Annotated in this window: 45 protein-coding genes, 2 tRNA genes, 1 pseudogene and 1 riboswitch; of the genes and pseudogenes, 13 read left to right on the plus strand and 35 right to left on the minus strand. The window is 61.9% G+C overall.

Annotated features, from left to right (window positions below):
* From GPA21_RS02765 to GPA21_RS02780, 4 genes are all read right to left on the minus strand, one after another.
* Positions 1-1,466, minus strand: a 1,466-nt coding sequence (locus GPA21_RS02765) for a HAMP domain-containing protein (protein ID WP_168986689.1), incomplete at its 3' end; no start/stop codon positions are given.
* Between the two features lie 331 nt (positions 1,467-1,797).
* Positions 1,798-3,414, minus strand: a complete 1,617-nt coding sequence (locus tag GPA21_RS02770; RefSeq protein ID WP_168986690.1) for a methyl-accepting chemotaxis protein — start codon at positions 3,412-3,414, stop codon at positions 1,798-1,800.
* Positions 3,415-3,711: 297 nt separating this feature from the next.
* Complete coding sequence (locus GPA21_RS02775) at positions 3,712-5,535, minus strand: PAS domain S-box protein (RefSeq protein ID WP_211163392.1); 1,824 nt, start codon at positions 5,533-5,535, stop codon at positions 3,712-3,714.
* Positions 5,536-5,699: 164 nt separating this feature from the next.
* Positions 5,700-6,287, minus strand: a complete 588-nt coding sequence (locus tag GPA21_RS02780; RefSeq protein WP_168986692.1) for an ANTAR domain-containing response regulator — start codon at positions 6,285-6,287, stop codon at positions 5,700-5,702.
* Positions 6,288-6,561: 274 nt separating this feature from the next.
* Between GPA21_RS02780 and GPA21_RS02785 the strand changes: the two genes are divergently transcribed.
* Together GPA21_RS02785 and GPA21_RS02790 are read left to right on the plus strand one after the other, a co-directional pair.
* Positions 6,562-8,448 carry an SLC13 family permease gene (locus GPA21_RS02785; RefSeq protein WP_168986693.1) on the plus strand — a complete coding sequence of 629 codons (1,887 nt, stop codon included), beginning with the start codon at positions 6,562-6,564 and terminating at the stop codon, positions 8,446-8,448.
* 93 nt (positions 8,449-8,541) lie between these two features.
* Positions 8,542-8,778, plus strand: a complete 237-nt coding sequence (locus tag GPA21_RS02790; protein WP_168986694.1) for a DUF2789 domain-containing protein — start codon at positions 8,542-8,544, stop codon at positions 8,776-8,778.
* Positions 8,779-9,128: 350 nt separating this feature from the next.
* Here the strand turns inward: GPA21_RS02790 and GPA21_RS02795 are convergent.
* From GPA21_RS02795 to serS, 3 genes are all read right to left on the minus strand, one after another.
* A tRNA-Ser gene (locus GPA21_RS02795) sits at positions 9,129-9,221 on the minus strand.
* Between the two features lie 74 nt (positions 9,222-9,295).
* Positions 9,296-9,664, minus strand: coding sequence for a carboxymuconolactone decarboxylase family protein (locus tag GPA21_RS02800; RefSeq protein ID WP_168986695.1), 369 nt, complete (start codon positions 9,662-9,664; stop codon positions 9,296-9,298).
* A 439-nt stretch (positions 9,665-10,103) separates the two neighbouring features.
* Positions 10,104-11,393, minus strand: coding sequence for a serine--tRNA ligase (gene serS / locus GPA21_RS02805; RefSeq protein ID WP_168986696.1), 1,290 nt, complete (start codon positions 11,391-11,393; stop codon positions 10,104-10,106).
* Between the two features lie 260 nt (positions 11,394-11,653).
* Between serS and GPA21_RS02810 the strand changes: the two genes are divergently transcribed.
* Complete coding sequence (locus GPA21_RS02810) at positions 11,654-11,917, plus strand: hypothetical protein (protein ID WP_168986697.1); 264 nt, start codon at positions 11,654-11,656, stop codon at positions 11,915-11,917.
* 7 nt (positions 11,918-11,924) lie between these two features.
* Here the strand turns inward: GPA21_RS02810 and GPA21_RS02815 are convergent, their stop codons facing one another.
* The 4 genes from GPA21_RS02815 to GPA21_RS02830 all read right to left on the minus strand — a co-directional run bounded on the left by GPA21_RS02815 (position 11,925) and on the right by GPA21_RS02830 (position 16,940).
* A complete protein-coding gene (locus tag GPA21_RS02815; RefSeq protein WP_168986698.1) occupies positions 11,925-13,238 on the minus strand; it encodes a replication-associated recombination protein A in 1,314 nt (437 codons plus the stop codon).
* A 12-nt stretch (positions 13,239-13,250) separates the two neighbouring features.
* Positions 13,251-13,880 (minus strand): outer membrane lipoprotein periplasmic chaperone LolA, encoded by a 630-nt coding sequence (lolA, locus tag GPA21_RS02820; RefSeq protein ID WP_168986699.1) that lies wholly within the window; start codon positions 13,878-13,880, stop codon positions 13,251-13,253.
* Entirely contained in the window at positions 13,880-16,084 is a 2,205-nt protein-coding gene (locus tag GPA21_RS02825; RefSeq protein ID WP_246261719.1) for a DNA translocase FtsK, read from the minus strand. Before GPA21_RS02825 ends, lolA begins: the two co-directional genes overlap by 1 nt.
* 184 nt (positions 16,085-16,268) lie before the next feature.
* Positions 16,269-16,940, minus strand: coding sequence for a Crp/Fnr family transcriptional regulator (locus GPA21_RS02830; RefSeq protein ID WP_168986701.1), 672 nt, complete (start codon positions 16,938-16,940; stop codon positions 16,269-16,271).
* A 341-nt stretch (positions 16,941-17,281) separates the two neighbouring features.
* Between GPA21_RS02830 and trxB the strand changes: the two genes are divergently transcribed.
* Both trxB and GPA21_RS02840 read left to right on the plus strand, forming a co-directional pair.
* Positions 17,282-18,232, plus strand: a complete 951-nt coding sequence (gene trxB, locus GPA21_RS02835) for a thioredoxin-disulfide reductase (protein WP_168986702.1) — start codon at positions 17,282-17,284, stop codon at positions 18,230-18,232.
* Between the two features lie 39 nt (positions 18,233-18,271).
* Positions 18,272-19,309, plus strand: coding sequence for a Smr/MutS family protein (locus GPA21_RS02840; RefSeq protein ID WP_168986703.1), 1,038 nt, complete (start codon positions 18,272-18,274; stop codon positions 19,307-19,309).
* A gap of 36 nt (positions 19,310-19,345) precedes the next feature.
* Here GPA21_RS02840 and GPA21_RS02845 read toward each other — a convergent pair whose 3' ends face one another.
* Positions 19,346-19,684: a P-II family nitrogen regulator gene (locus GPA21_RS02845; RefSeq protein ID WP_168986704.1), complete on the minus strand. Its 339-nt coding sequence runs from the start codon at positions 19,682-19,684 to the stop codon at positions 19,346-19,348.
* Positions 19,685-19,805: 121 nt separating this feature from the next.
* Positions 19,806-21,422: an NAD+ synthase gene (locus GPA21_RS02850; RefSeq protein WP_211163393.1), complete on the minus strand. Its 1,617-nt coding sequence runs from the start codon at positions 21,420-21,422 to the stop codon at positions 19,806-19,808.
* A gap of 187 nt (positions 21,423-21,609) precedes the next feature.
* On the opposite strand from GPA21_RS02850, the gene GPA21_RS02855 reads away from it, so the two are divergent.
* The gene (locus GPA21_RS02855; protein WP_168986705.1) at positions 21,610-22,011 is read left to right on the plus strand and encodes a hypothetical protein; all 402 of its coding nucleotides are present in this window, start codon (positions 21,610-21,612) and stop codon (positions 22,009-22,011) included.
* 202 nt (positions 22,012-22,213) lie between these two features.
* Complete coding sequence (locus GPA21_RS02860) at positions 22,214-23,389, plus strand: GNAT family N-acetyltransferase (RefSeq protein WP_168986706.1); 1,176 nt, start codon at positions 22,214-22,216, stop codon at positions 23,387-23,389.
* Positions 23,390-23,417: 28 nt separating this feature from the next.
* Here GPA21_RS02860 and ppa read toward each other — a convergent pair whose 3' ends face one another.
* Positions 23,418-23,945, minus strand: a complete 528-nt coding sequence (gene ppa / locus GPA21_RS02865; protein ID WP_168986707.1) for an inorganic diphosphatase — start codon at positions 23,943-23,945, stop codon at positions 23,418-23,420.
* A gap of 111 nt (positions 23,946-24,056) precedes the next feature.
* A riboswitch (cobalamin riboswitch) is annotated at positions 24,057-24,193 on the plus strand.
* An 82-nt stretch (positions 24,194-24,275) separates the two neighbouring features.
* On the opposite strand from ppa, the gene GPA21_RS20590 reads away from it, so the two are divergent.
* On the plus strand, positions 24,276-25,202 hold the full coding sequence (locus GPA21_RS20590) for an energy transducer TonB (protein ID WP_339379779.1): 927 nt from the start codon (positions 24,276-24,278) through the stop codon (positions 25,200-25,202).
* A gap of 8 nt (positions 25,203-25,210) precedes the next feature.
* On the opposite strand, the gene GPA21_RS02875 is transcribed toward GPA21_RS20590, so the two are convergent.
* The 3 genes from GPA21_RS02875 to hemN form a co-directional block, all read right to left on the minus strand.
* Positions 25,211-25,420, minus strand: coding sequence for a heavy-metal-associated domain-containing protein (locus GPA21_RS02875; RefSeq protein WP_168986708.1), 210 nt, complete (start codon positions 25,418-25,420; stop codon positions 25,211-25,213).
* 92 nt (positions 25,421-25,512) lie between these two features.
* On the minus strand, positions 25,513-26,220 hold the full coding sequence (locus GPA21_RS02880) for a sulfite exporter TauE/SafE family protein (protein ID WP_168986709.1): 708 nt from the start codon (positions 26,218-26,220) through the stop codon (positions 25,513-25,515).
* Between the two features lie 162 nt (positions 26,221-26,382).
* A complete protein-coding gene (gene hemN / locus GPA21_RS02885; protein WP_168986710.1) occupies positions 26,383-27,774 on the minus strand; it encodes an oxygen-independent coproporphyrinogen III oxidase in 1,392 nt (463 codons plus the stop codon).
* 219 nt (positions 27,775-27,993) lie between these two features.
* Between hemN and fnr the strand changes: the two genes are divergently transcribed.
* The gene (gene fnr, locus GPA21_RS02890) at positions 27,994-28,731 is read left to right on the plus strand and encodes a fumarate/nitrate reduction transcriptional regulator Fnr (protein ID WP_168986711.1); all 738 of its coding nucleotides are present in this window, start codon (positions 27,994-27,996) and stop codon (positions 28,729-28,731) included.
* A gap of 69 nt (positions 28,732-28,800) precedes the next feature.
* On the opposite strand, the gene GPA21_RS02895 is transcribed toward fnr, so the two are convergent.
* Genes GPA21_RS02895 through GPA21_RS02905 form a run of 3 tightly spaced genes read right to left on the minus strand, consistent with a single transcriptional unit; the run spans position 28,801 to position 30,980 of the window.
* Entirely contained in the window at positions 28,801-29,340 is a 540-nt protein-coding gene (locus GPA21_RS02895) for a hemerythrin domain-containing protein (protein ID WP_168986712.1), read from the minus strand.
* Between the two features lie 15 nt (positions 29,341-29,355).
* Complete coding sequence (locus tag GPA21_RS02900) at positions 29,356-29,739, minus strand: SirB2 family protein (RefSeq protein ID WP_168986731.1); 384 nt, start codon at positions 29,737-29,739, stop codon at positions 29,356-29,358.
* 17 nt (positions 29,740-29,756) lie between these two features.
* Positions 29,757-30,980: an NnrS family protein gene (locus GPA21_RS02905; protein ID WP_168986713.1), complete on the minus strand. Its 1,224-nt coding sequence runs from the start codon at positions 30,978-30,980 to the stop codon at positions 29,757-29,759.
* Between the two features lie 52 nt (positions 30,981-31,032).
* Here GPA21_RS02905 and GPA21_RS02910 point away from each other — a divergent pair, with 52 nt between their 5' ends.
* Positions 31,033-31,719, plus strand: coding sequence for a Crp/Fnr family transcriptional regulator (locus GPA21_RS02910; RefSeq protein ID WP_168986714.1), 687 nt, complete (start codon positions 31,033-31,035; stop codon positions 31,717-31,719).
* A 92-nt stretch (positions 31,720-31,811) separates the two neighbouring features.
* Here GPA21_RS02910 and GPA21_RS02915 read toward each other — a convergent pair whose 3' ends face one another.
* Positions 31,812-33,497, minus strand: coding sequence for a PHA/PHB synthase family protein (locus GPA21_RS02915; RefSeq protein WP_246261721.1), 1,686 nt, complete (start codon positions 33,495-33,497; stop codon positions 31,812-31,814).
* A 155-nt stretch (positions 33,498-33,652) separates the two neighbouring features.
* Positions 33,653-35,065, minus strand: coding sequence for an MBL fold metallo-hydrolase RNA specificity domain-containing protein (locus tag GPA21_RS02920; protein WP_168986715.1), 1,413 nt, complete (start codon positions 35,063-35,065; stop codon positions 33,653-33,655).
* Positions 35,066-35,181: 116 nt separating this feature from the next.
* Here GPA21_RS02920 and GPA21_RS02925 point away from each other — a divergent pair, with 116 nt between their 5' ends.
* Positions 35,182-35,625 (plus strand): universal stress protein, encoded by a 444-nt coding sequence (locus GPA21_RS02925; RefSeq protein WP_168986716.1) that lies wholly within the window; start codon positions 35,182-35,184, stop codon positions 35,623-35,625.
* 54 nt (positions 35,626-35,679) lie between these two features.
* Here GPA21_RS02925 and GPA21_RS02930 read toward each other — a convergent pair whose 3' ends face one another.
* The 13 genes from GPA21_RS02930 to GPA21_RS02990 form a co-directional block, all read right to left on the minus strand.
* On the minus strand, positions 35,680-35,907 hold the full coding sequence (locus tag GPA21_RS02930) for a hypothetical protein (RefSeq protein ID WP_168986717.1): 228 nt from the start codon (positions 35,905-35,907) through the stop codon (positions 35,680-35,682).
* A gap of 35 nt (positions 35,908-35,942) precedes the next feature.
* Positions 35,943-36,122 carry a DUF3149 domain-containing protein gene (locus GPA21_RS02935; protein ID WP_168986718.1) on the minus strand — a complete coding sequence of 60 codons (180 nt, stop codon included), beginning with the start codon at positions 36,120-36,122 and terminating at the stop codon, positions 35,943-35,945.
* Between the two features lie 21 nt (positions 36,123-36,143).
* On the minus strand, positions 36,144-36,671 hold the full coding sequence (locus tag GPA21_RS02940; protein ID WP_168986719.1) for a FixH family protein: 528 nt from the start codon (positions 36,669-36,671) through the stop codon (positions 36,144-36,146).
* Between the two features lie 10 nt (positions 36,672-36,681).
* Positions 36,682-38,115: a cytochrome c oxidase accessory protein CcoG gene (gene ccoG, locus GPA21_RS02945; protein WP_168986720.1), complete on the minus strand. Its 1,434-nt coding sequence runs from the start codon at positions 38,113-38,115 to the stop codon at positions 36,682-36,684.
* 145 nt (positions 38,116-38,260) lie between these two features.
* Complete coding sequence (gene ccoP, locus GPA21_RS02950; protein ID WP_168986721.1) at positions 38,261-39,154, minus strand: cytochrome-c oxidase, cbb3-type subunit III; 894 nt, start codon at positions 39,152-39,154, stop codon at positions 38,261-38,263.
* A gap of 4 nt (positions 39,155-39,158) precedes the next feature.
* Positions 39,159-39,338 (minus strand): CcoQ/FixQ family Cbb3-type cytochrome c oxidase assembly chaperone, encoded by a 180-nt coding sequence (locus GPA21_RS02955; protein WP_168986722.1) that lies wholly within the window; start codon positions 39,336-39,338, stop codon positions 39,159-39,161.
* Positions 39,339-39,356: 18 nt separating this feature from the next.
* Positions 39,357-40,007, minus strand: coding sequence for a cytochrome-c oxidase, cbb3-type subunit II (gene ccoO / locus GPA21_RS02960; protein ID WP_168986723.1), 651 nt, complete (start codon positions 40,005-40,007; stop codon positions 39,357-39,359).
* Between the two features lie 16 nt (positions 40,008-40,023).
* Positions 40,024-41,457: a cytochrome-c oxidase, cbb3-type subunit I gene (ccoN, locus tag GPA21_RS02965; RefSeq protein ID WP_168986724.1), complete on the minus strand. Its 1,434-nt coding sequence runs from the start codon at positions 41,455-41,457 to the stop codon at positions 40,024-40,026.
* Between the two features lie 442 nt (positions 41,458-41,899).
* Positions 41,900-42,166 (minus strand): cbb3-type cytochrome oxidase assembly protein CcoS, encoded by a 267-nt coding sequence (ccoS, locus tag GPA21_RS02970; protein ID WP_168986733.1) that lies wholly within the window; start codon positions 42,164-42,166, stop codon positions 41,900-41,902.
* Positions 42,163-44,658: a heavy metal translocating P-type ATPase gene (locus tag GPA21_RS02975; protein ID WP_246261718.1), complete on the minus strand. Its 2,496-nt coding sequence runs from the start codon at positions 44,656-44,658 to the stop codon at positions 42,163-42,165. The genes ccoS and GPA21_RS02975 overlap by 4 nt, the downstream gene beginning before the upstream one ends.
* 187 nt (positions 44,659-44,845) lie before the next feature.
* Entirely contained in the window at positions 44,846-45,613 is a 768-nt protein-coding gene (locus tag GPA21_RS02980; RefSeq protein ID WP_168986726.1) for a 3-hydroxyacyl-CoA dehydrogenase, read from the minus strand.
* A 146-nt stretch (positions 45,614-45,759) separates the two neighbouring features.
* Positions 45,760-45,835 (minus strand) — tRNA-Thr (locus GPA21_RS02985).
* 36 nt (positions 45,836-45,871) lie between these two features.
* Entirely contained in the window at positions 45,872-46,783 is a 912-nt protein-coding gene (locus tag GPA21_RS02990) for a LysR substrate-binding domain-containing protein (protein ID WP_168986727.1), read from the minus strand.
* 107 nt (positions 46,784-46,890) lie between these two features.
* On the opposite strand from GPA21_RS02990, the gene GPA21_RS02995 reads away from it, so the two are divergent.
* Positions 46,891-47,613, plus strand: a complete 723-nt coding sequence (locus tag GPA21_RS02995) for a haloacid dehalogenase type II (RefSeq protein WP_168986728.1) — start codon at positions 46,891-46,893, stop codon at positions 47,611-47,613.
* Between the two features lie 60 nt (positions 47,614-47,673).
* Positions 47,674-48,422 (plus strand): annotated as a pseudogene (locus GPA21_RS03000) (malate synthase G); the annotation flags it as partial.

Genomic DNA, 48,422 nt, shown 5'->3' on the forward strand with positions numbered 1-48,422 from the left:
TCCTTGCGGCGATTGATCATCTCGCCCTCCCAGACCCTGCCCTGCAGCAACGCCTCCCAGAGAATGTCGTACTGGCTGGCCGCCGTCATGCCGGATCGCCAGAATCCCGCCTTTCGCCCGACCGACTCGTCACGCTCGTAGCCGGTCACCTGAGTGAACTGGCGATTGACATACTCGACAATGCCTTCCCGGTCGGTCACGATCATCGCGCTGGCGCTACGCTCGATGAGGGCCATGAACTTGCGCAACTGGGTCGCGTCGCGTTCGCGCCGTTCGATATCCCCGAGCAAGGTCTTGCGCATATGCTCGAAGGCTCCTCCCAACCGTCCGAGTTCATCATCGCCCATTCGCGGCAGCGCTTGAGACAAGTCGCCATGCGAGATCGTCGCAGCAGCCTTCTCCAAAGTCCGCAGCGGCCGCAGCACGCGGCGGCTCACACTGCGCACTGTGAACCAGAGCATCACCAGAAGCACGGCAAACGCAAGACTGAGCAGGATCAGCGTCCGTTCAGCATGTTTGCGCAGTTGCATGATGTCCTGTGCAAACTGATTGCTGACAGCTAGGGACAGACCGAGCACCGAATCGATACCAACCGTCGCGTCCTGATACCACTGCGCGGCATCCATTGGGTACGGCCGACCTGTATGGACACTTGCATACACACTGGCCCGCAAGTTCTCGTAGCCGGCAAGCAGATCTTGTTCCAGCCGTTTATGCGCCTGTTCCAGCTCGGCACTGGCGGGCAAGTCCTGAATCATGGCCAGCGCGCGCTCGCGCGCCCGCAGCGCGACCACGCGGTAGTCATGCAGTTGCGCCAGTTCGGCTTCACTCAGAGCCTGGTTGCGGGCGATTGCGACTCCAACCATCGCCCGTTCCCGCCCCAGGTATTCGCCCAGGGTGAACAACACGTCCTTGATGATTGGCGCCGAAACCAGCGTGTAGACGTTGCCTCTCAGCGGCAGCATCGCGTGCGTCGCGACATCCTGCAGTTCATCGATGCGCCGATTCATCAGCGCAATCCATTGCTCCGCGTCGAGTCCGTTCCCGACTCCCAGCAACTGCTCATCTACGAGCGCCCGCAAACGCACCATTTCGGCCCGGCTTTGCTGGAGGTCACCCACGCGCTCGAAAAGCGGGTGGTCGATCGACCGATTCCCGAGCTCCCCCAGAAGCTCCCACATCTGCCTGTGGAGCTCGTCGACCAACAGGCGGACCCCGTGCAGTTCGAAGAGCAGCTCAGGATCGGCCTCGGCAGGGTTGCCCAGGATTGCGGCAGTCACCCCGCGCTCGAGTGCCAGCCTCGCGCTGGCCCGCTGAGCGACATCGGTGAGTTGGTTCGCCAGTTGCGTCCACTCCACCGCGCGAAGCTTCGCACGGCTGTCGGCCAGCTGCCAAAAGCCGGCTCCCGCCGAGAGCAACGCAAATGCTCCGATCAGCGCCAACGCCAGACCACGTATGCTTTTCATGCCCGATTCAAACCCGTCAAAACCTACCTCGTTGGCGCCTCGAGCGATCTCCGCCAGGTCATTGCCGACCCGCCCAAGCGATACCGGACTGGATCGTCAAAGTACGAAACCATGACGAATGCTCTCGGAAACCAGAAGAGGGGGCAGGGATTAGGCCCCGTGAAACAACAGGTACTGATAAGTCCGCGGATCTTCGGCGGAGGCGTCGATCAGCACAGGATTATAACTTTGGCCATAAGGCTGGCAGATTACACGACGACATTCAAGCGCTTTACAGTCCGGACCGTGACACCTGTTACGGCATACGCATACCAGCCCGCACGGTTGTCGATCAGATCCGAAAAACCCTGACCGCGCCAAGGGTGCTCGCCGCAAGTGCCTGCAACTGTAGCACCGTCGCATGCGCTTGAGCCGTCGCCGCGGAGTTTTCCTCCGACTTCCGGGCGATACTCTCGACGTTCGCAGCAATCTCGTCGCTCGCGGTACTCTGCTCCTTCAACGCATGCGAGATATCGACGACCGAAGCGACAGCATGCTGAGTACCGTCGGTGATCTCCCGCATCGACCCCCCGGCCTCGCCCGCCAGCCTGACGCCGTGCTCGACCCGACTGACTGCCTGCTCCATGGTCTTCACCGCGGTTTCCGCAGTTGATTGCATGCCGTGGATCATGGTGGCGATGTCGCTGGTCGCCTGCGCAGTGCGTTCAGCAAGCTTTCGCACCTCATCGGCTACGACCGAGAAGCCCCGCCCCTGCTCGCCTGCACGCGCGGCCTCGATTGCGGCGTTCAAGGCCAGCAGGTTGGTCTGGTCGGCCACCTCCTTGATCACCTGCACGACCATCGAGATCTTCCGCGAGTCGTCACCGACCGCCCGGATGGTTTGAGCCGCACTGGAGACCGCATCGGCGATGCCATGCATTTCGGCGACCGTGCGATCGATGACCTCGCAGCCGGCTGCCGCCAGGTTGCCAGCGTCTCCAGTTATCTTCCGCGTCTCCGACGCGCCGTCGGCAACCTGGCTGATGCTCACGGTCATCTGCTCGACCGCGCAGGCCATCTTCGAAGCAGAGTCGCTCTGGTGCGCGGAGCTGGTCGCGATCTGCTCCGACACGACAGCAAGTTGCTCGGCCGCGCTTGAGACGCTTGTTGCGTTCGACGTCAGCTCGCCGATCATCTGTCGAAGGTTCTGCCGCATCGCCTGCAGGGCGGCGAGCAGGCTCTCCGTGTCACCATTGCGGGTCGGAATTTCCCCGGCCAGATCGCCCTTCGCAATCCTTTCGACCGCTGCCCTGGCGTCGTCGGGTTCGCCTCCGAGCGGTCGCGTCACCGCTCGGATGATCCAGATCGACAAGATCCCCGAGAGCAAGACTGCAAGTACAAGGAATGCAATCAGTTGATTACGGGCCGAGACATAGGCTGCACGCGACTCCTCGCCCGTCTGTTCGAGGATGCTGCCCTGCAATCGGATCAGCCGGTCGATCGTCCCCAGCAGCACGTCCAGCGCAGGAACCGTCTCGGTGGCAATCAGGCGCGATGCCTCGTCACGACGGCCGGCTTCCATCAGCCTGGAAACGTTGGAAAACGAGTCGACGTATATCTTGCGCTTCTCCCTGATCTCCGCGAGCAAGGCCTTGCCCTCAGGAACGTAGACCAGCACGTCGAGCCGCTCGAGCAAACGGGTGATCGCCTGCACACGTTCGGTGATTCGGGTCCGGATTGCAGGATGGTCCTGGTCGGGCACATGGAAGAGCAGATACGTATCCCGTGTCTGCGCGTTCATCAGGTCGATGGTGTCGTTGGCCAGCACCGTCTTCTGCCACTCGAGCGCGATGATCCGGTCGATCATCTTGTCGACCGTCGCCAACCGGCTCAGACCGAGTACCACAGCGACAACGAGCAGAACCAGCAGAATCCCGAAACCAAGCGCCAGCCGCTTGGCGATAGTCATTCTTGCGAGCATGTCTCCTCCCTGCAGATACGCGCGACCGTTACCGGCGAAAGCCGGGATGGCGCGTCGATTCATACAAGGCGGGAATTGGGCCTGCGGTGTCGATTAGCCGCGAAGCGGGCGGCAGAATTCGCTCAAGGCCGTGACGGGGATCTCGGTCTGGCCTTTGCAGATCTCGTGCAAGCATTCATGAACAACGCTAAGACGATACTCTTGGAACGGCTTTGGAAACAATATCTTTAGCAGAATATCGTTCCTTTCGGACTCGTTCGGGTTGAACCTGTCCAGGGCAAAGAATCACCCGTTCTGAGGCGACACAACGACAGGCGGTTCGATGGTCATCACAACCTCCACCCCGGCATCCGATTCGCTGAAGCGAAGCGACACACCCGGCACCGGAACCAGCGCCCTGACCAGACCCAAACCGGTACCGACGCCCTTGCCCGAATCGAAATCGAATTCCGGCGCCAGACGACCGGGGTTTCGAATGCGGATAGACCCTCGCGCCTGCTCACGTACAAACGTGACATGAATCTGCTCTTCGGGTGCACCCGAAGAGTGTTTCACCGCATTGGTCAGGAGCTCATTCAGAATCAGCGCAACCGCAACGGTTTCGCTCTCGCGAACAAGCAGGCGGCGCTCACTTGCATCAAGGCCTTCCTGCACGATCGGCACGCCCGTGAGATCGAATACGCTGCTGACGACCGCTGGCAGCAACTCGCACAACAGGATGCTGTGGCCCGAGACCCGTCCATAGAGGCCGTGCACCACGGCGACTGCCTGCACCTGATTGATCGCACTCTCGATTGCCTCATGCGCCAGCGGCCGCCTCGCCGCCTCACGGCGCAGCAGACCGATCACGGTCTGAAGGTTGTTCTTGATGCGGTGATGCACCTCCCGGACAAGTGCTTCGCGCAACCGCCCAGCCTCTTCCAGCCGTTTCGCCTCGGCCTGTTTGCGATCGCTCACCTCTCTGTCCAGGCCGCGATATCCGGCAAAGCGGCCCTCTGCGTCGAAGTACGGCCTGCCGCTCGTCTCGAGCACCACGCGCTGGCCATTCTTGTGCAGGTTGACGTTCTCCAGCGCGACGATCGGATGCAAACCACCGCGATTCACATCCAGCATAGGCCTGAGCCGCTCGGCATCCTCGGGCGCCATGAGATCGAACGGCGTCCGTCCAAGCACTTCCTCGGGCTCGTAGCCGAGCAGATCCCTTACCTGCGGACTGACGAAGGTGTAACGCCAATCGGCATCCACCTCCCACATCCAGTCACGCAAGGTCTCGACCAATTCGAACAGGCGCTGGCGGCTCTCGTGCATCGAGCGCTCCGCACGCATCCGGTCCGCAATCAGGCTGCGCAAATTGCTCTGCATATGGTTCATCGCGGCCAGCAAGCTCGTCTCATCACCATCCCGCAGCCGGATATCGCCTGCCAGGTCGCCGGCGGCTATGCGGTCTACGATTCGCTTGACCTCGGCGGGCTCGCCACCTAGCGGACGAACCACCGCTCGGGTGATCCAGCTCGAAAGCAACAGCGCCGCCAGGACGGCGATGACGAGAAAGCTCGTCAATAGCGCCCGCGCCTGTTTGAACGCCGCAAGCGAGTCCGATCCGGTCTCCGCCAGGATGCTCCCCTTCAACGCGATCAAGGCATCCATCGACTCGAGCACTGCGTTGAGCCGCGGAATGGTTTGCGTGACGATGAGACTTTCGGCGCTCTCGCGCTGACCGCCGTCGAGCAGCTCCGCGACCTGCAAGAACGAGGCCACATAGGCGCTTCGCTGCGAGATGATCTCCTTGAGCAGCGCGCGACTCTGCGGATCGCTCAATTCCGCGTCGAGCTGTTCGAGGATGTCCCGAATCGCAATGATCCGGGCCGAGATCGCCTGGCGAATCGGCCCCGGATCGCCCGGCAGGAAAAGCCGCAAGGTATCCTGCGTCTGCGCATTCATCAGATCAATCGCCCGGTTTGCCAATACCGTGCGCTCCCAGCTTTCAAGCACCACATTCTCGACCTGCGCATTCAGCACCGCAAGCCGGTTCAAACCAAGGGCGACCGCCAGGACGAGCAGAAAAACCATTACGGCAAAGCCGAGTGCAAGCATTCGAGCAATAGTCATTCTGGCTGCCATTCGCGTTATCCGTATCTCGACTCTGAATCGGTTTCTGATCTGGAAATACAGAAATCGGTGGAAGGGTCGGCAGAAGCCGAACCCGCTTCAGGCTGACGCTTCGCAGAGTCTCGATGTCAGCCTGACGGGCACTCCGTCAGGAGCGCGCTGCATCAGTCGCGCAAAACCCGGTTGACGCCCTCGACAGCCGAGATCAGCTCCTCGGCCAGATCGCCGATCTTGCGCCGCTGAGCCCGTGCACGGGAACGAAGAAAATCGAACGCAGCCTGGCGGTCGAGCCCCTTCTTCACCATCAATATTCCAACCGCGGTGCGGGTCTTTTGCTCGACCGACAAGGCCTTTTCCAGATTCCCGGTGGTCGTCCGCAAGCCTTCCACCTCCTGGGCACGCACCATGGACGCTTCAATGAACGGCACGAGCTGCGGCACATCGACTGGCTTCACGAGGTACCCCATCGCCCCCGTCTTCGCGGCTTCCTCGACGATCGCCCCGTCCCCGAACGCCGAAAGAAAGACGAAAGGTGGCCCTCCCGAAGAACGCAGCATGCGTGCGAGTTCGAGACCTGAAATATCGGGGATACGCATGTCGAGCACAGCCAGGTCGAACGTCTCGCGCGCCAGAGCCTCGAGTGCGTCCCTGCCGGATACGGCTGCCGACACCGCATAGCCAGAATCGCGCAAGCCTTCGGCAAGCAGGTTGAGAATGACTCTGTCGTCGTCGACGATCAGCACCCGTTTCATAGATTCGTTCTCGACAGTTGAGCTGTTGTTCATCCCGACAGCTTGTAAACATCACGTTTTTCCGCGATTGAGTCTCGGCGATTTCCATCCGGGATGCAAGGTATTCGTTCTCACGGACCCGTCGCGACAGGCTCGCGCTTGACTGCACCACGCGGGCCATCGAAGATTCAACAGTGGATTACGCAATCCGCGGTCCGAGGCGTTCGGCCCTGCCGGTCCCACCCCCGGCTATTGCCAACGCGACCCGAGTGGCTCCGAGGACTCTTGCACAGATATGGCTGAAGACCAGTGGATGATTCTGGCCGTGCTCGCGGCAACGGTCGCCATGTTCCTGTGGGGTCGATGGCGTCACGACATGGTGGCCGCCGGGGCCTTGCTCGCCTGCGTCCTCGCAGGGCTGATCGCCCCTGCCGAGGCATTCGCCGGCTTCGGCCATCCAGCAGTAATCACCGTGGCCTGTGTGCTGGTACTCAGTCAAGGGCTGCAGAGTTCGGGCGCGGTCGATGCGCTGACACGCGTTGTGCTACCCGCCAATGCGGGCCGACTCGTCACCCTTGCCGCCCTGATGGGCCTGGGCGCTTTTCTGTCCGGGTTCATGAACAACGTCGGCGCAATGGCGCTGCTGATGCCGGTGGCGATCCATGTCTCGCAGCGACTGGACCTGCCCCCCGGACAGGTGCTCATGCCGCTGGCCTTCGGCACCATTCTCGGCGGCATGACCACGCTGATCGGCACCCCGCCCAACCTCATCGTGTCCGGATTTCGCGCCGAAGCCGGCCTGGGCAGCTTCAGGATGTTCGACTTCACGCCTATCGGGCTGGCGGTCGCCCTGGCCGGAGTCGTGTTCGTCGCGCTGGTCGGCTGGCGTCTGGTGCCGGCACGCAAGCAAGCAGGTGTCGAGGGCTTCGAGTCCGGTGCCTACATCACCGAAGTCAGAGTACTCGAGGGCAGCAAGGCCGAGAACATGAGCCTGCGCGAGATCGAAGTCGAGCTGGCTGACGTGGACGCGCAGATCATCGGTATCGTGCAGAGAGAGGTACGGCTGATCGCGGCCAACCCGGGGCGTCGGGTGCACGCCGGCGACATCCTGATGATCGAGGCGGAAGCCGACGCGCTTACCGATGTGCTCTCCATCCTGGGGCTCAAGCTGGAGGAGTCGGTCAAACCGGATGAGTCGGCAGAGCCCGAGGCTGACGATGCGCCAGCAGGAAAAGATGGGCGCAAGGACAAGGCCGAAAAGCCGGCGAAGGATGAAGAAAACGCAGATCAGGACGAGTCCGATACCGACGCGCCGCCGAAGACCGGCGACGTAATGCTAATGGAGCTTGCGGTCTTGCCCGGCTCGCCACTGTCCGGCCGCTCCGCGAGCGACATCCTCCTGCGAACGCGTTACGGGGTGAATCTGCTCGCACTTTCCCGGGAAGGCAGACGGTCGATGAAACGCCTGCGCTCTATTGCGCTCCAGTCCGGAGACCTGCTGCTGATGCAGGGGCCGCCGGAGTCGATCGCCGAGTTCGCGGCAGACAACGGCTGCGTACCGCTTGCCCAGCGTGACTTGCGCATCCCGAACAAGCGCAAGATATGGGAGGCGAGCCTGATCATGCTGTTTGCGATTGGCGGCGCCGCGTTCGGCCTGCTGCCAGCAGCAGTGTCGTTCGCAATCGGCGTTCTCGCTTCGATGGCGCTGCGCACTGTGCCGCCGCGCAAGGTCTATGAGGCAATCGACTGGCCTGTCATCGTGCTGCTCGGCGCGCTCATCCCGGTCGCCGGCGCAATGCAGACCACCGGCACCGCCGACCTCATCGCCCGCTTCCTGATCGAGAACGTTGCCCAGGGTCACGCCATCGTCGGGCTGGTGCTGATTCTCGTGGTCACGATGTTCCTGTCCGACCTGATGAACAACGCCGCCACGGCCGCGGTGATGTGCCCCATCGCGATTGGCACTGCCGCGGCACTGGGCGTAAGCCCCGATTCATTCCTGATGGCGGTGGCGATCGGCGCCTCGTGCGCCTTTCTGACACCAATCGGACATCAGAACAATACCCTGATCCTCGGCCCGGGCGGCTTCCGCTTTGGCGACTACTGGAAGCTTGGGTTACCGCTTGAGCTCATCGTGGTTGCGGTTTCAGTGCCGATGCTGCTGGTCATCTGGCCACTGTGAGCAACCCGCGCCCAGATCGCCAGCGCAGGCAAGCACCCGGCCAGGCAGGGGATGCTGGTGTTTTGCAGCCGTGTTCAATCACAGGAGACGACCATGGAAAAGCCCACCCACACAATGAAGGATCTTTTCGCTCAGCTCGGACTACCCAATGAAGACGGAGACATTGCCGCCTTCATCAAGGCGCATTCGCCCTTGCCCGACGCGGTCAGAATTGCCGATGCGCCGTGCTGGACGACTGCGCAGGCCACCTTTCTTCGCGAAGAACTGGCCGAGGACGCTGACTGGGCCGAACTTGTCGACCAGCTCAGCGCCGCACTTCGGGGCCGGTAGCGACGCATGCCGGAATCACGGCAGGCAGCTTCTCGGCACGTTGGCCAAGACCGCGGTCTGGCCAACGGGTCGTCAGGCGGACGCTGAACGTCGCGGTCGCTCTGTTCAGCCTTGCAATGGTCAAATTCGACAAGTGGGCGGTCTGCAGGACCAATCGAATTGCCCGCTGAGTCCCGCAGCAAGCGGCCTGATTCCGTTGACGACTCAGCGAGATGCAACACAACTCGAACGTTGAAGTTGCACCGTTCTCTTGGGCAATGGGGCCGGACGGCTCAGGGGGAAAAGCGGGTCTCGCTGCGGATGGCGTGCTCGGCAGCGCTTCACGCGGAGTCTGGGATGCGTGGCAATGATGGCGGAGAGGGCGGGATTCGAACCCGCGTGCCAGGTTTCCCTGACCATCCGATTTCGAGTCGGCGCCGTTATGACCACTTCGGTACCTCTCCGGACCCGGCAGCAACCGGGAGCGCGAATTATACGCAGATGATTCGCGCACCACAACGCCAATCGGCGCTCACCTTCATGCGGCGTCGGTCTTGGTCATCCGTGGCAGAAATTCCTCATAGGCGCGGATCGCCTCGGCGGCATACATGAGTGTCGGACCACCGCCCATATAGGCACAGACCTCGAGCGTCTCGACGAGCTGCTCGCGGGTCACGCCGAGCTTGATCAGGGCTTTCACGTGAAAACCGATGCAGGCATCGCAGCGCGAGGAAACACCGATGGCGAGTGCGATCAACTCTTTCTGCAGCGCAGAGAGACTACCCTCCTTCAGTGCGGCGGCGGACATTGCGCCGAAACCGGCCATGGTATCTGGCGCCTCCTTTCGCAAAGTGCCGAGGGCCTTGGATACGTCGGTGGTGATCTGAACGAATGACTTGCCGGACATCTCTAAATCTCAGTAGTTGGTGATTTGCTAAATTACCACCGAAATGCGCAGACTGTCATTGCTTCAGATCAACACCCGCGTCGATCGAACCCCGTTGTGGAGGTAGAAGCTACAATGAACGGGCGCTGTTCGCGGCTTACGGCACTCTTGCACATGACGGAAGCGCCTCCACTACCTGTGGGAGCCGCGTGAGCGGCGAATGGGGCGTGGTGGAGCGCTCGGGGGTTGAACACGCGCAAGGCTTCGCGGCTTACGCCGCTCCTACAGGTGATGAAAGCGCCTTCCACTGCCTGGGGGAGCCGCGTTAGCGGCGAATGGGGCGTGGTGGAGCGCTCGGGGGTTGAACACGCGCAAGGCTTCGCGGCTTACGCCGCTCCTACAGGTGATGGAAGCGCCTTCCGCTGCCTGGGGGAGCCGCGTGAGCGGCGAATGGGACGGGTCAGGCGACCGGTTCGATGACCTCGACACCACCCATCCACGGCACCAGCGCTTCCGGCACCCGCACCGAACCGTCAGCCTGTTGATAGTTCTCCAGCACGGCAACCAGCGTGCGCCCGACTGCGAGGCCTGAGCCGTTGAGTGTGTGTACGAACTCGTTCTTGCCCTGCCCGCTGGCACGCACCCGCGCCTGCATGCGACGGGCCTGGAAATCGCCACAGTTGGAGCAGCTGGAGATCTCACGGTAGGTATTCTGCGCCGGCAGCCAGACTTCAAGATCGTAGGTCTTGGCAGCGGCGAAACCCATGTCGCCGGTGCACAGAACGATCTTGCGATACGGCAGCTCGAGCTTCTGAAGAATCTTCTCGGCGTGACCGACCAGTTCTTCGAGCGCGGACCAGGAATTGTCCGGATGCTCGATGCGCACCAGTTCCACTTTGTCGAACTGGTGCTGGCGAATCATGCCGCGCGTGTCACGACCGTAGCTGCCCGCCTCGGAGCGGAAGCACGGCGTATGTCCGACGAACTTCATCGGCAACGCGTCGGCTGCCAGAAGTTCGCCCCGCACGACGTTGGTGACTGGCACCTCTGATGTCGGGATGAGGAAGAAGCGGCCCTCGTCGCCACGGTGCACGGCAAACAGGTCCTCCTCGAACTTGGGCAACTGCCCGGTGCCGAACATCGAGGCTTCGTTCACCATGTAAGGCACGTAGATTTCGGTGTAGCCATGCTCCCGGGTGTGAACGTCGAGCATGAACTGGGCAAGCGCGCGGTGGAGTCGCGCAACACCGCCACGCATCAGGGCAAAGCGGGAGCCGGAGAGCTTGGCCGCGGTTTCAAAATCCAGGCCGCCGAGTCCCGCACCGAGGTCGACATGGTCACGCACCTCGAAAGCGAAACTGCGAGGCGTGCCCCAGCGCAACACCTCGACATTGCCGCTCTCGTCACGGCCGACGGGCACGGTTTTGTGCGGCAGGTTGGGCAAGCCGGCAAGCAGCGCATTGAGCTCTTCGAGAAGCGCCGCCAATGTTTGCTCGTTGGCCTTGAGTTCGTCACCGATGCCACCGACCTCGGCCAGCACCGCAGACGCATCCTCGCCGCGCGACTTCAGTTGACCGACCTGCTTCGACAAGGCATTACGACGCGCCTGCAGATCCTGAGTGCGGGTTTGCAGGTCCTTGCGCTTCGCTTCCAGAGTCTGAAATGGCGCCGGATCGAAGCGCATGCCACGAGACGCAAGTGCGTCGACGACGACCTGGATGTTGGAGCGAAGCAGCTGGATGTCTAGCATGGTGTATCCGATAAGAGTTTGAGATCAAGAACATGAGCCGGTTTGCGCAGAATCAGTTTGAAACCCGTTACGCAAGTGCACGCAGGCACTAGTTTACCGGGGAGCCGCCCATTGCGTCCAAGCGACTGATTATATTCCTGAAATCAATCGCTTCCGGACTGATGATGCCGACATTTCATTGGCACGGCGCGCGCACGGCTTCTAAGCTTGAAGTGACAAGGTGCGACATTGAATCGCACACACATCGGAGGAGCGCCGGCATGTTGTCAATGAAGGACTGTCTCGACTATTGTGACCTCACAGACGAGGAGATTGAACTCATCGCGGAACACGAGGAGATCCCCGACGTCGCCGCAGCGCAACTGGCCTGCGGACTCGTTCAGACCACCGAGGGCGTGATACTCCTGACCCAGTACATGCAGGAACTGGCCGAACGGGCGGTTATTCGCGGTGACTGCGCGCGTGCCGAACACGTGATGCGGGTGTGGCAGCGCTTCATGGCGGACCATCCCGTCAGCCATTGAGTGCTGTTCATCGACGACGAGCAGCATCCTTGTCCAGTTCACGAAGCTGCACCAGCTTTTCGCGGATCCGGACTTCCATGCCTCGATCGACCGGTCGGTACCAGCCCGGCTCCTCCATCCCCTCGGGGAGATAGGATTCGCCGGCTGCGTACCCGCCCGGTTCGTCTTGAGCGTAGCGATAGGCTTCGCCATAGCCCAACTCCTTCATCAGCCGGGTCGGCGCGTTCCGCAGATGAAGCGGCACCGGTCGTGAGCCATCCTTCGCAATAAAGGCGCGCGCGGCATTGTAGGCCTTGTATACGGCGTTCGATTTCGCTGCACAGGCCATGAACACCACCGCCTCGGCGAGCGCCAGTTCGCCCTCGGGCGACCCCAGACGCTCATAAGCGGCACACGCATTCAGCGCAATCTCGAGCGCACGGGGGTCTGCAAGGCCAATGTCCTCGCTCGCCATCCGAACCAGCCTGCGCCCAAGATAGGCGCCATCCGCCCCGCCATCGAGCATCCGGCAAAACCAGTACAGCGCCGCGTCCGGATGCGAGCCGCGCACTGCCTTATGCAAGGCCGAGATCTGGTCGTAGAAGGCCTCGCCCCCCTTGTCGAAGCGCCGCAGCTTGCTCGCCAGTGCCTCGTCCAGAAACTCGGCCGTAACCGGATCGACCCCGGCGGTGCTTGCCGCCACCTGCACCTGCTCCACAAGGTTCAGCAAACGCCGCGCGTCGCCGTCGGCGAAACCGATCAAGCGTTCGCGTGCAGACTCGTCGAAGCGCAGAGTCGGGCAGGCGACCTCACGTGCGCGCTCAAAGAGCGCCGCCATCGCGGCCTCGTCGAGCGACTCGAGCACATAGACCGAAGCGCGTGACAGCAGCGCGGAGTTGACTTCGAACGAGGGATTCTCGGTCGTTGCCCCTATCAGCGTGACCAGGCCTTGCTCGACGTAGGGCAGAAAGGCGTCCTGCTGCGCCTTGTTGAAGCGGTGCACCTCGTCGACGAACAGTATCGTGTGCCGGCCGCGAGCCTGCGCCGCCCGCGCATCATCGATGGCGGCGCGGATATCCTTGACGCCGGAGAACACCGCGGACAAGGCGATGAACTCGGCATCGAACGCGCGCGCCATCAATCTTGCGAGTGTCGTCTTGCCAACGCCGGGCGGCCCCCAGAGGATCATCGAATGCAGCTTGCCCGACTCGAAGGCAAGTCGCAGCGGCTTGCCCTGGCCGAGCAGATGGTGCTGGCCGAAGACTTCGTCCAAAGCTTTCGGACGCATCCGCTCGGCCAGCGGCACGTCCGATGTGGCAGCCGATTCGAAGAGGTCAGCCATGCCCGGGCAGGTTCAGTCGCCGATGACGTCCGCCCCTTCCGGCGGAACGAAGCGGAAGAACTCAGGCGCGCGCTGCACGCCGAGTTGAATCGAGACGAAGTCGATCGTCGTCGTCTGGCCGAAGTGATCGCGCAACTCCATGCGCATCAACATGTCGCCTGACAGCCCCATGCGCATGAACTCGAAGCTCGCATCGGCCTGGCGCGGCGTCGCGCGCACCCAGACGAGGTCTTCCGCCACGCCTTCGTCCACGAGCTCGAAAGCCTCCTCCAGCGCGCCCTCCCCCGCCAGGATCGCTGCCGGCGTGCTGCCGAGGGCATCATCGAGCACCTTCACCGTGACCTGATTGAGATCTTCGTCCCAGATCCACAGGCGCCCGCCGTCGCTGACCAGCAACTGCGGGTACGGAGCATCGACCAACCAGCGGAAACGGCCCGGACGTTCGAACGCGAAGCTGCCGCTCGACAACTGGGGCCGGCGCGCGGCACCGGAAACCACGATTTGTTCGAAATGGCCTTCCGCGCTCCCGGCCTGAGCGATGAAACGCTGCAACTGGGCAATGCCGTCGTCGGCAGCACTCACCGCGGCACTCAGCGAGAGGCTGAAAAAAAACGCCGCCGTGCGGCGCAGGAGTCGGTTCATCAGTCGCCTTCCTTGGGGGGCACGATCACCTCGCGGTTGCCGTTGGTGCCCATTGCCGAAACCAGTCCGGACCGCTCCATCTGCTCGATCAGGCGCGCTGCGCGGTTGTAGCCGATGCGCAGATGGCGCTGAACCAGCGAGATCGACGGACGCCGGGTCTTGAGTACGACTTCGACCGCCTGATCGTACAAAGGATCCGCTTCGCCATCGCCATTTTCACCGCCTCCGCCTAACGCGCCGCCGTCGAGCTCGTCTTCGGCGGCCGAGAGAATCCCTTCGACGTAATCGGGGGGGCCGCTCTGCTTGAGATGATCGACCACCTTGTGCACCTCGTCATCGGCGACGAAGGCACCATGCACACGCAGGGGCAAACCGGTGCCCGGTGGCAGATACAGCATGTCACCCATTCCCAGCAGGGTCTCGGCGCCCATCTGGTCGAGGATGGTGCGCGAATCGATCTTGGACGACACCTGGAAGGCGATCCGCGTCGGGATGTTGGCCTTGATCAGGCCGGTGATGACATCCACCGACGGACGCTGGGTGGCGAGAATCAGATGAATGCCGGCCGCTCTCGCTTTCTGCGCGAGTCGTGCGATCAGCTCCTCGACCTTCTTGCCGACCACCATCATCATGTCGGCCAGCTCGTCCACCACCACCACGATGTGCGGCAGCGTATCCAGCGGCTCGGGATTCTCCGGGCTGATCGTGAACGGGTTGGTCAGGGGCTTCTCGGCCTTTTGCGCATCGAGCACCGCCTTGTTATAGCCAGCCAGATTTCGCACCCCGACCGCAGCCATCAGCTTGTAGCGCTTCTCCATCTCTGCCACGCACCAGTTCAGCGCATTGGCCGCGTGCTTCATGTCGGTCACCACCGGTGCCAGCAGATGCGGAATCCCCTCGTAGATCGACAGTTCGAGCATTTTGGGGTCGACCATGATCATCCGCACCTTGGACGGATCGGCCTTGTACACCAACGAGAGGATCATCGCGTTGATACCGACCGACTTGCCCGAGCCGGTGGTACCGGCAACCAGCAGATGGGGCATCTTGGCCAGATCGGCAACGACCGGCTGACCCCCGATGTCCTTACCCAGCGCAACAGTGAGCGACGAACTCATTGCATGGTAGGCCTTGGAGCCGAGAATCTCGGACAGGCGCACCATCTGGCGCTTGGGATTGGGCAACTCGAAGGCCATGCATGACTTGCCGGGCACTGTCTCGACCACCCGGATCGACACCAGCGAAAGCGCCCGCGCGAGATCCTTGCTCAGATTCACCACCTGGCTGCCTTTGACGCCTACAGCCGGCTCGATCTCATAGCGGGTTACCACCGGGCCAGGATAGGCCGCAACCACCTTGACCTCGACCCCGAAGTCGGCGAGCTTGGTCTCGATCAGACGTGATGTGAACTCAAGCGATTCGGCCGACGGCGGCTCGACGTCGTCACTGGGCTGGTCGAGCAGCGCAAGTGGCGGTGGCGCGCCTTCGGCCAACTCGGTGAACAAGGTCTGCTGGCGCTCCTTCTCGATCCGCTCGGACTTCGGCACGACTGCGACTGCAGGTTCGATGCGCAGCGGCGCCGATGGCTTCTCGACGGACTTCTTGCGCTTTGTCTCGACCACCGCCTCACGCTTCTGAGCCAGGGCCTTGCCTGCCCTCCGGTCCTGCCACTTGTACCAGGCAGCCTGGGTCGACAGCCATGCGGACTCTATCAGGCCGCCTAACCGCTCGACGACCGACAGCCATGAGATGCCCGAGAACAGGCTGAGCCCCGACGCAACCAAGGCGATGAGCAAGAGCGTTCCGCCAGTGAAACCGAAGTAGCTCTTGATCAGTTTCCCCAACTCGATTCCGACCAAACCGCCGGGAGCGAGCGGCACACTGGCTCCGTGCGAGTGAAAGCGCAGTGCCTCGAGGGCACTGCTGGCGAGCAGGACGACGACAAAGCCGGAGAGAATGATGAAGAAGGAGCGCTTGTCGGCCTTCAGCTCGTGGCGCAGGCGGCGGAAGCCCCACACCAGGCCGTAACCGAGAAAAATCACCCACCACCATGCCGAAACCCCGAACAGGTAGTAAAGCAGGTCGGCCAGCCAGGCACCGAATCGCCCTCCGGGGTTGGACACCCGAGCCACCTCGGCGGCGTGCGACCAGCCGGGGTCCGCCTCGTTGTAGCCGAGAAGAACCAGCCCGACATAGAGCGACATGACGCCGAGAATCAGCCAGCGGGCCTCCTGCAGCAGCAGGGAGATCTTCTCGGGCAACGGTTGGGAGCGTGCAGGGTTACGTGGCAACGTCAGTGCGGGTTCTACCCGATGAAAAGCGAATGCCCGGGATTATAGAGGATGGGCAACCGCGCCGTATGCTACAGACTGCAAGCGCGACAAACGCTCAGAGTTCCTGAAGACGCTCACGAAGGATGATTCCGTGATCGGTCTCCTCGATCAGCCCTTGCAGGCTGAGGTCCTTCATTACGCGGCTGACCATCTCGCGCGAGGCGCCGATCATCTTGGCGATGTCCTGCTTGGTGATCTTGCTCACCACCAGCGACTGGCCGTTGACCTCTTCCGACATCTCGATGAGCAGCCGCGCCACACGACCGTAGACGTCCATCAGTGCCAGGCTCTCGATCTTGCGGTCGGCATTGCGCAGTCGATCGGCAAGATTGCACATCATGCGCCAGGCGACTTCAAAGTTGTCGTGCATCAGGTGGCGGAAATCGCTCTTCGACAACATGATCAGGTCGGACGGCATGACTGACACGACCGAGGCGGAGCGTGGATGCTCGCCGAAGATACCCATCTCGCCGAAAAGCTCGCCCTGCCCCAGGATGCTGAGAATGACCTCGCGCCCGTTCTCGTCGCTGACCACGACCTTGAGACTGCCGGTGAGCACGAAGTAGACGTAGTCGGTGCGATCCCCGGCATGCACCACCGCCTGACCGCGGGGGAAACGTCGCATGACCGCGGACTGGGCAACCGCGTTCAGAGTGGCGTCCGCCAAGCCCTGGAACAGCGGGAAGGTTTTCAATGCGGTCGTCGATACTGTGGACGTCTGGGTCATGTAACCTCCGGATCGAGCGACGGATCGCCCCTGGCAGATTGCCGGACCCAACCAAGCCCGCGGCGCCGGGCCGGACATCCAATCCGGTTATTGCGTCGCCCCTGCAGATCAGGTCTCGATTCTGGCGACCCGCCGGACCCGCAGAAACACAGAAAAAGGTCGCTGTCCATGGCAAAACGCACGCAGTATAAACTAATAGCGCCGTATCGGGCATCAAGGTCTGTTCTCATTCGCAGTGGCGCTGCGTTTCGACGCGCATTGACACCACGCAACATCATAATTAGCTAATATACCCCCTCTCTCCGCTATAATCTCGGCACTTTCATCGAAGGACATCCGCCATGACGAAACACGCACGCTTGATCATTCTCGGTTCGGGTCCCGCCGGATACACCGCTGCCGTCTATGCTGCGCGCGCCAACCTGAAGCCGGTCCTGATCACCGGAATGGCGCAAGGCGGGCAGTTGATGACGACGACCGACGTCGACAACTGGCCTGCGGACGCCGATGGCGTGCTCGGCCCCGACCTCATGGCTCGCTTTCAGCGCCACGCGGAGCGCTTCGACACCGAGATGGTGTTCGACCACATCCACACGGTCAGGCTTGGCGAAAAGCCCTTCACGCTGATCGGCGACTCCGGCGAATACACCTGCGATGCGCTGATCATCGCAACGGGTGCGACTGCGAAGTATCTCGGCCTACCCTCCGAGGAGAAGTTTGCCGGCCGCGGCGTGTCCGCCTGCGCGACCTGCGACGGTTTCTTCTACCGCAATCAGGAGGTGGCAGTGATCGGCGGTGGGAACACTGCGGTTGAAGAGGCACTGTATCTTGCGAATATCGCCGCCAAGGTCACCCTGGTGCACCGCCGGCAGACGTTCAAGGCCGAGAAAATCCTCATCGACAAGCTGATGGAAAAGGTCGCTGCCGGCAAGATCGAACTCGCGCTGGATTCGACCCTGGACGAGATTCTCGGCGATAACACCGGCGTGACCGGCATGCGCATCCGCAGCACCCTCGACGATTCGACCCGTGACCTCGCACTGCAGGGCGTGTTCATCGCCATCGGCCACAAACCCAACACCGACATCTTCGAGGGACAGCTCGAAATGGAAGGGGGTTACATCGTGACCCAGGCCGGCCGCGAGGGCAACGCGACCGCCACCAGCGTAGCCGGCGTGTTTGCCGCGGGCGACGTGCAGGATCACATCTACCGGCAGGCGGTCACCTCGGCGGGCACCGGCTGCATGGCGGCACTGGACGCCGAGCGCTACCTGGACGCACTGGCTAAGTAAGCGGACAGATCGATGGCCGCAACCGTGACGATGTGAGCGATGCGGGCCAGGCGCGGGACAGCGGACGACGCTCACAAGGCACTGGCCGAGTTGCGCAAGCAACTCGGCCAGCATCCACATCGCAAGCGTCACGCAAGCACCGCATCCGGGCTCGCCAAGGACACCGGCTCACCCTCTTCAGCCCCTTCCGAAGAGGACGCTGCAGTACTTCTGCGCAAGAGTCTGGGCGAGATCAAACCAATTCGGGACTCGGGGCGTGCCGAACTCGAAGCACCAAAGCCTGCACCGCTTCCGCGCCGCAAGGACGAACCCGAGCCTCCGTCCGGAGAAGAGGACGACCGAGCGCCTCCGCAAACCGACGACGCTCTGTTTCAGGCCATGTTCAGTGATGTGACGCCATTGCGCACCGCGTCCCGCGCGGCACTGGATCAACGACGCGGCAGCATGCCACAAGCGCGTGAGCAGGAAACTTTGAGCGGATTCGAAGCCGACCCGCCGGCGCCACGACTACCATCATCTGCCGATGATCTGGATGCGGCAGCGCTGTTAGCGCTCGCCTTCCGAGGCACCCGGACCTTAGGCAAAGTCGATCGGGCATTGCTCGACCGGCCGGCCCCGCTTCCCGAGCCACGTCAACGCGAGCAGGACGAACAGGCGGCGCTGCAGGAAACCCTTCATGCGCCGGTCAGCCTCGAGGATCGCCTGGAAACCGGTGAGGAAGCCGCCTTTATCCGGACCGGACTACCGCGCAGGGTGCTCACCGACCTGCGTCGCGGGCGCTGGGTGCGTCAGGCCGAACTCGACCTGCACGGGCTGAACCGTGACGAGGCACGCAGCGCGTTGGTCGCCTTTCTGAACAACTGCCTGCTTCGCGGTCATCGCTGCGTACGCATCATCCACGGCAAGGGGCTGGGTTCGCCCGGCCGCCAGTCGATTCTCAAACAGCTGTCACGCGGTTGGCTCGCCCAGCGCGACGAGATCCTCGCCTTCTGCCAGGCCAGCCCGCATCAGGGAGGGAGCGGTGCGTTGATGGTGTTGATCCGCGGGCAGAGTCCAGAGCGCCGTCGCGGCGACTGAGCCACCGGCACGGCGCCCCCGCAGGCTGGTCGCCGTTCAGATCGCGTCTTCACCGGTCTCGCCGGTACGAATGCGCACCACCTGCTCCACCGATGTCACGAAGATCTTGCCGTCCCCGATCTTGCCGGTGCGCGCCGCCTTGATGATGGCCTCGACCGCCGGCTCGACAAGCTCGTCGCCGACGACGATCTCGACCTTGATCTTGGGAAGGAAATCGACGACGTACTCGGCACCTCGGTAAAGCTCGGTATGCCCCTTCTGTCTGCCGAAACCCTTGACCTCGGTGACCGTGAGTCCGTTGATGCCCACCTCGGACAGGGTTTCGCGCACTTCGTCGAGCTTGAAGGGCTTGATGATGGCTTCAATCTTCTTCATTGATGTTCTCTCCTCGATGACTTGACTTCGTCAGCGTGTCGCGGGCACGACCCGTGATCTGCGCTGTCGAGCGCACAAGCGACATGACTGCAGGGATTGCCCCGATGCCTTGTCGCCCGGCTCAGAATTCGTCGTGATAACGGGATGTTATCGGATAACGCCAGTCCCTGCCGAAACCGCGGCGGGTCACGCGTATTCCGACCGGCGCCTGACGGCGCTTGTACTCGTTACGCTTGAGCAGGGACACCGTGCGGCGCACATCCGCTTCGGGGTAGCCGCGGGCGATAATCTCGCGTGGCGACTCGTCGCGCTCCATGTAGGCTTCGATGATCGCGTCCAGAATGTCGTAGGGCGGCAGCGAATCCTGATCGAGCTGATCCGGCTTGAGCTCGGCCGACGGCGGTCGCGTAATGATGTTCTCGGGGATCACCGGGCCCACGGTATTGCGCCAACTCGCCAGGCGATAGACGAAAGTCTTGTACAAATCCTTGAGAACCGCGAACCCACCCGCCATGTCGCCGTAGAGCGTGGCGTAACCAGTGGCCATCTCGCTCTTGTTCCCCGTTGTGAGCACGATGGCGCCGGTCTTGTTGGACAAGGCCATCAACAACATGCCCCGGATGCGGCTCTGCAGGTTCTCCTCGGTCGCATCTTGCGGCAAGCCTGCGAACTGGGCGGCAAGCATCTCGCCAAAAACATGCATCGCCGGCTCGATCGGGATTTCGTCATAGCGCACACCCAGAAGCCGGACCATTTCGCGAGAATCGTCGATGCTCATCTGTGCGGTGTACGGTGAGGGCATCATCACCGCCCGCACCCGCTCGGCACCGAGGGCGTCGACCGCCACCGCCAGTGTGAGCGCCGAATCGATCCCGCCGGATAGTCCGATGATCGCCCCGGGAAAACCATTCTTGGCGATGTAGTCCCGCACGCCGGTCTTCAACGCCTCATAGACCAACGCCTCGATGCCGGGCACCGGAGCGATGCTTGCATTCTCCCAGTCGCCGTCGGTGAAGCGGATCGACTCCACGCCCTCGCAAAAGGACGCGGCGCGCCAGCGCATCGTGCCGCTTCGGTCAGCTGCGAACGACGCCCCATCGAACACGAGTTCGTCCTGCCCGCCCACGGTGTTGCAGTACAGCAGCGGCAGACCGGTTTCAGCAATGCGCGCACGCGCTGCCTCGAGCCTGCGCTGGGGTTTGTCCATTTCGAAGGGCGACGCGTTGAGCGCCAGCAACAACTCGGCCCCCGCGTCCGCAGCCTGTCCGGCGGGTCCGGCGGCCCAGATGTCCTCGCAGATCGTCAGGCCGATTCGCACTCCGGCCACTTCGAACACGCAGGGTTCGCCGCCGCGGTCGAAGTAACGCTCTTCGTCGAAGACTTCGTAGTTTGGCAGCAACTGCTTGCGATACGTGCAGGCGATCTGCCCGTTCCTCAGGACCGAGGCCGAATTGAAGCAGCCGGCTTCATTCGACTCCGGATGCCCAAGCACGACGGCAATACCTTGCACTCGAGAGGCGACTCTCTCGAGCTCACGCCTGCAGGCCCGGTGAAAATCCGGCCTCAGCAACAGGTCCTCGGGAGGATAGCCTGAGAGCGCAAGCTCGCTCGTGACCAGCAGATCACAACCAGCAGCCCGAGCTTGTGCGATGACATCGATGATGCGGTCGGCGTTGGCGACCAGGTCGCCCACAGTGAAATTGAGCTGTGCAACCGAGATGGACAGTGTTTTCTTCATGGCCGCAACTATACCTTTTCTGATGTCGAATCCGCGCAACGCGGCGCCATTGCCCGCCGCGTGGACCGTCCCAGCATGAAGCATCCCCAATGCTTGCCACTTCCCCTCGAAAAACGCTTGCCGCCACTACTTCACTTTGCGAAAAAGGCATAGAATTTAAGGAGTTCTTCTTCGGAGCTCACCGCCCATGATCCGCTCACCTGTCATCGCCTTTCTGTCGGCCATCTTCATTCTTCCGGCTTGCGCCACCCAGACCCAGGTCGCCGCTGTTGCGGTGGAACCAAGCGCCATCCCGGAGTACTCTCATCGCGACGGGCAACTCGACTTTGATCTCTCGAGCGGCGAGTACGCCTGCGAACATGGCTTGAGCGTCGGCGTGGAACGTGAAGTCGCCGATCGCGTCAGCCACCGCGTGCACATTGCATGGAAGGGCGCCCGCTACCAGCTCGAGCGCGATCATTCATTCTCCGGCTTGCCGCGCTTCGAGGATGTGAACAGCGGCCTCGTCTGGATCGACCTGCCCTGGAAGGGCGTGCTGCTCGACGGCAAGACCCAGAAGCCACTGGCCAACGAGTGTCGGTTCACTTGAACTGACCGCGAGCCGGGGTGTGCGACCCCGGTTTGCCCACAGCAGCCGTGAGAAAACCTGTGGATAAGCTCTGGGCAATCCTGCCAAGACCTTGCCGGCTGAAGGCTTGAGCCGATTGCCTGAAAATGCAGCAGAAGCGGAACTTCGCCTTGTTCGATCGGTCACCCTGCACCCAAACGCCTGACTGCACGCACACGCTGCCTTGAAGACCGATCACCAGATACGCCTCACCGAAGCCATTTCAAGCATTTCCCCAGGCACCTGGGACTCGGTGAGCGGGCAAAGCGCCTGCCTCTCGCACGCATTCCTCTCGGCGCTTGAAGACAGCGGCAGCGCTGTATCGAGCACCGGCTGGACGCCCCGGCACCTTGGTCTGTGGTCCGGCAACACGTTGCAGGCCGCGTTGCCGATGTACGAAAAGCATCATTCCTACGGTGAGTATGTTTTCGACTGGGCTTGGGCGGACGCCTTCGCCCGACACGGGCTGGATTACTACCCGAAGCTGCTCTCGGCCGTCCCGTTCACTCCGGTGCCCGGTGCGAGACTGCTGGGCAACAACCCGCAGGCACGCATCCAGCTGCTTGACGCCGTGTTGCAGATCGCGAAAGACGCGGGCCACTCTTCGCTTCACATCCTGTTTCCAGGCGAAGCCGAGGCCGAATGGATGCGCGAACGCGGCATGCTGGTTCGCACCGGCGTCCAGTTTCACTGGCTAAACCACGACTACCGGGATTTCGACGATTTTCTGTCCGCGCTGAACCATGACAAGCGCAAGAAGATTCGCCAGGAGCGCAAGCGCGTCAGCGCTCACGGGCTGACCTGCGAGTGGCTGGACGGCGCCAGCGCGCAAGCGTCGGATTGGCGCTTCTTTTACCGCTGCTACGCCACCACCTACGCTCTGCACCGATCGACACCCTATCTCACAGCCGACTTCTTCCCGATGCTTGCCGAGCGAGCCCCGGACAAGGTCCGGTTGCTGCTGGCACGCCGAGGCAACGAGCCCGTGGCGGCATCCTTCTTCCTGTGCGACGACGAGGCGCTGTATGGTCGATACTGGGGAGCGAGCGAACACCTGCCTCTTCTGCATTTCGAGCTGTGTTATTACCAGGCCATCGACTACTGCATCCGCAATGGCATCTCGCGCTTCGAAGGCGGCGCCCAGGGCGAGCACAAGATGGCGCGCGGCCTGGAACCGGTGGTTACCCGTTCAGCACACTGGATTCGCGACGAGCGCTTTCGTGACGCGGTCGACCGATTCCTGGCGCGGGAGCGCGAGGGGGTGGGATTCTATCTCGACGAACTGACGGAGCGATCCCCTTTCCGCCAGGACACTACTGCTAGCTCAAATACGAACGCCCGCTTGCGCGGGCGTTCCTGACAACGGCAGCGGTGCACAGTCTGCCGGCTTACTTGGCGGCGTTCTTGATGCCGTCGAGGATCTCCTGGCGGGCTTCCTCGACCGTACCCCAGCCGATCACCTTGACCCACTTGCCCGGCTCCAGATCCTTGTAGTGCTCGAAGAAGTGCGCGGTCTGCTTCATCAGCAGTTCCGGCAGGTCGTCGGTGCTCTGGACCTTGTCGTACAGCGGCGTGAGCTTGGAAACCGGAACCGCGACGACCTTCGCGTCCATGCCGGACTCATCTTCCATTTTCAACACGCCGACCGGCCGCGCACGAATCACCACGCCCGGCAGCAGCGGAAAAGGCGTGACCACCAGCACATCGACCGGATCACCGTCGCCCGCGATCGTGTGCGGGACGTAGCCGTAGTTGATCGGATACCGCATCGACGTTCCCATGAAACGATCGACGAAGACCGCACCACTGTCTTTGTCGACCTCGAACTTGATCGGATCGGCTTGCGCCGGAATCTCGATGATCACGTTGATATCGTTGGGTACGTCCTTGCCAGGCTTGACCAGTTCAAAACTCATGTTTACCTCCCTTCGCGAAGTTCGGCGAAATTATACAGCGCTTCTGCGCTGCACAATCCGGCTATGCGTCCGGCAAACAAGCAGATCGACGAAGCCACTTGCATGAGGGGCTATAATGACGCGTATGCAGGTGTCGCGTGCGAATGCACGTGAAGAATCGGGAAACAGGTGCGAACCCTGTGCTGCCCCCGCAACGGTAAGCGTCATTGGCGCCGAGCCCGGAGACCGGCCTGCAGAATTGTCATCCATGCATTGCGGGCCGGCGATGCTTGACGAGCCATTGGCCCGTTCGCGCCCGCAGATCAGATCTGGAAAGGGAGCGATCGAGGGGTGTTTCTGGGGCGTGGGCACCACAGTGCCAAACCCGTTGCAGGGCTACATTGGGGCTGGCTGTTCATCGCCGCCAGTGCCCATGCGGCCGGCATCTATGCCCTCACCCAGAGCGACATTGCACATCGACTCGCTGCCAACCCGGATCCGGCGAATGCCGCGGGCGGGTTGATCAGCGTCTCTCTCGTGATCGACTCCCGCGAGGACACGACCGCACCGACAGCCGCGGAAGCAACCCACGCCGAACCGGCCACCGAGACATTCTTGGGCGCTCCCTCCACGCCAAGCGAGACACGTGAGTCGCCACAGCCTGCACCTGTCGCAGCGCAGCAGGAAGCCTCCGTGGCCCGAACGCATCGAGTCGAGACGCCCGCGACCGCAGCCCCGGCTCCCGAGCCTCCTGTGCATGAAAGCTCGCCCGAACCACCGACTGCGTCGCGCGCCAAGGCACCGAAGGAGCCGCAGTCACAACCGGTCGTGAGCAAACCGCCTGCCACTACCCAGACGCATCAAGTCAGCGAGGTGACCGAGGTCGCATCCGCCTCGCAGACCGCGGCAGTGGCGGAGCGGACCGAGCCCACGATCGGAGAGGCGCCTGCTCAGGCGACGGGCAATCCGGTTGCCAGCAACGTGGAGCTACGGATCAACGCCCGGTTCGACGCAGCTCACCTGCGCAATTCGCCGCCGCCCTACCCTCAAGCCTCTCGTCGACGCGGAGAAGAGGGGCTGGTGATTCTCCGCGTCAGGGTTGGCGCCAACGGTCGCGCAAACGAGATAGAAATCGCGGAAAGCAGCGGCCATGAGCGTCTCGACCGAGCAGCACGCAGTGCCGTGGCGAACTGGCGGTTCGAGCCAGCGCGCGACGGCGAACATGCAATCGAGAGTTGGGTGCGGGTACCGGTAGCCTTCAGGCTCGAGCGCTCTTGAGCCCGCAATCAGTCGTTGGAGTCGAAACCTGCGTCCATGATGGCCTGGCGCAGTTGTTCGACGTTGACCTGACCCGGATCATAGGAAATCTCCGCCTGCGCCTCATCGAGCGATACCGACACATCGGTCACCCCCGGCAATGCCTTGAGCACACCGGTCACGTTGCGCACGCATCCACCACAGCTCATGCCGGCAACCTTGATCGTCACTTCAGTCATGGATGCTCGCCTCCATCGCAGTACTCGGTTGGGGATTGGGATTCTGAATCATTTCGCAGCGTGACGCACGAAAAATCCCCAATCGAATCCGGTCAGACTTCGCAGACGATACCCGACCAGAGATTGCCGCCCAGCGTTGGCGCGTGATAGAGACCGAAAACACCGAACCCAAGCACCAACATGCCGGCCACGAACCTGACCCGGGTGTTGCGCGTAATGTCGCGGAAGCGCTTGAAGAGCATGCCTGCAAGCATCAGATTGGGCAGCGTGCCGAGCCCGAACGCGAGCATCATTCCGGCGCCGCGTGTAGCCGAACCCGTGAGCAAGGCCGTCGTGAGCACGCTATAGACCAGGCCACAGGGCAGAAAACCCCACAGCAGACCAAGTGGTAAAGCCTGGCCGACGTTTCGGGCGGGGATGAATCGCTTGGTCAGCGGCTGCACCCGTTTCCACACTCCCATGCCGGCACGTTCGATGGGCGCGAGCAGCTGCGTGACACCGGTGAGGTAGAGTCCAAGCGCGATCAGCATCAGATTGGCCAGTACGTACAAGCCCATCTGCACCGGCAGAACGTCGTTGAACAGCATGCCGGCGGTGCCCACGGCACCCAACAGCGCACCCATCACGACGTAGGTGGTGATTCGCCCAAGGTTGTACGCAAGGTGAATCGGCCACTGCCTGCGTTGCTGACCAGGCATCTGCACGCTCAACGCACCCACGATGCCACCACACATGCTCACACAGTGGGTACCGCCAAGAAGGCCGATGAGAAAGAGGGCGATGTAACCGGTTTCGAGCATGACACTGGGGGAGGACGTCTGCCGACCAGTCTACCAGCCTTGGCTGGCAAATCGGTGGACGAGAACATAATCGCCTGGCAGTCGGTTGCACGCCGATGACCGGCTCACGCCGGGAGCAATGGCGCTCGCCCTGCTGGGTTGTACCGCAGGGCGCAGAACCGTTCAGATCACCTTGGAGTAACGCGCACGCTCGCGGTCGGCACGCAGATAGCGGTCGAACACCATTGCTATGCCGCGCACCAGCAGGCGCCCGGCGGGCAGCACGGTGATGCAGTCGTCCTCGACCTTCACCAGCCCGGCCTTGGCCATTTCGCGCAAGTCGTCCAGTTCTTCGGCAAAGTACTCGGGGAACTGGATGAGATGCGCGATCTCGACCGACTCGATCGACAGTTCGAAGTGACACATCAGGGCCTGGATGATCGACCGCCGCAGCAAGTCGTCGGCCGTCAGTTCGATACCGCGCAACACTGGCAGCTCGTCGCGATCGAGTGCATCGTAGTATTCATCCAGCGTCTTGACGTTCTGCGAATACACCGGACCGATCTTGCCGATCGCCGACACGCCGAAGGCGAGCAGATCGCACTCGGCCTGGGTCGAATAACCCTGGAAATTGCGGTGCAGGCGCCCCTGCCGTTGCGCAACCGTCAATTCATCATCCGGTTTGGCGAAGTGATCCATGCCAATGTATACATAGCCCGCCTCGGTAAGGCGGCGGATTGCGAGCTGGAGGATCTGCAGCTTGGTATCGCCACTCGGCAACTCGATCGAGTTGATACGCCGTTGCGGCTTGAACAGGCCCGGAAGGTGCGCGTAGCTATAGAGCGAGATGCGATCGGGCGAGAGATCCAGCACCTGCTCGAGCGTGCGGTTGAAGCTGATGACGTTCTGTTTGGGCAGGCCGTAGATGAGGTCCATGCTGATCGACTTGAAGCCAGTCGCACGGGCTGCGTCCATGACCAGTTTGGTCTCCTCGATGCTCTGCACACGATTGACCGCAACCTGAACGTCATGGTTGAAATCCTGCACCCCCACGCTCATGCGGTTGAAACCGAGTTCGGCAAGCAGACTCACGGTTTCGAAATCCACCTTGCGGGGGTCGACTTCGATCGAATACTCGCCGTTGGCCACCAGGTTGAACCGTGAGCGCACCGAATCCATCAACTGTCGCATTTCGTCGTGCGACAGGAAGGTTGGCGTACCACCACCGAGATGAAGCTGCGTGACCTGACGACTTCCCCCGAGCGCAGCGACCTGCAACTCGATCTCCTTGTCCAGATAGGCCAGATACTTGGCCGAGCGCCCGTGATCCTTGGTAATGATCTTGTTGCAGGCGCAGTAGTAGCAGATCGTGTTGCAGAAGGGGATGTGAAAGTACAAAGAGAGCGGCTTGCTGGCACCACCAATGGCGCGCTTGGCCAGCCAGCTCTTGAGCGCTTCCGCATCGAAAGCCTCGACGAAACGGTCGGCTGTCGGATACGAGGTGTATCGCGGGCCATTGACGTCGAAACGACGAATCAGCTGGGGGTCGAATACGACTTCTGTCTGTGTGTTCATTTGAGCACCATTTTTTCTCAGCCATTACGATCCCAGAAAGCGGCCAACCCGTGTTTGACGTGCGTCAACGTAGCCTTAATCGCCGTGAATCGGGCAAAATGGCACCTCCAGCCCCAACCGTCGGCACCCTGTCCGACGGACTCTCAGCCCCCGACGAAGATCGGGCAGATCGCTTGAAATCATGCGCGGTCTGCAACACGGAGAATCAGCATTGTGCAAATGAAGGCTACGGTTCCGATCACTACTGCGCAACTCAGGTCGGCATGCTCTCAGTGCAACCTGTTGGAATTGTGCCTGCCGTTCGGAATGGACGAGCAGGAGATCCAGCGTCTCGATGAACTGGTCGGCACTCGCCGCAAGGTCAAACGTCAACAACCCCTGTACCGTGCCGGCGACCCCTTCGAGGCAATCTACGCCATCCGCGTCGGCTGGTTCAAGACCGACGTCGTCCTTGAAGATGGCCGCGAACAGGTGACCGGTTTTCAGATGACCGGCGAGATGCTCGGACTCGACGGGATCAGCACCGAAACCCACTCCTGCAACGCCATCGCGCTGGAAGACAGCGAGGTCTGTGTCATCAGCTACAGCCGGCTCGAGGAACTGTCCCGTGAGTTCGAAGGCTTGCAGCATCAGTTTCACAAGGTGATGAGCCGCGAGATCGTGCGCGACCACGGAGTGATGATGCTTCTCGGCTCGATGCGCGCGGAGGAACGCCTGGCCGCGTTTCTGCTGAATCTGTCGCAACGCTTCACCGCCCGCGGTTTTTCCGGCGTCGATTTCCATCTGCGCATGACGCGCGACGAAATCGGATCCTATCTCGGGCTCAAGCTCGAGACGGTGTCGCGTGCATTCTCCCGCTTTCAGGAAGAAGGCATGGTCGAGGTTCAGCAAAAACATGTCCGCCTCGTCGACTTGCCCCAGCTGCGCAAGCTGATCCAGCACCCGGTGGGTCGCTGAGACACGCGACCATCCGACCGCGCACTGGCGCTGAAATGAACAAGGCCGCGATTTGCGGCCTTGTTCATTTCATGCGGCGGGCTGGCGCCGTCTTGCCGTCATCGTCTGTCCCAACGCTGCCAGATCCTCCTCGTCGAGAAGGGCCTGCGCGTGCGGGAGGAGCTCACTCTCCTCCCGGTCGGTGTGCATCACGTAGCGTTCGCAGAACGCATCGACCACGTCATTGCTCAACTCGAATGCCTCGCCCGCAACCAGCGCCTCAAGACGGGTCTTCATGTCCGCCCAGGCGGCAAACATGCGTTGATGGTCTTCCTTGATCCAGTCAATCAGCGCCACGAGCGCGTAACGCCTGTCGGCGCTGACCTTGCGCAACAGCAACGGGAAGAGATCCTGCTCTTCGTCCATATGATGGTTCACCGCCGCATGATCGAAGTAACGAATCACCGAGGCCGCAGCGCGACGCGCCGGCTCATCCACTCCGTGCTCGGGTAGCCAGCGCGAAAGACGGCGCAGGGTCTCGAGCTGGGCGTGCAAACGCTCATGGCAGGCAGTAAGCATTTCGAGAGGTTCATCGAACCCCGGACTGACGGGAATGAGGGACTTGGTCATGCGGAAACGTCTCCTTCAGGTAGCCAGAAAACCCCAGGCTTGTTTGCTGGTCGCCACCGAGATGATCCAGCCATAGACCGCGAGCGCGGCCACCCAGGCCGAAACCCGCACCGGCAGGGTTGGGCCGCGCCGCAGCGCCACCATCCCCAGCCCGATATAAACCAGCAAACCGATTACCTTTGCCGTCACCCAGGTGGCAACAAAGGGGTACTGCGAAATCATCACGGCGAGCACGATCGCGCTGACCAGCAGAACGGTATCCACGACATGCGGCAACACCCGTGTGAGCCGATGTTCCAGCAAGGAGTTCGCGCTCATCATCCACCAGCCACGAAGCACGAAGCCGAGTACGCTGATGACCACCGCGATGACGTGAATCTGCTTGATAGTGTAATAGATCATGCGGACTCCAAGGATCAACCGGGTTTGCCGTCGACACGCGGCCGCCAGTATATCGGCAGATAACGCAGCGCCCACGCACCGAAGGTACCCAACCACAGCACCGCCGCCACCAGCATCACCCCCGCCCCCAAAGTGCCCGGCACCAGATCTGCCAGGACGCGCAGCAGGACAACCGCCTGCAAGCCGAGAAACAGCGCCCAGGTGGGGCCATCGGCTTGCAGCGGACGGCCCGAATGCCCGAGCGTCACCCGCGACACCATCGCGAACAGCATCCCACCGAAGTAACCGACCAGGATCACATGCAAAGGTCCATACGCACCCAGAGACACCCCACCCAACGCGGCGATGGATTGCAGCGCCGACAACGCCAGGCCAATGCCAAGCCAGGCAAACCCGATGTGCAGCATCGCCAGCAGGCGTACCGCCATGCGCGCGCCGCGCAGCCAGACAGCCGAGAGCCAGAGCGCCACCGCAGCACCGGGAAAGTCAACCAGCCAGAGCCAGCGTTCGAAACCACTCACCAACAGCAGACCATGGCCGACGCTCGCGCCCACGAGTGCCCACAAGGCCCAGCGTGGGCGCGTGATGGTGTAACCCGGCGACACACTGCTGGAAAAGAATGGAACCATCCGGTGACTGACGGCGAGGAAGACCGGCAACAGACTCCACCATACGGCCACCTGGAGGGCGGAATGCGCCAGGTGCAGACGACCCGTGATCACCGCAAGCAGCCAGAGCAAAACCGCCACGAGGCCACCGACCATGCCCCATGCTGTAATGCGCGCATGAAGCCCATCCGCCACCTCAGCATAGGCGACCTGCCAGAACACGCGAAGCAACCACGCCCAGCCAAGCGCAACCAGCAGCAGCGCAACGACGATCACGCCAGGAATGAAGGCACCCACCAATACCAGCGCCCAGCCCGAGGCAAGCAGATACCACGCCGGCAACCAGCGCCCGCGGGTCAGGTCACCCTGCCCCTGCCATCGCGGCATTGCAGTAAGCAGAAAGCCGTACATGAAAAACGGAAGCACGCCCGAAGCCATCAGCAGGCCGTGAAGCCAACCTGCCGGCAAGAGCCAGCCAAGCGGCCCGATCACACCGGTTCGAGCGAGCAGCTCTAGTATCCAGAGGGCGAAACTCGCAAGCAACAGAACTGCGCCCGCGAAGAACATGGGTCTATGTGGCGCGGCAAAAAGCGTCGGGGTGACCGAAGGAGTGGATTCGTGTTTCTGCATGTTCATACTGTCCATTTAGAATGCGTGCTTCAATTCGACGACGGAGCTCTCGATGCCCGATACCACCAACCTGGCCGCGCTGCTTCAGCGCGTGCCGCTTTTTTCCGAACTGAGCGACGCGGAGATTGCGCAAGTCATGCGCTTCACCCGGGAGAAGCGTCTCGACAAGGGTGAATTGCTGTTCCAACGTGGCGATCCGGCGCACGGCTTCTATTTCGTGGTTTCCGGGCAGATCAAGCTCGCGATTTCATCGCCCCAGGGCAACGAGAAGATCGTCGAGGTCATCCATCCGGAGCAGACCTTCGGCGAAGCGATCATGTTCATGGACCGCAGCTATCCGGTCTTTGCCGAGGCGTTGGTCGCCACTCACCTGCTCCACATCGCACAGAACGTCGTGTCCGAACTGATTGACCAGGATCCGACATTCGCCCGAAAACTGCTCGCCGGCATGGCCATTCGCCTGCATGGCATGATTCGCGACGTCGAGACCTACTCCCTGCGTTCGAGCACCCAGCGCGTCATCGGCTTCCTGCTGCAGCAGGTGCCCGAACAACCTGGGCCGACGCCACAGCAGATCGAGCTGCCGACAAGCAAACAAGTCATGGCCTCCCGACTCAATCTCACACCCGAAACACTTTCACGGATTTTTCACGAACTGTCGGAAGCCGGCCTGATCCAGGTGCAGGGCAAGCAGATCACGCTGCTCGACCCCAAGCGCCTGGCGGCCCACCAATCCTGATCCGCACCCCAGCGAGCTTCGAAACGCCAAAGGCCGCCCCTTGCCAGGCATTGTGCTTGCGTGGCAGTCGGTGCGGCCTTGATGGGCATCAATCAGGGTTCGAGGACGTAGGTGCCCGGCGCTTCGGCATGGCCGGGATACTGCTCTGAAACGGTCGGTCGCGCGGCCACGAGTGGTCCACAACGCGGCTTGAGCCACGCCATCCAGTCCGTCCACCAGCTGCCGCGGTGCTCTTGCGCATTTGCACGCCATACTTCCGGACGGTCCGAGCGGTGGGCATCCGCGACCCAGTATTGCCGTTTCGGCGGATCGACCGGCGGATTGACGATGCCCAGAATATGCCCGGAACTCGATAGGACAAAGCGCTTGTCGCCGGTCACATGGTTGTTGACCTTGTAGCATTGCTTCCACGGGGCGATGTGATCGTCGACCGCGGTAACCGCATAGAGCGGTTGGGTAATGCGCGCCAGATCCAGCTTCTCGCCGGCGACCTCGAGCGCGTCCTTGCGAACCAGATTGTTGCTCAGATAGAGCTCGCGGAGATACCACGCATGCATCGCGTAGGGCATGCGCGTGGTATCCATGTTCCAGTAGAGAACATCGAACGGCGGAGGCGTTTCGCCGTAAAGCCAGCCGTGCACCACGTAATGCCAGATCAGGCTGTTGGAGCGTAGCAGGCGGAAAGACGAAGCCATCTCCTTGCCGTCGAGAAAACCTTTGCGCGCCATGCCGGACTCAAGAAAGCGGATACTGGCCTCATCAACGAACACCTCGATATCGCCCGGCTTGTGGAAATCCACCAGCGTGGTGAACAGCGAAAAATCGCGCACCGGCACACTCCCGGCATCGAAGTGCCGGTTGGCCCAAGCCATGTACATCGTCAGCGCGGTGCCGCCGATGCAGTAACCCACTGCGTGCACCTTGTCGGCGCCACTCAGTCCGCGCGCGGTTTCGACGATGGCATGCACGCCATCGACGAGATAGTCGTCGAATGTGGTGTCGCGCATCGAGGCATCCGGGTTTTTCCAGCTGGTGATGAAGACATCCAGCCCCTGATCCCGAAGATAGCGCACCATGCTCTTCTTCTCGTTGAGATCGAGCACATAGAACTTGTTGATCCACGGTGTGATGATCACGACCGGCTCGGCATGGACACGGTCCCGGGTGGGTTCGTAATGGATGACTTCGAGAAGCCGGTTGCGAAACACCACCGCACCGGGGGTCGTCGCCAGATTCACGCCAACCTGAAAGTCGTCCGGATTCGTCATCCGCACCGAGCCGGCCTCGACGTCGGCAAGCATGTTGATGAACCCCTGGCGCAGGCTGTCGCCATTGCTCTCGATGGCTTTCCGTATCGCCACCGGATTGGTCAGCAGAAAGTTCGTGGGCGCCATCGCGTTGAGCCACTTGCGCCACCAGAAGGCGGCCCGACGTCGCTCCTTGCTGTCAAGCCCGGGCGTTGCGTAAAGCATGTCCTGGACATGGTGGGTAATCGCGAGATACCACTGCTTGGCGATATCCCAGGTCGCGACTTCGGACCACCAGGGGTCGGCAAAACGGGTGTCGTCCGGGTGAGGCTGAATCGGATCGGGGTGTGGCAAGCCGAGCATCCGATGCAGCGAATGCATCTGCAGCTCCCACAGGTCCGCGGACAGATCGAGCATATGCTCGGCAAGCTCCTGCGGGTGCGACGCCCATGCCAGTTGCGCGTGCACGATCGGCGCGGCCATGCCCAACGGATCAATCGTCCCTTCGACAGCCTCATGCGCACCCCGCATGACGCGAGTCAGCGTTTCCAGGGGATTATTGACGGCTTTGGCGCTGCGCGGCATGTTGCCCTCCTCCAGAACGCGATGATGCACTGCACAGCATCATAACATGCGGCCGATGGCCAACTCGCCTGCCCCCTTGCCGCGATGCAGCGAATGCGGGCTCAGTCATGCAGCGGATACGAGACGTCCGGCTCGGCTACCGTGACCGCTTGCCATCCCAGCTCAGACTCGATCGCCGAAGCAAATATGCGGGACGCCTCGACCTCGCCATGCACGATGAAGGTCCTTGACGGCGGCCTCTCGAAGTGGCGCAGCCAGGCGAGCAGACTGGGTTGATCGGCATGCGCCGACAGGCCTCCAATCGTATGTACGCGCGCCCGCACCGGCAGGCGATCGCCAAACAGGGTGACAGTCTTTGCACCATCGACCAGGCGCCGGCCAAGCGTGCCGCCGGCCTGAAAACCGCAGATCACGATACTGCACTCGGGCCGGTCGATGTTGTGCCGAAGATGGTGCTTGATTCGCCCCGCTTCACACATCCCGCTGGCCGAAATCAGCACCAGGCCGGAGCGCCGTTCATTCAATGCGATCGACTCTTCGACATCCTGGACAAATCGCAGCTTGACCCGCTCGGGATTCGCCATCGCCCAGTCACGCAGCTCCCGCGTCTGCTCGTCCCACAGCTCATCGTACTGCAGCGTGAGTTCGCTCACCGCCGAGGCCATCGGCGAGTCGACGACGATCTCCAGTCTGTCCACACGTCCTTTCTGCACCAGTTCCGTGAGCACGAAGACCACCTCCTGCGTACGACCGACAGCAAAGGCCGGGATGATCACGTTGCCATGCCTTCGCTTGAGGGTGTCATTCAGGATCCCGACGAGCTCGTCCTCGGTCTGCTTCATCGGACGATGTGCCCGGTTGCCGTAGGTCGACTCGACAACCAGTACGTCAGCCTCGCGAATCACCGCGGGATCCCGAACCACCGGGCGCATCGTCTGCCCGATATCACCACTGAATACCAGCTTGCGGCGCTTGCCGTCATCATTGACGGCAACCTCGATCACCGATGACCCGAGAATGTGGCCCGCCTCCCGAAAGCACGCTGTCACGCCCTTCGTGGGTTCGAATGGCTCGTCGTAGGCCACACCCACCAGCCGGGACAGACTCTCCCGGGCCTGCTCGACCGTGTACAGCGGTGCGGTGTTTGACAGGCTGCGCGGGTTGCGCGCCCGCTGGTGACGATTGCTCCATTCGGCCTCCTTCTCCTGGATGTAGGCCGAATCAAGCAGCATTACTGCAAGCAGATCCACGGTGGCCTGCGTCGCGTAGATCGGTCCCCGATAACCCAGTGCCACGAGGCGCGGAATCAGGCCTGAGTGATCAAGATGCGCATGGGTCAGCAGCATGAAATCCAGATCACGCAACGGAAAATGCAGGGCTCGCAAATTCTTCTGCGATGCACCTCGCCCGCCCTGGAACATGCCGCAATCGACCAGGAAACGGACGCCGTCCGCCTCCACTCTGGCACACGAACCCGTCACCTCGCCGGCCGCTCCGTGAAACATGACTCTCATCCTGCCCTCTCCCATACGCCCCTCCCCTGGCACCAAGCTGCGGAACACCAAATGCCGCAATCTCTGGCATCATGAATACTATAAGTGCAGCATAGTCACAGCCATGGAGGCAAATCATGTTCAAGCATCTGCTGGTCCCCACGGACGGATCGGAACTCTCTCAAGCCACGGTCAAGCGCGCGGTGTCCTTCGCCAAGGAAACCAGCGCCCGAGTCACCTTCTTCTATGCACAACCGGACTTCCCGATGCCGATCTACGGCGAGGGCGCGCTGATCGACCCGACCACGCCCGAGCAATTCGCCAAATCCGCCAAAGAGGAAGCCGATCGCATTCTCGAAGCGGCGAAGAAGGTGGCCGATGATGCCGGCGTGACTGCCGACAGCGATACGGTCGTCAATGAAGTGCCTTACGAAGCGGTCATCGACGCCGCGGACCGGCACGGCTGCGATCTGATCTTCATGGCCTCTCACGGGCGCCGAGGCATCAGTGCCTTGCTGCTGGGCAGCGAGACCCAGAAGGTCCTCACGCACTCGAAGATTCCGGTACTCATCTACCGCTGACGGAATTGAAAACGCCCCCGTCCGGGGGCGACCGTCACGCGGTTGCGCCTGCCGTCAAGAGCCGCGTTTCGATGGCGGCTCGAGATAAATGCTGATCAGGCTGGACGCTGCACAAACCACCCAGAATCCGAAGAAGCCGATCGAGTAGGTGGCGATCGGCGAGTACTCGACCGGATCCCCCAACAGATAAAGCTCCTGCGGATTCACCACGGTGAAGAAGAACACCGTTGCGACGAAGGCCACCATGAAAGACGGCCAGAGAACCTGAATCCATTTCAGCATGTTGCCTCCTTCGTCGCTTCGCACCGTGCGAACGTCTATCTTGCGGGGGCCGAAGACTGCCCACCGCTCTCGGCCTGTTGTTTCGCCTTGAGCTCGTCCTCCTTCATGTTGCGCATCGCGAAGCGGAACAGAAACCCGCCGATGACGAGCACGAAGACGATGGTGAACAGGCTCAGCAGTCCGATACTCGTCGTAAACAGCTCCTGGGTTGCCATGCCATACCTCCTTTCTCACAGTTAGGAATCATAGGGAATAATCCTTTTTTCCGTCTCTGAAGGGAGGTTCACGGCCCCGTTCAAGCGCCAGCTTCGGGACTCATCTTCTATTTGAATGCGCCAGTATCCAATCCTGAGCGGCGCAACCGGTCCGCTATAGACCCCGGAATCGCCTGCAAGACGCAGCACCTGGTCCATGCCCGCTCGTGTTGGATGAATGATGGTGACGATCAGCCCCTCGGGCAGATCCGCGGTGTTGTTGGCCGACAGGCTCACCGACACGCGATCTGAGCGCACGGACAAGTCCGCAACAAGGCCGAGGTCGCCCGCGAGCAGCGAGCGGGCCATGGTCTGGTCGATCGCCCTGCCCTGGCGGTAGTAATCGTCGACCACAAGCCCATCTGCAGTCGTAATCGCGAAATAGAGCAGCACGAACCCCAACACCACCGAGGTTCCGGGGATCCCGATCAGGATCCACGGCCACTTTTGACGGTACCACGGCGCTCCGTCTTCGTTGGGTCGGGCTGTGCTGCGAATCGTTGCTATCATTGGTTCTGACTCATCTCGGAATGATAAAGGTGGTGCCCTCACGCACCACGACGGAGGGGTCGTCATCGACGACGACCTCGAATACTATTTGGTGCACCCCCGGCTCGGCGGCATCGTAGGGTACGCGTACCTGCACCGTCACTGACTCGGTAGTGGCAGCCGGCAAGGCTGCGAGGCCATCGCTGTCGAGGTGGATGCCGTCCAGCCCGGACACCGAGATCGTGACGTTGCGCGCTTCTTCGATCATGTTGATCACCTGCAGCCGGTAGACGTTCTCGATCAACCCGCCCTCGACTTCGCGGGCCAACGTCGCCCGGTCACGCAGGATGTCGACACGCAGGTCGGTGCGGGTTGCCAGCCCGACCACCATCGCAATGCAGATCGCGACCAGCAAGCCGCCATAGATCAACGTGCGCGGCCGGGCGACATGAACCAGGATCTCCTTCATGCCCCAGCGCTTCTTCAGCGCGTTTTCGGTCGAGTAGCGGATCAGCCCGCGCGGGTAGGACATCTTGTCCATGACCTGATCACAGGCGTCGATGCAGGCGCCGCAGCCGATGCACTCGTACTGCAAGCCCTGACGGATATCGATGCCAGTCGGGCAAACCTGAACGCAGATGCCACAGTCAATGCAGTCCCCCTTGCCAACCGTCTTGGGGTCAACCCCCTTCTTCCGGGTGCCACGCGGCTCGCCACGAAACTCGTCGTATGTCACGACAAGGGTATCCGGGTCGAACATCACGCCCTGGAAGCGAGCGTAGGGACACATGTACTTGCAGACCTGCTCACGCAGCAAACCGGCAAAGACATAGGTGAAACCGGCGTAGAACAGAATCCAGAAAGTCTCCCAGGGCCCGAATCCGAAGGTCGTGAGCGCCTGCAGCAGTTCTTCGACCGGGCTGAAGTAGGCAACCAGCGTGAAGCCGGTCCACAGCGAAAAGATTGCCCAGGCGCCGAATTTGGCGCCGCGCAGCATGAACTTGCGGGCATCCATGGGCGCCGCGTCGAGCTTGCGCCGCTTGTTGTGGTCGCCTTCGATCTTCTCCTCGATCCACATGAAGATTTCGGTATAGACCGTCTGCGGACAGGTATAGCCGCACCACAATCGCCCCGCGATCGCAGTAAAGAAAAACAGTGCGTAGGCCGAGATGATCAGCAGGATCGCAAGATAGAAAACGTCCTGTGGCCAGAACACCCAGCCGAAGATGTAGAACTTGCGCTCGGTGAGATGAAACAGCACCGCCTGGCGATCATTCCAGGTCAGCCAGGGCAGACCGTAGTAAAGGATCTGCGTGAGCCACACCATGGCCCAACGCCAATTGGTGAATACGCCTGAAGTCGACCGCACCTGCAGCTTCTTGCGTGAAGCGTAGAGCGTGTCAGGATTGCTGTCGCTGCCCTGAGCCGCCTTGTCGGGGCTGGGCTTGTTTGCCGGGTCGGCCATGTCGGGCTTGATCCATTTGCAGGAGGTTTGGGGTATCGCCAACGGCACTGAAAAGGCGTCGCTGGCAATGCTGCATCTGTCGTTATCGTTATGGTACCCCGACCCGAAGTGCCCGCTCCGGGCCGGGGGTGATACGGTCGTGCGATTACTGGTTGGTCAATCCCCACACGTAGGCGGTGAGCAGGTGCACCTTGTCTTCGCCCAGGAAGTCGCCAAAGCCGGGCATGCGGTTCATCCGACCATTGGTGACGATGTCGATAATCGCCGCCTCGGAGGAGCCCCACAGCCAGTTGTTATCCGTCAGGTTCGGCGCACCCAGCATGGCCATACCCTGGGCATCAGCACCGTGGCAAGCCACGCAGTTGGTCTGGAAGAGCTCTTCGCCACGCTGAGCACGCAGCGAGTCGTGAGCGAGACCGTTCAGCGAGCGGACGTAGTTGGCCACGTCACGAACACCCTCCGGTCCGAGCACTGCGCCAAACGGCGTCATCACGCCGGTGCGGCCGTTGGTGATCGTCGCCTTGATCGCGTCCGGTTCGCCACCCCATTGCCAACCGCCATCGGTCAGGTTCGGGAAGCCCCGCGCACCGCGCGCGTCCGAGCCATGACATTGGGCGCAATAGGTCTGGAACAAGCGCTCACCCATGCCGCGCGCCTCGGGGTCGGCGGCCACGGCAGCGACGTCCATGCCACGGAAACGGGCGAAGATCGGGCCATAACGCTCTTCGGCCTGCGCCTGCTCCGTGTAGTACTGACCGGTGGAACTCCAGCCAAGCACCCCTTTGAAGTTGCCAAAACCCGGGTAGAGCGCGAGGTAGACCACCGAGAAGATCAAGGTGATCCAGAACAGGTACAGCCACCAGCGCGGCAGAGGGTTGTTGTACTCCGCGAGGTTTTCGTCCCACACGTGGCCGTGCAGTTCGACCTTTCCACTGTGCCGCTTGTTGTTCGAAACGAGCACATACAGACAGAACAGGAGGCTCAGCGCCACCAGCACCATCACCCAGAGGTTCCAGAAGCCGCTCGTAAAGTCAGCCATTTTCTTATCCTTCCTTGGAATGCCGGGACTGCTGCGAGCCCGGCACATCATCGTCGGTAAAGGGGAGTTGCGCTGCTTCGTCGAACCCCGACTTCGCGTGCTTGCTCCAGGCCCAGATGCAGATTCCGACGAAACACAGGAACCCCACGACCGTGATCAGGATTCGGAAGTCATTCAATTCCACAGCGATTTCTCCGATTCTTTACTTGAAGTTCGACAGTGCAGTGCCCAACCCTTGAAGGTAGGCGATCAGCGCATCCATCTCGGTTTTGCCTTCGAGATCAGCACGCGCCCTGGCGATCTGCTCGTCGGTGTAGGGATGGCCCAGCATGCGAAGGCGCTCCATCTTCGTCTCGATGGTACGCATGTCCACCGCACGGATCGGGCGCTCCAGCCACGGGAAGGCGGGCATGTTCGACTCCGGCACGACGGCGCGCGGGTTGATCAGATGCACCCGATGCCACTCGTCGGAGTAGCGACCGCCGACGCGATGCAGATCCGGACCGGTGCGCTTGGAGCCCCACTGGAAGGGTCGGTCGTAGATGAACTCGCCGGCAACCGAGTAGTGACCATAACGCTCAGTCTCCGCGCGGAACGGACGGATCATCTGGGAGTGGCAGTTGTAGCAGCCTTCCCGAACGTAGATGTCGCGACCGGTCAGCTCGAGCGCCGGATAGGGCTTGATGTCGAGCGGGTTGCCCTGACGGTCGATCGCCTGGGTCGTGGACTTCTGGAAGAAGAGCGGCACGATTTCCACCAGACCGCCCACGCTCACCGTGAGCAAGGTCAGCACGATCATCAGACCGACGCTGCGCTCGATCACGTCATGAGTGAATTTTTTCTTTTCGGACATGGTTCTCTTCTCCAAATCAGGCGTGTGCAGCGGACGGAGCGAGCACCGGCGCCTCGTAGGCCTTCTCACCGGAAATCGTCTTCACCATGTTGTAGAACATGATGAACATGCCAGCGAGGAAGAGGATGCCGCCGACCAGACGGATGGTCCAGAACGGGTAGCTGGCCTTGACGCTCTCGATGAACGAGTAGGTCAGGGTGCCATCCGGGTTGGTCGCACGCCACATCAGACCCTGCATCACACCGGCGATCCACATCGAAGCGATGTAGAGCACGATGCCGATGGTCGCGATCCAGAAGTGGGCGGTAATCAGCTTGGTCGAGTACATCTCGGTCTTGCCGTACATGCGCGGCAGCAGGTAATACACCGCGCCGATCGAGATCATCGCCACCCAGCCGAGTGCACCGGAGTGGACGTGACCGACGGTCCAGTCGGTGTAGTGCGACAGCGCGTTGACCGTCTTGATCGACATCATCGGACCTTCGAAGGTCGACATGCCGTAGAAGGACAGGGACACGATCAGGAACTTGAGGATCGGGTCGGTGCGCAGTTTGTGCCAGGCGCCCGACAGGGTCATGATGCCGTTGATCATGCCACCCCAGGACGGCGCGAGCAGGATCAGCGAGAAGATCATGCCGAGGGACTGGGTCCAGTCGGGCAGCGCGGTGTAGTGCAGGTGGTGCGGACCCGCCCACATGTAGGTGAAGATCAGCGCCCAGAAGTGCACGACCGACAGGCGGTAGGAATACACCGGCCGCTCGGCCTGCTTCGGAACGAAGTAATACATGATGCCGAGGAAGCCCGCAGTCAGGAAGAAGCCCACCGCGTTGTGACCATACCACCACTGGATCATCGCGTCCTGCGCACCCGCGTAGGCGGAGTAGGCCTTCCATGCAGACACCGGCACCGCAGCGCTATTGACGATGTGCAGCAGGGCGACAGTGAGGATGAAGGCGCCGAAGAACCAGTTCGCAACGTAGATATGCGAAACCTTGCGCTTGGCGATGGTGCCGAAGAAGACGATGGCGTAGGAGACCCACACGACGGCGATCAGGATGTCGATCGGCCACTCGAGTTCGGCGTACTCCTTGCCGGAGGTGAAGCCCAGCGGCAGCGTAATGGCAGCGAGCACGATGATCAGCTGCCAGCCCCAGAAGGTGAAAGCGGCCAGCTTGGGCGCAAACAAAGTGGTGTGACAGGTCCGCTGGACCACGAAATATGACGTCGCAAACAACGCACAACCACCGAACGCGAAGATCACCGCGTTGGTATGCAGCGGGCGCAGTCTCCCGAAATGAAACCATTCGCCGACGTCGCTCAGATTGAGTGCGGGCCAGACGAGCTGTGCGGCGATGATCACGCCGACAAGCATGCCTACGATACCCCACACCACCGTCATGATGGCGAACTGGCGAACGACTTTATAGTTGTAAGTCGCTTGCGATTGCATGTGAGTCACCTCTTGGTTTGAAAATTCGATCTCGCTCGGCGGCGGCGCGTTGGTTGCAACAGTTACAGATTAGCTCGCGATCGCGCTTGTGGGCAAAGAAAGCCCTGCTTGATTGAGGTCAAGATTGTACAGAGTCTAAAGTCCAAAACAAACGACTAAGACCCCCGTCAATCAACAGTCCGAACAACCTTTGATCCAGATCAAGTTCGCCGGCCAAGGCAAAAAAAAGGGTGCGTCTGAAACGCACCCCCAACCCCAACAGAGAGACAAAAAACACATGATCCGAGCGCTTGGCCAGCCACTCGGGCTCCTGCGCCAAAACCATGATGGAAGTATGCCTTTGGACATCTTGCGGCAAGTTGACATAGGTCAAAACATCCGCGCAATCCCGCCGCGCAGCTCACTGGCGCCTGTGCTCATGTGGGCTGGCGGATCGCACGGATCAGTCCGGTCGTGGCGCGGATGAGTCCTTTTCCGCACTCTTTGAGGCCTGGTCGTCGGCCACCGGCGCTGCGCTGTCGTGGTCATCCGGACTCGCTGCCTTTCCGCCATCGGACCGGGGCGCAGGGTCGCGGTCATCGATCAGCATGCGATAGGCGGGCCCTTCCATGTCGTCGAACTGACCGGAGCGTACCGACCACCAGAAGATCACGCCGATGATGAACACCAGCACCACCGATAGTGGAATGAGCAGATACAGTCCCATCAGATTCCTCCTCCACCAGGCTGGCGCTGCAATCGCAAGGCATTGACCACCACGAGAAGCGAGCTCAGCGCCATGCCCAATCCGGCCATCCACGGCGTGATCAGCCCCGCCATCGCTAGCGGCACCGAAGTGAAATTGTAAGTAAAGGACCACCACAGATTCTGCTTGATGATGGTCAGGGTCCGACGCGACAGCGTGACGCCGCGTGACAGACCAGCCAGATTTTCGGACAACAATACGATGTCCGCCTGATTTCGTGCGAGATCGGTGCCTCCGCCCATCGCAATCGACACCTGGGCCTGTGCCAGCACAGGCGCATCGTTGACACCGTCACCGATCATCGCCACGACAGCGCCGGCCTCCTTCTGACGTGTCTCGACCCAGCTCTGCTTGTCTTGCGGCGTCATGCCGCCATGGTGCTCCGCCACCGAGACCTCGCGTGCGACTGCGGCAACTGCTGCAGGCGCATCACCACTGATGATCGCCGTGGGGATGCGCTCGGCATGCAGCCGACGCAGTAGCACCGGCGCATCCTCGCGCAAGGCATCGGCGAGCCGAAACACGGCCAACCAGCCATCCTCGGAACCCAGCGCGACCACCGTACCCCCGTCGCCCTCGAGTGCAGCAATGGCGTCGGGAATCGGCGAGCCTGCCAGCTCGGCGACAAACTCTGGACGACCGACACGCATGCGCCGCCCGTTTGCCACCCCTTCCACCCCTTGCCCGGTGACCGAACGCAAATCGCTCACCGTTGGCAGAGACATACCTTCCGCCCCCTGACGGACACCTTCCGCGATGGCGTGTTCGGATGCCTGCTCCAACGCGGCAGCAAGCGCCCTCACCTCGCCTTCCTCCAACGCACCCAGAGACGTCACCGCGTCCAGCTTCATCACGCCGTAGGTCAGAGTTCCGGTCTTGTCGAAGACGTAGCGATTGGCGGTGGCAAGGCCTTCGATCGCGTGCCCCCGCGTGACGAGGACGCCCATCCGGGCGAGCGTATCGGTTGCGACGGTCAGCGCGGTAGGCGTGGCCAGCGACAGGGCGCAGGGGCAGGCGACGACCAGCACCGACACGAACACCCACAGCGCGCGCGAAGAATCGATGAACTGCCACACGATCAGCGTCAGCGCCGACAGACTGAGCAGCGCCCAGATGAAAACGCGCGCTACCCGGTCGGCCTGAGTCGCGATGCCGGGACGCTCAGATGCAGCGCGATCCATCAGTTTGCGAATCGCCGCAAGACGCGTGGAATCGCCAACCTGGCGTATCTCGACGAGCAGGGGGCTGGCAATGTTGATGCTGCCACCAGTCACCTGCGCCCCCGGACGCTTGGTAACCGGTCGGCTTTCGCCAGTCAGCAGGGCCTCGTTCGCCTGGCTCTCGCCTTCGCGCACTACACCGTCTGCGGGAATCACTTCGCCAGGCCGGACCCGCACCAGATCGCCAGGCACGAGCTGCGACACCGGCACCTTGGTGCCCACAGCCGCCCCTGCTTCCACTCGTTCCGCGAACACCGGGATGACCTTGCCCAGTTCTTCGACGCCACGTACCGCCTTCTGCCGTGCGAGCATCTCCAGATACCGCCCGCACAACAACAGAAAGACGAACATCGTCACCGAGTCGAAGTACACGTCGGGGCCGTTGATCAGAGTCGCATAGACACTGGCGACGAAGGCGCTGCCGACTCCAAGGGCCACCGGCACATCCATCCCGAGGGCGCGATGCTTCAGATCGCGCCACGCACGCTGGAAGAACGGTGCAGCGGAATAGAAAACCACTGGCAGCGTCAGTACCAGACTCGCCCAGCGCATCAGCAAGTCGGCATCCGCGGAGATATCGCCCTCGCCCGCGATGTACGACGGGTAGGCATACATCATCACCTGCATCATGCCGAACCCGGCGACGAACACCCGCCACAGCATCGAGCGGCGCTCGCGTTGAGCGATCTGCTCGGATCGCTCCGCATCATAGGGGTAGGCGCGGTAACCGATGAGCTGAATCGCCCCCAGAATGTCGGACAGTTTGATCTGCCGCTCATCCCAGCGGACACGCGCACGACGGGTCGCGTAATTCACCTCCACCAGCGTCACCCCGGGCTGCTTGGCGAGGTGCTGCTCGTTGAGCCACACGCACGCGGCACAGGTGATGCCTTCGAGAATCAGCGATGCCTCGCGTTCGAACTCGCCGATCGGCTGCACGAAGGACTTCTGGAAATCCGGGTGATCGAAAAGCCCCAGTTCCTGCAATTCGGCCGGCATCGCCTCTTTCACCGGCTCGGGCATCGCGTCGCGATGGCGATAGTAGTCGGTGAGTCCGTTGTCTACGATCGACTGTGCGACCGCCTCGCATCCGACGCAGCACATGCGTTGCCGGACATCGTCGATCGCCACGTAAAAGCTGGACTCGGGCGGGACCGGCAGCCCGCAGTGGTAACACTCCTCACTGGCGGCGACTTCGGCACCGTTGGCGACCATTGCATCTGCTGTACTGCTCATAAGCCTCTGTACCGGTTCCATTCCAATCGACCCGGGCAGCGCCGCGGGCAACGGTTTTTAGCACATTTCCAGAGGCTGACCAATGAGACAGATCAAAGGTTCGAACATCGGACCGACACGAACACAAAGAAAAAGGGGCCGCAGCCCCATTGTCGAAATACGGCGCCGGACCGCGTCCGGCACGCGATCACTTCGCGGCCATGCGAATCGCCCCATCGAGACGGATCACCTCGCCATTCAGATAGGCATTCTCAACGATGTGGCGAACCAGAGCGGCGAACTCAGCCGGCCGCCCCAGTCGCGAAGGAAACGGCACCATCTTGCCCAACGAGTCCTGCACCTCCTGCGGCATGCCCATCAACATCGGCGTTTCCATGATACCCGGAGCGATCGTCATTACCCGAATGCCGGAGCGCGCGAGTTCGCGCGCCACCGGCAAGGTCAGTCCGACGATACCGGCCTTCGAGGCGGCATAGCCCGCCTGTCCCACCTGCCCGTCGTAAGCCGCCACCGAGGCGGTGCTGACGATCACGCCCCGCTCACCTCCTTCGTTGGGCTCGGATTTGCTCATCGCTTCGGCCGCGAGTCGGATCATGTTGAAAGTGCCGATCAGATTGATCGCCACGGTGCGCGAGAAACTCTCGAGCCGATGCGGCCCCTCACGACCGACGACCTTTTCAGCCGGCGCCACGCCTGCGCAATTGACCAGGCCGTGCAGTCCGCCAAAGCCCTCGACTGCCCGTGCAATCGCAGCACGCGCGCTCGCCTCGTCGGTCACGTCGGTTTCGACGAACACAGCGCTTGCACCAAGCTCGGCCGCAACCTTTTCGCCCGCTTCGCGATTGACGTCGGCGAGCACCACCCTGCCACCCGCTTCGACCAGCATGCGCCCGGTCGCCGCGCCCAGGCCCGAGCCACCACCCGTTACCACGAATACGCTGTTCTCGATCTTCATCGTCACTTCCTCCGGCAGGTTCAATGTCAGTCGAGGGAAGATAGATTTGGTTGACGTTTACGTCAACCAACGTATCCAACTGTATCGCCATTCAGGCGACACAACAAAAAAAGGGCCGACCCAGCGGGCCGACCCTTCCACGAAATTGGTGCTGGTGAGAGGAATCGAACCCCCGACCTACTGATTACGAATCAGTTGCTCTACCGACTGAGCTACACCAGCAAAGAGGGCGAAATATACCCTAGCGCCGTGGCGGCTTCAAGCGCCGTTGGCGGCTGCAGACCAGTAGTCGGCGCGGCTGTAATGATTCCGGAGGTGATCGATGATCAGCCGCACCCTTAAGGCCAGGTGCTTGCGCTGTGGGAAAACCGCGTAGATGCCCATCATCGGCGCCGCGAAATCTTCAAGCACCGTGACCAGACGCCCGGCAGCAAGGTCGGCTTCCACCTCCCATAGCGAGCGCCAGGCCAGGCCGCGTCCGGCAAGTGCCCAGTCGTGCAGCACCGCGCCATCGTTGCATTCCAGCCGCCCCGCCACCTTAACCGTTGTCACCTCACCGTCTTCGTCCATGAACTGCCAGCCGCGCTGCTGTCCCAGCGACAGACAATCGAAACGCGGCAGATCGTCGGGACGTTCGGGGCGGCCGTAACGCGCAACGAAGGAGGGACTCGCGACGACCACACGCCGGTTGTCTCCAAGGCGCAGCGACACCAGACTGGAGTCGGCGAGCTCACCGATACGAATCGCGCAGTCGATGTTCTCGTTCACGAGATCGACCAGACGATCGGTAAGATCCAGCGAGCAACTCACGTCTGGATTGGCGTCCAGAAAGCTGCGCAGCAAGGGCGCCACATGCAGACGGCCGAAGCCGGCCGGCGCCGATACCCGCAGGTGCCCGCTGGCCTTGACGCCACCGAGACTCACCGACGCCTCGGCGTTGGCGAGATCATTGAGGATGCGCTGACAGTCTTCAAGAAAGGCCGACCCCTCAAAGGTCAGCGAGATGCTCCTGGTACTGCGCATCAGCAAACGCACGCCAAGCCGCTGCTCGAGCGCATCGAGGCGCCGACCGATGACCGCGGGCGTCACACCAGCGGCACGGGCCGCCGCGGACAGGCTGCCCCGCACCGCGACGCTGACGAAGCTCTCGATCTGCTTGAAAGCATCCACTTGTTACTCCTGGTACAAGATTGTTTTACTTTTTGGCTTATTCTACGCGCCAAACAAACACAATAGACTAGACCCAACTCAATACCGCAGACTCGAGCTCCCCCGCCATGCCATCGAACACCCCGAGAATCCGCGCGGTCATCTTCGACGCCTTCGGCACCTTGTTCGACGTGTACTCGGTGGGCGCGCTCGCCGAGCAGCTTTTCCCTGGCAAGGGTGAAGCGCTCGCTGCCCTGTGGCGCCAAAAGCAGATCGAATACGCCTTCATCCGCACGCTATCGGGCCGGTACAAGCCCTTTCTGGCAGTCACCGAGGACGGCCTGGTGTTCGCCGCGCGCAAGCTCGGTCTCGATCTCGACGACGGCGCTCGCCGCCAGCTGATGAACCAGTACGCCTGTCTGTCGCCCTTCCCGGAAAATCTCGCCGTGCTGCGCAAGCTGCGTGAGCGTGGACTGCCGCTGGCAATCCTGTCGAATGGCACCCCCGAGATGCTCGATGTCGCGGTGCGCAGCGCCGGCATGCACGGTTTGTTCGACCATGTGCTATCGGTAGAGCGGGTCGGCGCCTACAAGACCCACCCCGACGCCTACGGACTGGGGCCGGCGGCCTTAGGCTGCACGCCTCAGGAGATTGTCTTCGTATCCTCCAACGGCTGGGATGCGATCGGCGCGACCTGGTTCGGCTATACGAGCTTCTGGGTCAATCGCGGCAACCAACCGCCTGAGCAACTCGATGTGACGCCATCCGCCACCGGCACCACGCTGGATGAGTTGCTCGATTTCATCGACCGGCGTCTGGCCGCCGGTTCCGCTTCGCAAAAAGTCGCCTGAACCCTCGGGCGGATTGATTCACTCTTCTCAACCCTTTCATTCATCATCGAGGCAAGCAACATGACTTCTCGCATTCAGCACAAGGGGCTCCAAGTCGACGCCGACCTCGCGCGCTTCATCGAAACCGAAGCGCTGCCGGGCACCGGTATTGACGCGGCCGACTTCTGGAACAACTTCAGCGACCTCGCGAACGAACTGGCGCCGAAGAACCGCGCCCTGCTCACCGAGCGTGACCGCCTGCAGGCCGAACTCGACGCCTGGCACCGTGCCAACCCGGGCCCGGTGCGCGACGCGGCCGGCTATCGCAGCTTTCTCGAATCCATCGGCTACCTGCAGCCGGCGCCCGCGCCGTTCAAGGTGAGCACCGCCAACGTCGACAGCGAGATTTCCAGCCAGGCCGGCCCCCAGCTCGTCGTGCCGGTGATGAACGCCCGCTATGCGCTGAACGCAGCCAACGCGCGCTGGGGCAGCCTGTACGACGCGCTCTACGGCACCAACGCCATCTCCGAGGACGGCGGCGCCGAGCGTGCCGGCGGCTACAACGCGGTGCGCGGTGCCAGAGTCATCGCCTTCGCCCGCAACTTCCTGGATCAGGCCGCTCCGCTGGCCAACGCCAGCCATGCCGCCGCCACCGCCTATCGCATCGAAGGCGGCAAGCTGGTGGTCGCGCTCGACAACGGCAACACCACCGGTCTCGTCCGTCCGGAGCAGTTCGCCGGCTTCCAGGGTGAGGCTAGCGCGCCGACGGCCGTGCTGCTCAAGAACAACGGCCTGCACTTCGAAATCCAGATTGACCGCGAACACTTCAT

Source organism: Azoarcus taiwanensis, from assembly GCF_012910885.1.
In the GTDB taxonomy this organism is placed as follows: Bacteria; Pseudomonadota; Gammaproteobacteria; order Burkholderiales; family Rhodocyclaceae; genus Azoarcus_F; species Azoarcus_F taiwanensis.

Excerpts from the sequence above, each read along its gene's own strand:
- GPA21_RS02810 (WP_168986697.1), top strand. The coding sequence starts at position 11,654 with ATGTTGTCAATGAAGGACTGTCTCGACTATTGTGACCTCACAGACGAG.
- GPA21_RS02895 (WP_168986712.1), bottom strand. The coding sequence starts at position 29,340 with ATGACCAAGTCCCTCATTCCCGTCAGTCCGGGGTTCGATGAACCTCTC.
- GPA21_RS02785 (WP_168986693.1), top strand. The coding sequence starts at position 6,562 with ATGGCTGAAGACCAGTGGATGATTCTGGCCGTGCTCGCGGCAACGGTC.
- GPA21_RS02980 (WP_168986726.1), bottom strand. The coding sequence starts at position 45,613 with ATGAAGATCGAGAACAGCGTATTCGTGGTAACGGGTGGTGGCTCGGGC.
- GPA21_RS02855 (WP_168986705.1), top strand. The coding sequence starts at position 21,610 with ATGATCCGCTCACCTGTCATCGCCTTTCTGTCGGCCATCTTCATTCTT.
- GPA21_RS02780 (WP_168986692.1), bottom strand. The coding sequence starts at position 6,287 with ATGAAACGGGTGCTGATCGTCGACGACGACAGAGTCATTCTCAACCTG.
- GPA21_RS02910 (WP_168986714.1), top strand. The coding sequence starts at position 31,033 with ATGCCCGATACCACCAACCTGGCCGCGCTGCTTCAGCGCGTGCCGCTT.
- GPA21_RS02800 (WP_168986695.1), bottom strand. The coding sequence starts at position 9,664 with ATGTCCGGCAAGTCATTCGTTCAGATCACCACCGACGTATCCAAGGCC.
- ccoO (WP_168986723.1), bottom strand. The coding sequence starts at position 40,007 with ATGTCCGAAAAGAAAAAATTCACTCATGACGTGATCGAGCGCAGCGTC.
- GPA21_RS02830 (WP_168986701.1), bottom strand. The coding sequence starts at position 16,940 with ATGACCCAGACGTCCACAGTATCGACGACCGCATTGAAAACCTTCCCG.
- GPA21_RS02770 (WP_168986690.1), bottom strand. The coding sequence starts at position 3,414 with ATGACTATCGCCAAGCGGCTGGCGCTTGGTTTCGGGATTCTGCTGGTT.
- GPA21_RS02850 (WP_211163393.1), bottom strand. The coding sequence starts at position 21,422 with ATGAAGAAAACACTGTCCATCTCGGTTGCACAGCTCAATTTCACTGTG.
- GPA21_RS02845 (WP_168986704.1), bottom strand. The coding sequence starts at position 19,684 with ATGAAGAAGATTGAAGCCATCATCAAGCCCTTCAAGCTCGACGAAGTG.
- GPA21_RS02840 (WP_168986703.1), top strand. The coding sequence starts at position 18,272 with ATGCGGGCCAGGCGCGGGACAGCGGACGACGCTCACAAGGCACTGGCC.
- lolA (WP_168986699.1), bottom strand. The coding sequence starts at position 13,880 with ATGAACCGACTCCTGCGCCGCACGGCGGCGTTTTTTTTCAGCCTCTCG.
- trxB (WP_168986702.1), top strand. The coding sequence starts at position 17,282 with ATGACGAAACACGCACGCTTGATCATTCTCGGTTCGGGTCCCGCCGGA.
- GPA21_RS02940 (WP_168986719.1), bottom strand. The coding sequence starts at position 36,671 with ATGATAGCAACGATTCGCAGCACAGCCCGACCCAACGAAGACGGAGCG.
- GPA21_RS02790 (WP_168986694.1), top strand. The coding sequence starts at position 8,542 with ATGGAAAAGCCCACCCACACAATGAAGGATCTTTTCGCTCAGCTCGGA.
- GPA21_RS02995 (WP_168986728.1), top strand. The coding sequence starts at position 46,891 with ATGCCATCGAACACCCCGAGAATCCGCGCGGTCATCTTCGACGCCTTC.
- GPA21_RS02875 (WP_168986708.1), bottom strand. The coding sequence starts at position 25,420 with ATGACTGAAGTGACGATCAAGGTTGCCGGCATGAGCTGTGGTGGATGC.
- GPA21_RS02930 (WP_168986717.1), bottom strand. The coding sequence starts at position 35,907 with ATGCTGAAATGGATTCAGGTTCTCTGGCCGTCTTTCATGGTGGCCTTC.
- fnr (WP_168986711.1), top strand. The coding sequence starts at position 27,994 with ATGAAGGCTACGGTTCCGATCACTACTGCGCAACTCAGGTCGGCATGC.
- GPA21_RS02925 (WP_168986716.1), top strand. The coding sequence starts at position 35,182 with ATGTTCAAGCATCTGCTGGTCCCCACGGACGGATCGGAACTCTCTCAA.
- serS (WP_168986696.1), bottom strand. The coding sequence starts at position 11,393 with ATGCTAGACATCCAGCTGCTTCGCTCCAACATCCAGGTCGTCGTCGAC.
- hemN (WP_168986710.1), bottom strand. The coding sequence starts at position 27,774 with ATGAACACACAGACAGAAGTCGTATTCGACCCCCAGCTGATTCGTCGT.
- GPA21_RS02775 (WP_211163392.1), bottom strand. The coding sequence starts at position 5,535 with ATGACTATTGCTCGAATGCTTGCACTCGGCTTTGCCGTAATGGTTTTT.
- GPA21_RS02815 (WP_168986698.1), bottom strand. The coding sequence starts at position 13,238 with ATGGCTGACCTCTTCGAATCGGCTGCCACATCGGACGTGCCGCTGGCC.
- ccoP (WP_168986721.1), bottom strand. The coding sequence starts at position 39,154 with ATGGCTGACTTTACGAGCGGCTTCTGGAACCTCTGGGTGATGGTGCTG.
- GPA21_RS02935 (WP_168986718.1), bottom strand. The coding sequence starts at position 36,122 with ATGGCAACCCAGGAGCTGTTTACGACGAGTATCGGACTGCTGAGCCTG.
- ppa (WP_168986707.1), bottom strand. The coding sequence starts at position 23,945 with ATGAGTTTTGAACTGGTCAAGCCTGGCAAGGACGTACCCAACGATATC.
- GPA21_RS02915 (WP_246261721.1), bottom strand. The coding sequence starts at position 33,497 with ATGCGGGGTGCGCATGAGGCTGTCGAAGGGACGATTGATCCGTTGGGC.
- GPA21_RS02825 (WP_246261719.1), bottom strand. The coding sequence starts at position 16,084 with ATGTCGCTCTATGTCGGGCTGGTTCTTCTCGGCTACAACGAGGCGGAC.
- ccoG (WP_168986720.1), bottom strand. The coding sequence starts at position 38,115 with ATGGCCGACCCGGCAAACAAGCCCAGCCCCGACAAGGCGGCTCAGGGC.
- ccoN (WP_168986724.1), bottom strand. The coding sequence starts at position 41,457 with ATGCAATCGCAAGCGACTTACAACTATAAAGTCGTTCGCCAGTTCGCC.
- GPA21_RS02975 (WP_246261718.1), bottom strand. The coding sequence starts at position 44,658 with ATGAGCAGTACAGCAGATGCAATGGTCGCCAACGGTGCCGAAGTCGCC.
- GPA21_RS02905 (WP_168986713.1), bottom strand. The coding sequence starts at position 30,980 with ATGCAGAAACACGAATCCACTCCTTCGGTCACCCCGACGCTTTTTGCC.
- GPA21_RS02920 (WP_168986715.1), bottom strand. The coding sequence starts at position 35,065 with ATGAGAGTCATGTTTCACGGAGCGGCCGGCGAGGTGACGGGTTCGTGT.
- GPA21_RS02880 (WP_168986709.1), bottom strand. The coding sequence starts at position 26,220 with ATGCTCGAAACCGGTTACATCGCCCTCTTTCTCATCGGCCTTCTTGGC.